Source organism: Solidesulfovibrio sp. (assembly GCF_029978005.1).
GTDB lineage: Bacteria > Desulfobacterota > Desulfovibrionia > Desulfovibrionales > Desulfovibrionaceae > Solidesulfovibrio.
Map to the genome: position 1 here is coordinate 1 of NZ_JARKOZ010000114.1, position 55494 is coordinate 55494.

Genomic DNA, 55494 nt, shown 5'->3' on the forward strand with positions numbered 1-55494 from the left:
CGCGGGGGGTGAGACGTAGGGGTCCTGGGCCTGGCCCACGTCGTGCACCACGAGCGTGTCGCCGCCCTGGGCCAGGGCCAGCTCCACGGAGTCGGCCAGGCGCTTGCGGAGGTCGGGCTTGGCCACCAGGCGGACCACCACCAGCGCCAGGGTGTGGCGCTTGTTCTTGTCGAGTTCCGGCTTGGGGTCCAGGGCCTGGACCTCGCCGTTGATGCGCACGCGCGCGAAGCCCTGGGCCTTGAGCTTCTTGAGCTTGTCGGCCTGGGTGCCCTTCTGGTGCTCCACCAGGGGCGAGAGCACCAGGAAGCGCGAGCCTTCGGGCAGGCCCAGGATGTCGTCCACGATCTGGTCGGTGGTCTGGGCCGCGATGGGCAGGCCGCACTTGGGGCAGTGCGGGGTGCCCAGGCGGGCGAAGAACACGCGCAGGAAGTCGTAGATCTCGGTCACTGTGCCAACTGTGGAGCGCGGGTTGCGCGTGGCGGACTGCTGCTCCAGGGAGATGGCCGGGGAGAGCCCCTCGATCTTGTCCACCTGCGGCTTGTCCATCTGCGGCAGGAATTGTCGGGCGTAGGCGGACAGCGATTCCACGTAGCGCCGCTGCCCCTCGGCATAGACGATGTCGAAGGCCAGCGTGGACTTGCCCGATCCCGACGGGCCGCACACCACCACTAATTTGTCGCGGGGGATGTCCAAAGTGAGGTTTTTCAGGTTATGCTGGCGCGCGCCTTCGATGCGGATACGGGGAGCCTCGGACATGAACGCCTCCAAAAGCCGTCACGGCAAACCCGCAACATAAGGATGCAGGCGCAAAAGGCAAGGGCAGGGCGAAAATGTCGCCGGATCGACGTCCAGGGCGACATAGGCTGTGCGAAATCTCCCCCGGCCGCCTCCGGGGCGCGGCAGGCCCGGGGAGCGTTCGCTTCGGGTCAGGGAAGACTTGCGGTTAACAGCTGTTCACGTTACTGCGGACATGCCGCGTGCCCGGGCCGGGAGGCCGGCGCGGCAAGGAGCGGCCCATGCGTTACGAGGTCCCGTTCGTGCCCGATGCGGCCTATGCCGCCTTTCTCGCCGACAGCGCCGACAAGGTCGAGGCGGTCTATTTCCGCCTGGGGCCGGACACGCCCGACGCTCGGCTGCCCGGGGTGGGCGACGCCTCGCCCGACGCCCTGGCCGAGGGGCTGCGGGCCATGCCCGGCGTGCCCCGTCTGGGGCTTTTAAACGCCGCCTTCCACGCCCCGGAGGCGCTTTGCGGCGACGGCCTGCGCGATCTCATTTTACTGCTCGAAGGCTACCTGGCGGCCGATGCCCTCACGGGCATCGTCTACGCCGACCAGTACCTGCTCACGGCCTTGTCCGACGCCTCGCCCGAGGTGGCCGGGGCGCTTTTCGCCGTGCCGAGCATCAACTTCCGCCTGGACCGGTTCGCCCGCCTCTCGGCCGTGCTCGAGGCCGTGGCCGACACGCGCTTCAAGTTTCCGGAGGCGGTCATCCTCGACAGGGACATCAATCGCGACACCGCGCGCCTGGCCGCTCTGACAGGTCGGGCGCGCGAGGCGTTTCCGGGCCTTCGCTTCGGGCTCATGGCCAACGAAGGCTGCCTTTTCGCCTGCCCGTTCAAGACCGCCCACGACGCCCACATCGCCCTTTCGCGTCTGGCCTCCTGTCGCATGGGGCCGGACATGAACCGGGACCTGGGCTGCCTGCGGACGTTTTCCGCCCATCCCGGGAGGATGCTGTCCTCGCCCTTCGTGCGGCCCGAGGACGCGCGCCGCTACGAGGGGCTGGTCGATTTCCTCAAGGTGTGCGGCCGTACCCGGCCGGCAGGAGACCTCGCCACTATCGCGGCGGCCTATTTCGCGGGCGAGTACCACGGCAACCTGGCCTGGCTGCTGGACACCCAGGAAATTTTGTCCGGCCGGCTGGAGGTGCCAAACGACGACCTGCCGGCGGATTTCTTCGACCGCACCGACGGCTGCGGCCGCGACTGCCGGGCCTGCCGCTACTGCGGGGAGCTGGCCGCGCGGATCGTGCGCGAAAGGGAGATGGGGCTGCCGCGTTTTGCGGAGAACGGCTGAGGCCGCCCGCCCCGGTCCCGCGACCTTCGGCGGCGGACTCCGGGGGCAGGGCGCGTCACTGACGCGATCGGCGAAACATGTCGGCGGGTTCGGGTCGCCGGCTCACAGCAGGGAGCGGCGGCAGAAGGCCTCGAAGTCCTCGTCGTCGTCGCAGGGCCGGGCCTCGTCGCCGCCCGCCGGGACCTTGACGGCCTCCTCGCGCCACACGCCTTCGCTCGACTCGAAAAAGCTGATGTATTCCAGTTGGATGCTCGGTGCGAACATGGATCTTCCTCCCTGGTTTCCCGATGTCCCATGCAGGTTCCGTTCCATGGTAAGTCTTGCCGTGCGGCGCAGATGGCGGTAGCGATTTCGTTACAGTTATGAAATCAAAATTTCCCCCGATTCCCCTATCTCCATGGTCGCCGACCGGGGCCGGACGGTTGCGGCCGGTTCGGCCGGACGCGCCTTCTTCGCCGTATTTTCCCCGAGGAGAAGGGGGCGCGGGAGGACGCTTTTCCCCCGGGGCCGGGGAGGGGCGGGCGTGAGGCCCGGGAAGCGCCTGGCCGCCGGCGCGGGCCTCGGCGCGGTGGCCGGGGCGGCGCGCCGGGCGACGGCGGAATTCCTGCGCGCCGGCGGCACGGCCCAGGCCGCCGCGCTGGCCTTTTACGCCCTGCTGTCGTGCATTCCGCTTTTTTTCGTGATGCTCGCCGGATACGGCCTGGTCGCCGGGGAAACCTGGAGCGCCCAGGTGATGCTGCGCCGCCAGATGGCCGCGCTGGTCCCGTTCCTGGACGACGTGCTGGTGCTGCGCGCCCGTCGGCTGCTGTGGGCCTCGCCCGGCCTGGGCTGGGCCGGCCTGGCTTTCATTCTCTGGTCGTCGTGGCTGTTCGTGGGGGCGCTCGGCCGGGCTTTGGCCCTGCCCTGGCAGGAGCAGGGCGACGCGCCCCGGACGTGGCGGCGGCGGCTTTGGGCCGTGGCCAGGGGGCCGCTCGTGGGCGGGCTTTTCGTGGCGGCCATGGCCGCGGCCCTGTACTGCGCCCAGTTGCCGGCCCTGGAGCCGGCGGGCAGCCTGGCACGCCGTTGCGCCCCGGTCTGGGGCGCGGCCTGCCTGGCCGGGCTTTTTCTGGCCGTGTACCTGCTCTTTTTGCCCCGGCGGCCGTTTCGGCTCCTGTGCAGCCTGGCCGTCGGGCTGGCCGCCACGGCCTACGGCGTCAGCGCCGCCTTCAGCGCCCTGGTGGCCGGGCTGCCCCGCTACCATCTGGTCTACGGCCCGCTCAGCGGCGCGATCCTTTTTCTGCTCTGGCTCGACTACAACGCCTGGGTGCTCCTGTGGGGAGCCTGGTTCGTGCGCGCCTGGCCGGACCGCGGGCCGCCGGCGGGGGCGGGCCGCGTCGTGGCCGGACCGTGGCCGGCGTCGCGGCGACCCGGGCCTACGGCCTGGCGTAGCGCGCCGCCACGGAAATCGTGATGCCGCCCCGAGCGGCGAAATCCCCCGTGACCTCCATCTCCAGCGGCTGGCAGGCGGCCACCAGGTCGTCCAGGATGCGGTTGGTGAGCGTCTCCATGAACGTTCCCTCGTCGCGGTAGCTGAAAAGGTAGAGCTTGAGGGACTTCGATTCGATGCACCTCGCGCCCGGCACGTAGCGGATGGTGATGGTCCCGAAGTCGGGCTGGCCGGTCTTGGGGCAAAGGCTCGTGAACTCCCGGCTCTCGAAGGTCACGGCGTAGCGCCGGTCCGGGTAGGCGTTGGGAAAGGTCTCGAGCAGCCCGGGCGTCACCGTGGTGGGGTAGGCCGTGGCCCCTTGCCCCAGGGTCCTGAGGCCGCTGACGTCGTCCTTGTGCGCGTTGGAAGCCGGCGTGTCGGGCATGGAGGTTCTCCTTGACGGCCGCGCGGGGCCGTGATTGTCTTTTCGCCCCTCGGCGCGCGGCCGGGGCGGGCGGCTTTCCTTACGACAGCCGCCCGGGATGTTCAACGACGCGGAGGGCCCCATGGCCGCGACCTATTCCATCACCGTCTCCGGCGGCTTCAGCGCCGCCCACCGGCTGCCCGGCCATCCCGGGCCCTGCGCCGCCATGCACGGGCACAATTTCGAGGTCACGGCCGAGCTTTGCGCCGAGACGCTTCGGGACGGCATGGTGGCCGACTTCATGGACGTGCGCGCCGCGCTCGACGCCTGTTTCGCGCGGCTGGACCACGCCTGCCTCAACGACGTGCCGGAGCTTTCGCCGCCCACGGCCGAGGTCGTGGCGGCCTGGATCTACGGCCGGCTGCGCGAGCGCCTGGAGGACGGCCGGGTGCGTGTGGCCAGGGTGACCGTGGTCGAGAGCAAGGGCCTGGCCGCGAGCTACGCGGAAACGCCGTGAGCCTGCGCGTCCACGAGATCTTCGCCAGCATCCAGGGCGAATCGAGCTTCGCCGGCTGGCCCTGCGCCTTCCTGCGCCTGTCGGGCTGCAACCTGTCCTGCGCCTGGTGCGACACGCGCCACGCCCTGGAGTCGTACGCGGAAATGTCCGTGGCCGCAGCCCGGGAGGCGCTTGTCGCCTTCGGCCTGCCCCTGGTCGAACTCACCGGCGGCGAGCCGCTCCTTGCGCCGGAAATCCCGGTCTTGGCCGCCTCCCTGGCCGACGCCGGGCTCACGGTCCTGGTCGAGACCAACGGCAGCCGCGACATCTCCGTCCTCGACCCCCGGGTCGTGGCCGTGCTCGACGTCAAATGCCCGGGCAGCGCCATGGAGCAGGAGAACGACTACGGCAACCTGGACCGGCTGCGTCCCCGCGACGAGGTCAAGTTCGTGCTGGCCGGGCGCGAGGACTACCTGTTCGCCCGGGACGTCGCCCGCCACGTCTGGGGAAGCCGCACGGTCCATTTCTCGCCCGTGTCCGGAGCCCTGGACGCGGCCGATCTGGCCGCCTGGATGGTGGCGGACAAGGTCCGGGCCAGGCTTTCCTTGCAGCTGCACAAATATATCTGGAGCCCCGACGCCCGGGGCGTGTGAGCTCCGGGGGGCTTGGACGGCCGTTTTTTGCACGTGAAACGAAAGGAGGAGAGGTCATGACCGCGCAGCCGAAAAAGGCGGTGGTGCTTTTTTCCGGGGGCCTCGATTCCACGACCTGCTTGGCCGTGGCCAAGAGCGAGGGCTTCGCGCTCTGCGCCTTGAGCTTCGAATACGGCCAGCGCCACAGGGTCGAGATCGAGGCGGCCCGGCGCGTGGCCGGGGTCATGGGCGTGTTCTCCCATCTCGTCTTGCCCCTGCCCCTGGGGCGCATCGGCGGCTCGGCGCTGACGGCCGACATCGCCGTGCCGAAAGACCGCGACCCGGCGGCCATGGAGGCCGACATCCCGGTCACCTACGTGCCGGCGCGCAACACCATCTTCCTGTCCATGGCCCTGGGCTGGGCCGAGGTGCTCGGCGCCCAGGACATCTTCATCGGCGTCAACGCCCTGGACTATTCCGGCTATCCCGACTGCCGGCCCGAGTTCGTGCGCGCCTTCGAGGCCATGGCCAACCTGGCCGTCAAGGAGGCGGTGGAAGGCCGGCTGCGCATCACCATCCACACGCCGCTCCTGACGCTCACAAAGGCCGACATCGTGCGCCTGGGCACGCGCCTGGGCGTGGACTACGGCCTGACCCACTCCTGCTACGACCCCAGCCCCGAAGGCCTGGCCTGCGGCCGCTGCGACAGCTGTCTGCTGCGCAAAAAAGGCTTCGAGGAAGCCGGCCTGCCCGACCCGACCCGCTACGTTTCAGTGTGAGGAGGGGAAAGCCTCCGGCGGCCAGGAGGGGCGGGGCCCCTCCTGGACCTCCCTTTATGATGAAGATGGGGGTGTCGGAGCATGCCCCCAGGCTCGAAAAGAAGCAGGGGAAGCGGCTTCTCTTCCTGACGCTGCCGCTCCGGCTCCCCGCGCACTGTCGCATTCCGCATGTGGAAATACTGCGGCAGGCTGACGCAGCAGCGAACGGGGCTCGCTTCATGGCCTGCACTGCCCCGCTTCGCATTGTCCTGCCGCCTCCGGTCTCTCCGCCGAGGCCATGCCGCTTTCCCCTGCCTCCGGGCGGAGGCCCGTATGGGGGAGCCTCTGGCAGCGAAGGGTGGCATCGGCGGCGATGGCGAGGCAAAGCGCCTGCCTTTCACTCCCGGGAGTCCCCTCGTTCGCGCCGGAGTCGCCGATGGAGGCCATGAGCAACACCGCGGCCAGCAACATGATTCCGAAAAGCCATGCCCGCACGGTGGGTGGGATTTTTCGGAAGAAGAACTGCCTGTTTCGCTCCTGCCGAAGATGCATGGTCTGTCTCCTTTGCCGGTACGGCTCGTGTCCCGGGTCGTAGGCTGTAAGCTCGCGTCGTTGCCTTCAAAGGGAAGAGACGCGGCTCGTCGTGGATTATTGCAGCTGCTTGACGAGTTTCTCTGAGCCTTTCTCGATGCCCACCTTCGCGGCGGTCAAAGAACCGAAGCTTGCGCCGATATTCATGGAATTGGGGTATTGTTTCGCGATGTACGCGCAGAGGATCTGCGATGTCGAAGCGTCGTAAACCTCGACGACATAGAGTACGGAGCCGGTGAAGGTGCCCTCGCCTCCACGGATGCTTTGTACTCCGTTGTACAAACCGCCGGAGAGGTCCAGACGTGAGAAAGTCGACAGAACCGGCGTCGTTGTGGCGGCGCCAGTCAACGTCAGTTTCAGCAATAACGTATTCGGGCCTGGACTGGTTGTGATACGGAACCGTGAAGACAGTTTTTCTGCGAATTGGGCATACATGTAGGCGGCGAGGGAAGCCTTGTCCTCTTCCGTTATGGTTCCAAACTGATTGTCTGGTCCTTTGTAAATTGATACTGGGTCTATTATTATCTTATCATACGTCTTGAGGTTTGTGTGGGATGAATAACTGTACGGGATATTCATGGCTTCGTCGCTCTGATCCTGTCGAAGATACGAAGAGGAAGGTAGATCCTTATACATGACGGGTTTGGGGCTTCCGCAACCAAAAAGCACCACAAGAATTGCGATTGCCGTTGCTTGTCGCATGCGGTTCAGTCTGAGCATTTGCATCTCCGTTTGGGTTGATGATTCGGGCGTCTTCGCCTCTTCCATCCTCTCGAGATGGGCGGCGTCGTTTTCACTTATTGTCACCAATCGGTGACATATGGTCCAAAAAAAAGCCTCCTATCCCGGGTGCGGGAGTGCGCTCCGAATGATGTGGGCCAGCATGGCTTCAAGACGCGCCCAGGTCTGCGCGTCGTCCAGGGGCAGGCCGGCGAAGTGCGTTTCCGAACGGGCCCGGACGCCCAGGTGGTTGATGATTCCGCCAAGGATGGCGAAGAGGGCTTGCATGTCCAGGCCGGACGCGGCGGCCTCGTCCGGCTGCAGCAGATCCAGCAGGCGCTTGCCGACGGATTCCCGGACCGAATCGATGGCGTCGGTCAATTCGTTGTGCACCATGAACCGCCACGCCAGGATTTCCTGCGTCAGAGGCCGGCCGCGCAGGGCCCGCAGATAGTTGTGGACGCCGATCACCAGGCGTTCGGGATACGGCAGGGCCAGGAACGCCTCGATGTCGCCGCCGGCCAATTCCCGGGCATCGGGCCAGAAATCGCCGCTGTTGGCAAAGGCTGTCACAAGCCCGGGCAACCCGCCAAAATAGCGGTAGATGAGAACCTTGTCGACGCCGGCTTCCCGGGCCACGACATTGACTTTGACGGCCTGGAATCCCTGCCGGGCCAGCACACGCCCCACGGCCTCGATCAAGAGGCGCATGGTGGCCTCTCGATCACGTGGCCGCTCGGCCGCAACTGCTCGTTTGACGTGCTCCATGGCCGGCATATGTCACTTGTCGGTGACATTGTCAAATAAAAAAAGCCTGGCCTGTTCGCTCGCCTGTGGTGTGCATTGTCTGTTATTTTAGATAGTTGTGTTAAAGAGCCGTCGGTGGGGCTCGATCCTGCCTCAAGAAAAAAGCTGGACGCCTGTGTACAGGCGTCCAGCTTCCTTCAATTCTCTCGTCGCGAAATCCGGGGCGTATCTTGATGCCGGCCCGTCCAGGACCGCTTCGCTTTTGGAGTTTTCGTTTGTTGCCGCGCTGCGGCAGGTGAACACGCGCAGCGAGCTTGCGGGGAAGCGGCGTGACGTCGGGCTGGCGTTTACCGGATGCCCGGGGCGCGTTGCGCCAGGGTGCGTTTGCCCGGTCAGGCCTCGGCCAGCGCCACCAGTCGCTCGGCCGGGCAGGGGCCGGGCAGGGTGCAGTAGGGTGCGAAGAGCCGGAAGAAGGCCTCGGGTTCGAAGGCCTGCTCCGGAGCCATGACGCCCGGGCCCGGGACCTGGCCGCGCAGGAGCAGGAGCGCGCCAAGGGCCGGGGGCACGCCGGTCATGCACGCCGCATCCGGGGGCGCGGCGGCCAGGGAGGCCGCCACGGCGCGCTTTTTCCCGTCGCGTTCGCCCTCGGCCAGCGCGAAAAGAAGCGGCAGCCTGGGGCCGTCGGTGAGGTGCGAAAGCGCCGTGACCAGGGCCTCGAGCCAGCCGGCTCCGCTGGCGTTTCCCACGAGTTCGCCCGCCGCCTCGTCGACGGTCATGGCCCCGGCGTCCACGGCGTCACGCAGCCGGCGGAAAAGGACGCTCCAGGCCGCTGGCATGACCAGACCGCAACGCGCTTCGCGCACCTCGGGCCAGGAGAGGGGGAAGGACACGGCCCCGGGATGACCCACGGCGTAGAGAGAGCGCCGCCCCCGGCCGGGGTAGTCGATGGGGACATCGGCCAGGGCCGGCCCTTCGACCGGTTCGCCGTGGCGGCGTTCCGGGATCGCGCCCGAGCACTGCCCGAGCAGACGGACCACGGCGGCGCGGCAGGCCAGGGCGTCGCCGTCCTCCTCGATGTTCCGGCCGGCGACCAGCCGGTCCACCCGGTCCAGGCGCGACACGGCGCAGGCCGCCAGCAGATTGGCGAGGCCGGGGCTCGCGCCCATGCCGACCACGGCCGAAACGCCGGCCCGCCGGGCCGCGGCGTCGAGGTCCAGCATGTCGCGGGTGGGGCCGGGGGCGTCGCAGATGTCGATGTAGTCCGTGCCGGCCTCGATGGCGGCGCGAAGGATCGCCGGGGCGCGGCGGGAAGACGGACCCGCGCAGTTGACGACCAGGTCGGCCCGGCCGAGCAGCGCGGCCACGGCGGCCTCGTCCGCGAGGTCCACGGCCGCGGCCTCGGCCCCGGGCCGGCAGGACAGGGCGATCCGGGCGGCCTCGTTTTCCTCCAGGTCGGCCACGATCAGGCCGGAGACGGCCTCGAAACGCGAGACGACACGGGCCGCCATCGCCCCCGCGCTTTCGGTTCCAAGCACCAGCACGCGTCCGCTCATGGATTCTCCTTTCCCGTCGCGCCGCCCGCCGGGATGTCCGGTCCGCACGCTTCAAAAAGCAAGAAGCCTCGAAGGGGTCGTCCTTCGAGGCTTCGACAAGCATGCGCTTGTTTCGATCTGGCGGGGCCGACGAGACTTGAACTCGCGCCCTCCGACGTGACAGGCCGGCGTTATAACCAGCTTAACTACGACCCCGCATATCTCTGGTAGGCGGAACAGGACTCGAACCTGTGACCCTCGGCTTGTAAGGCCGATGCTCTCCCAGCTGAGCTACCCGCCCGCCCGGCGAGACACGTTATCTACGCACCAGTGCCCCCACCGTCAACGATTTTTTTCCCGCAGGTGGAAGTTTCTTGTTTTCACTTGCGATTCCAGTATGATGAAACCATGTTTGCCGGCGGTTTCCTCCATGCGCTCCTGTCGGGTCTCGGCTTCCTGGCTGCCGCGGCCGTCCTGGCGGCGCTCGCGGCCACGGCCGTGAGCCACGGCTTCGCCTGGGCCGTGGCGCGCCGCCGGGCGACGCCGCCGTTTCTGGAGCGGCCCTGCGAGGACAGGCGGGCGCGCTGCCGTCTCCTGGGCCTGGCCACGAGCTTGGTGGGCTTTCTGGGCATGGGCCTGACCTATCCCCTGGGGCCGGTGGTCGGCCGCCCCCCGGCCCGGCGGCCAAGGCCGGGCGAACCCGTCGTGGTGTGCCTGCACGGCCTCTACCACAACCCGGCCGCCTTCCTGCGCCTGCGCCCGGCCCTGGTCCGGCGGGGGTTGGGCTTCGTCGTCTGCCCGGGCTACGCCTGCCTGGGCCGGGGGGCGGATTTCGAGGCCGTGGCCCAGACGCTTGCCGCCCGGCTGCGGGCGGAGCTTCCGGCCGACGCGCCGCTGCTCTTCCTCGGCCACAGCCTGGGCGGCGCGCTGGCCAGGCGGCTTGCGGCCGAACCGGACCTCGGCGGCCGCACCCTGGCCGCCGTGACCCTGGGCGCGCCCCACGGCGGCAGCGCCCTGGCCGTGCTGGCCGTCGGCCGGCTGGGGCGTTCCCTGGTCCCCAGCGGCCCCGTCGCCCGCATCCTGGAGGGCCTGCCCGATCCGCCCGGCGCGGCGCTTCTTTCCCTGGCCTCGCCCGTGGACGCCATGGTCGTCCCCCTGGCCGCCCTGGCGGTCGGCCGGCCGGCCTGGCGCGAGGAGGCGACCCCGGCCGTGTCCCACGTGGCCATGCTGTGGCATCCGGCCGTCGTCGCCCGGGCCGCCGGGTTCCTGGCCCAGGCCGCCGCCGGGCACGCGAACTGAGCGCAAGCCGTCTTTCAAGCTCCGGGCCTGTTGCGCGCGGCGCGCCGTTTCGGCTACAAGGGTGCATTGCCCAGGCCGTTTGGGGCATCCCCGACATGGAGACGCCCATGACCCATCCCGGACGACCTCGCATCGCCTTCCGTTCGTGGCTGCTGCTGCTGGCGGCCCTGGCCGTCGTTCCCATGGCGCTTTTTTCCGGCGCCACGCTGGTCGGCGTCATCGACAACCAGCGCGAGATCGAAAGCGTGACGCTCAAGCGCCGGGCCCTGGCCATCGCCTCTCTGGTGGGACGGCATCTGGCCGCCCAGGCCTCCATGCTCGCCGCCGTGGCCCAGAGCGACGCCGGCCGCCGCGACGACCTCGAGGCCCTTTATGCCCATGCCGTGCGGCTCGTCGCCCACGAAGGCGGCAGTTTCGCCATCTCCCTGGTGGACGACGAGGGCGCGATTCTGTTCAACACCCGGCGTCCCTTCGGCGAACGCCTGCCCGACACCAGCGACCCGGTCTCGGCCAGGCGTGTTATCGAGACCGGACGGCCCCTGGTTTCCGGGCCTTTCATGGGCACGATCTCCCATGCCAGGCTGGTGAGCCTCGGCGTGCCGGTGATCGTGGGGGAAAAGCCGCGCTACTGTCTGCGCGCCCTCACGCCCGTGGTCGAACTCTACGCCCTGCTCGGGCAGCAGCACCTGCCCGACGACTGGAGCGTGGCCGTCCTGGACGGCGACGTCGTCGTCGCCGCGTACGATCCGGGGGCGCTCCTGGGGGATGGGCTGAGCGACGAGCCCGTGCCGGAATCGAACCAAGCGCGGCCCGAGGACAACGGCGCGACCCTCGCCAGGAGCGCGGCGCATACCGTCGTCTCGGCCCGGGCCGGGGTCGGGGACTGGGGCTGGACGGTGGCGGTCGGCGTGCCGGAGCGGGCCTTCACCAAGCCGCTGCGCCGGATGCTCGTTCGCTTCGGCCTGGGGGGGGTGCTGTGCCTGGCGACGGGACTGGCCGCCGCCTGGTGGCTGGCCAGGCGGCTCGAGCGCGACGTCTGCGCCCTGACCGAGGCCTCGGCGGACATCATTCAGGGCGAGCGCCCCCTGGACGAAGGCGTCATCATCCGCGAGGTGGGCCAGGTGCGGGCCTGCCTGCTGGCGGCCAGGGACCGCGAGGAGCAGGCGCTCACCGACCCCCTGACGGGCCTGCCCATGCGCGGGCTTTTCTGGGAACTGGCCAGAAAACTGGAAGAGGCGGCCAAGGCCGACGGAAATCTGGAATTCGCCGTCATGTTCATCGACCTCGACGGCTTCAAGCAGGTCAACGACGTCCACGGCCACGACGAGGGCGACCGGGCGCTTTCGCGCACCGCCCAGGTGCTGCGGGAGAGCGTGCGCGATACGGACGTGGTCGGGCGGCTGGGCGGGGACGAGTTCGTGGTGTGCCTGACCGCTCCCAGGGGGCAGCTGCGCGCGGCGGCCTCCTCCATGGCCGGGCGCATCGTGGCCGGCGTCGGCGAGCTCGGCTTCGGCCTGGGATGCAGCATCGGCGTGTCGCTGTGCCGAGACCTGGCCCCGGACCTCAAGCACGCTCTGGATATGGCCGACGCGGCCATGTACGAGGCCAAGCGCCTGGGCAAGAACCGCTACGTCATGCGCGAGGACGCCTGCAACGACACGCCCGCCTAGGGCCGCGTTCTCGAAAATCGTTCTACGAATTTAGCGGCAGATTTTTCAGGCAATGCCGCACTAGGACGTCTTGCCGCGCATCTGGGCCACCAGTTCCTCCAGGGGCGTCTCGTCGTCGATGCGGTAGGGGCCGATCTGCTGAACCTCGTCCAGGCGCGGCGCGCCCGGCCCGCCCGATCCGGCAGGCGCGAGGGGCGGCGTCGGCGCGGCGGCGGACGGGGCCTGGAACGGCGTCGGGGCCTGGAAGGCCGGCGCGGGCTGGGGCGGGGTCAGCAGCAGGGGGGCCTCGGCCAGGCGTGGCGGCGGCGTCTTGGCGCTCGGCCGAAAGGCCACGGTCGGCGGCGTCAGGTTGGGCTTCTGGTCCAGGAAATCCTCGCGGTAGCGCTCGAAGGTGAACATGCCCTCGCCACGGCCGGCCTGCATGATGCTTTCGAGCTGGTTGAAGCGGTTTTCCCGGATGATGTTCTTCACCGAATTGTTGGAGCGCAGGATGGAGAGCACCGGGGCGCGAAAGCCGACCCGGGGCAGGACCTCCATGTGCTGCACCACCACCGCGGCGAGGCACGAGGCGATCTGCGCCCGGGCGAAATCCTGGGAGCCCTCGCCGAAGGCGTTGCACAGACGCAGCAGCGCCTCCTCGGGCGTGCCGGCGTGCAGGGTGGCGATGACCAGATGCCCGGCCTCGGCGGCGTTGATGGTCAGGCGCATGGTTTCCGGGTCGCGCAGCTCGCCCACCATGATGACGTCCGCGTCCTCGCGCAGCACGTCTTGGAGCCCCTGCTCGAAGCTCAGGAAATGCGCCCCGAGCTCGCGCTGGTCCATGAGCGCCTTTTCCGAGGAGAACCGGTATTCGATGGGGTCCTCCAGGGTGATGACGTGGGCCGAGCGGGTCTGATTGACCTCGCGGATCATGGCCGCGATGGTGGTGGACTTGCCGTTGCCCGTGGGGCCGCAGATGAGGATGAGGCCGTGGTGGAGCGAGCACAGGTCGCGAAGCGACGGATGGAGGTTGAGCGATTCGAAGTCCGGCACCACCGAGGGCAGGAAGCGCACGGCCAGGCCCAGGCCGTCGGCGGTGTAGAAGGCGTTGAGGCGCATCTGGGCGTCCTGGAGGGCGGCGGAGAAGTCCACGGACCAGCGTTCGGCCAGTTGGCGGCGCTGCCGCTCGGAGGTCAGCCGGCGCAGCAGGTCCTCCATCTCGGCGGCCTCGAAGACGATCTCGCGCTGGAAGTGCAGGTGGCCGTTTCTGCGCACGGCCACGGGCTGGCCGGTGCGCACGTGCAGGTCGGTGATGCCGTTTTTGACGCAGGTGCTGACGAGCTTGACGAATTTTTCCATGGCGTTTGGCGTTACTTGACCGCCGGGGCGACGGTGAGCTTGGACAGGGGACCGCCGGCGCGCAGTTCCGGGGCGTACATGGCCTCGGCCTGGGCGGGCGGAACGGTGAAGCTGCCCGGCGTGACGGCCCGAAGCAGGGCATAGGACACGTGCCATTTGCCGTCCGGCAGGTCGGCGAAGGCGAGGGTGCGGTCGTCGCGCATGTCGAGGTAGGCGGCGGCGTCGTCCTCGCCGGAGGCGGCCTCCATCCAGGGCAGGCGCTCGGTGGTGGCCAGGCGCGGGTTTTCCACCTCGAGACCGGCCGGCAGCAGGTTTTCGAGCACCACGTTGGAAACCGGCCCCTTGGTCGCGCGCACGGCGAACCTGACCACCACCAGCGACCCCTGGGCCACGGCCGCGCCGGGCTCGATGGGCTTGCCGTCGCGGGTCAGGAAGGTGCGGGCCACTTCCAGGCCGGTCGCCTGGGGCGCGTAGGCGGCCGGGGTGGGCACGGCCCGGGTGCGCACGCTGTAGAAACAGGCCCCGGGCTCGAAGCCCTCGTCCAGGGCGAAACGCAGGTCGCCGGACTGGGGCAGGCCGCGCAGGCTCAGGACCTTGTCGCTGCCGAAGTCGGAAAGCACGCCCGAGCCGGCGTAGAGCACGCCCGAGAAGGGCTTTTTGGCCTGCTGCCGGGCGTAGTACTTGCCAAGGGCCAGGAGGGCGAAGGCGTTTTCCTGGGTGGACGGGTAGGCCTCGCCCTCGAGGAGCCGCCCGACCTCCACGGCCAGGCTGCCGAGCCTGGGATCGCCGGGCGCGGCGTCGAGCAGGGCCGAGAGGAACAGCGCCTTGTCGCGCAGGGTCGAGGACAGGATGCCGCCGGTCTCCTTCTGGGCCTCGCCGCCCGGGATGGGGCCGGAGACCAGGGCGTCGGCGGCCTTGGCGTTGCCCACGGCGGCGTAGGCCGCGCCGAGCAGGCCCCTGGCCTCGGGCGGCAGGGCCTTGCCCTTGGCGTCGCGCAGGTTGTCCATGGCCCCGATGTCGGCCCGGCCGGCCTTGGCCTGGACGAACTGGGCATAGGCGGCCAGGGTCAGGCCGTCGGCCGAGGTGAGGTCGGCCTGCCGGCCGGTCTCGCCGGCGAAGGACAGGGCCTGGCCGAGCACGTTTTGGTCCACGGGAAAGCCGGCCAGGCGCGCCTCGGCCAGGAAGTGGGCGGCGTAGAGGCTCATCCAGGCTTGCGGCGAATCGCCGCCGGGCCACATGGAAAAGCCGCCGTTGTAGAGCTGCATGCCGGTCACCCGGCGGATGGCCGCCTGGGCCATGCCCTGGGGCGACTGGTTCTCGAAGGTCCCGGGGTCCAGGGCCCGGGCCAGGTCGGCGAAGTAGAGCAGCGGGAAGGCCCGCGACACGGTCTGCTCCAGACAGCCGTAGGGGTAGGCGAGCAGGGCCTTGAGGTTCCCGGCGAAGCGGATGAGCGGAAAGCGGCCGACCGTGACGTCCAGGCGAGCCGTGCCGGGCACGAATTCCCCGGAGGCCAGGTCCGGCACGGTGAGGCTCGCCGTGTCCAGCGCCCCGGAGCGCACGGTGGTGCGGGGGGGAAGCGGCGAGCGTACGGGCAGGCTCGCCGTGTCGGCCGAGCGTTCGCCGCCGCCGGACACGGCCACGGCGAATTCGGCCACGCCCTCGGCCTCGCCGGCCGTGACCGGGAAGGTCACGGTCGCGGCCGCGCCGCTTGCGATGCTGACCGAGCGCGTGGGCTCGGCCGCCCGGGCCGGGCCCGTGGCGGTCAGGGACACGGCGAAGGCGCCGGGCTTGCCGGTGTCGTTTCGCACGGTGACCGGGATGTCCGCCGCGTCGCCGAAGGCCAGAAAGCGCGGAAAGGACGGCAGGAGGACCAGCGGGCTCTTGACGAAGGTCCGGGCCTCGGCGGCGGCGAAGCGCCGGCCGGACACGCCCGCGGCCATGAGCCGCACCTGGCCCTGGAACTCGGGGATGTCGAAGGACACCTGCGCCTTGCCCGACGGCCCCACGGCCACCGGGCCGGACCAGTAGGCGACCGTGCGCCGGCCGGGGCTCTGGGTGCGCACGAAGTTGGACAGGTCCTCCAGGGAGTCGCCGCCGCCGGCCAGGGCCTTGCCCATGACGGGCGGCACCTCGGGCAGAAGCAGGGAGAAGGTGTCGAAGGTCTCCACCTGGAGCCGGCGCTTGGCGTAGAAGAAGGCGAAGGGGTCCGGGGTCTTCTGGGCCACGAGTTGGAGGATGCCCTCGTCCACGGCGGCGACCGTCACGAGGCTGCCGGCCGGGGCCGCGACCTCGGCCGTGAGCTTGCCGCCCGGGCGCATGGAGGCCGGGGCGGAAACGGAAAGCGGCAGCCGGCCCGAGGCCTTGTCCACGGCCATGGGCGCCGCGCCGAAGGCCCGCGACGGCGACTCGGGCGTGACGTCGCCGGCCTTCTTGACCAGGGTCGCGGTCACGTAGACCCCGGGCATGTATTCCGGCCGCACCGGCACGACGATCTCGCCGGTGTTGCCGGCCAGGTTCACGATCTGCACGTCGTGGACGCCCGAGCCTTCCACCGTGACCAGGAGCTTGCCGGCGAAGGGGGCGCGCACCTGGAAGCGGGCCGTCTCCCCCGAGGCGTATTCGGTCTTGTCGGGCTTGAGCTCCAGGCGGGCCGGGTTCTCCACGGCCCAGGGCGAATAGCCGAAGCCGCCGGCGTAGAATTCCAGTTGGCAGGACGCGCCCGAATTCGGATCGGCCAGCACCAGGCGGTAGCTGCCGAAGGTCGGCGGGGTGAAGGAGACGCTCCCCTTGCCGGCCTTGGCGGCCACGGTCTTGGCCTCCACGGTCTTGGGGTCGCGCACGGACTCGTAGGTGAAGGCGCCGTCGGCGTTTTTGCGCAGCACCGTCTGCCAGGCGTCGCGGTAGAGCGTGGCCGTGAGTTCCGTGGCCTCCGCCGGCTTGCCGTCCGGGGCGACGACCACGTAGTCGAAGCGCGCCGGCTTGCCCGTGGCCACGGCCTCGCTTTGCAGGCGCTTGAGGCCGGGATAGGCGGCGTAGACGTGGACCGGCATGCGGGCCAGGCCCGTCACGCCCCGGCCGCCGCCCTCGCGCACCCGGGCGGTGACGATGGCCTCCAGTGCCGCCGGCGGGGAGAGGTCCCCGGGTAGGGCGGCCTCGAAGGCGGCCTGGCCGTCGGGGCCCAGGTTGCCGCTTTCCTGGAAGATCTCCGTATCCTCGAAGCTGCGCTCCGGGTCGCCGAAGACGTAGTCGGCGTAGCCCTTGGGGGAAAACGCCGCCTTGACCAGGCGCACCTTGGCCTCCACGGGCAGGTCCGCGCCCGGCGCGCCGAAGAGGTAGCGGCCGGTCACGGTGAACGGCAGGTTTTCGCCCGGGCCGGCGGCCTCGGTCCCGGCCTTGACCGCGACGCTGATGCGGTCCGGCACGAACTCCTCCACCTGGAAGCGGTACTGGCCGATCACCGTGTCCGCGGCCACGATCTCCAGAGTGTAGGGTCCGGTCAGGGACTGGGTCGGCAGGGCCTGGCGCAGGCTGACCACCCCCTCGGCCCCGGTGACCATGGCCTGCTCGCCGAGCTTGCGGCCCTGGGGGTCGGACAGGCGCACCACCACGGGCATGGAGGGCGGCACGCCCAGGCGCGCGTCGCGCACCACGGCAACGCCCGAAAGGGTCTCGCCCGGGCGGTAGATGTCGCGCTCGCCGTAGACGAAGGCGGTGTAGCCGACGTCGGGCATGACCGCGCCGGACACGTCCAGGCCCGTGGCGTCCACCCGGAAGCGTTCGTACAGCAGATAACTCGTATCCGCGCCCTTTTGCACCACGATGAGGTAGGGCCGCTTGTCGGCCAGGAGCTTGGGCGGGACCTTGGCCCGGAAAAGCCCCTTGTCGTCGGTGGTTCCGGCGGCCAGCTCCTGGTTCTGGTAGGACAGCACCCGTACGCTGGCCCCGGCCACCGGAGCGAGGCTGGAATAGGAGGCCGTCCAGACCAGGAGGTCGCCCTGGCCCTGCTTGGCCACGATGCCGATGTCCGTGACCAGGACGTAGCGCTGCGCCCCCTGGAACTTGCCGGGCACGGTGAGGGCCACGCGGTAGAGCCCCGGCTCGTGGCCCTGGATGTACTTCTCCAGGTTCACGGGCGTGACCACGGCGGCGTTGTTCTTGTAGCGCAGGGGGATGCGTTCGCTGACGATGCGGTCGCCGAAGCTCGAATTGACCTCGCCGCCTTCGTACTCGTCGTCGAAGGCGGAATAGGTCACGGAAAAGAAGGGAAAGAGGTTGTTGAAGTAGACGCGGTCCACGGCCAGTTCGGCGGCGTTGGTGTTGACGCTTTTTATGGCCAGGTTCTTGTAGCCGTTTTTCCCCAGGAACATGCCCTGGTCCTTGAAGTCGACCACGGGCTCGAGGTCCGGGACGCGCACCGTGCGCGAGACCTTCTCGTCGAGCACCGCGCCGTCGCCGGCGACGAGGCCCTTGTCCAGGATCACGGCGTATTCGCGGCCGGGCTCGAACGCGCCGCTCAGGACGAGCTCCGCGCCGTCGGCCGAAAGCTGGGTCTCCATGTCCGGTTCCACGGACACGTGGCCGGCGGTCTCTTCGTTCGCCTCCACGGGCGTGGACAGGGTCAGGCGGATGGTGGCCGAGCCCTCCTCGGAGGCGGCCTTGACGTCGCGCAGGCGCAGGTGCGGGTCGAGCGCCACCGGAATGACGGCCACGGCCTCGCGGGCCAGGGCCACATCGCCCTTTTCCGGCCGCAGCCCGGTGGTGACCGCCACCTTGACGTCGCGCTGCTGGGACGTCTTCTCGATGGGGTCGGAAACGAAGCCGATCTTTTTGGACGGGTAGGTGGTGGTGGGCGAGACCGTCACCGGCCGCTGGGGCGAGTTGGGGTCGAGCAGGGCGATGTGGTCGGCCAGGGCCTTTGGGTCCACGTTGCGGTTGAAGGCGGCCTCGCCGCGCACCACCACCATGGCCCCGCCCTCGGGCGCGGGTTCGAGATGGGCCGTCAGGCGCGTGGCCTCGAAGGCCCCGTAGGAGGCTTTCCACGAGTCCTGGCCGGCCAGGGACTGGGGCGGCGTCAGAAAGGCCCCGGGCTTGAAGGAGAGCGTGTAGGTCGTGGCCTGGGCGAAGCCGTCCTTGGGTTCGAAACGCAGCATCCAGGGCGAGACCCAGGTCCATTTGCCCGAAACAGCCGGCGCGATCTCGGCCGGCGGCGAGGGCGGGGAAGCGCCCTCCACGGCCCCGGCCACGGGCCGGTCGAAGGTGGCCAGCAGGTAGCGGCCGCGCTCGGGGTCCATGCCGAGCCCCAGGATGCGCACGGCGTCGGCGCGCGGTCCCTGGGACACGGCCTCCCGCTCGGGCGGCGTGCCGGGCGCGGGGGCAGGGGCCGGCCGCCTGACGAGCAGCACGAATTCCCCCACGGCGACGCACAAAAGCGCCACGATGAGGATGTCCTTGAAGCGACTCCGCGAACCGCCAGTATTTGCATCGGTCATGCCGGCCTCCACTGTGCCCTTCATACGCGGCCGGCATATTTTTTCAACAACGGCCCTCGGGCGCGTCGCCCTTGCAAAATCGACCGCGTCTGTTACCCGAAAACATCTTCAACACGGAGGCCCCATGCACCATCCCCTGCGCAAACTCCTGCCCCTCGTGCTCCTGTCCCTGCTCCTGGCCGCCGATCCGTCCCCGGCCGCGTCCGAGCAGGATTCCAGAAAGACGACGCTCTACGGCATGTTTCACCGCACCCCGGAAAGCGGCATCATCTTTGAAAACCCCCAGGAACCGGACGTCGTCTATCTGCCCTTCGACGCGAAGACCATCATGGGCGACAGCCTGGACATCAAGGTCCAGGTGCAGGGATCGGTGGTGGATTCCTTCGCCCGCAACGGCAAGACCTACCGCGTGCTGACCGTGGACAGCGTGCGGCCCATGGCCGCCGAATACGGCGCGACGACCATCGCCGACGGCGCGCGCGCCGGCCTGCCCGGCACGGACGCGGCCGAGGTCCACGACTACCGCAACCGGCAGTGCTACCTCTACCCGCGCTACGCCGTGCTCGACCGGCAGGCCGCCTATTCCGACGGCCACAACCTGCGCGTGGTCGCCCGCACCGGCGCCGACAACCCCGACGCGGTCTGCGAGAACCTCGAGGGCCGCCCGCTCTTCGAGATCCCCAACGGCGGCGACTTCGCCTACGCCGGCCTGTCCGGGGACACGCTTTTCATCCGCAACGGCCGCGCCGACGCCGTGCACGGCCTCATGGCCGTGGACCTCGCCAGGGAGAAGCAGACCCTCGACGCCACCGTGGCCCCGGGCGCGTCCGTGGCCTCGGGCGTCCTGCGCTACGTCGAGGTCGAGCCGGCCACGGCCAAGCCGGCCTGCCCGGCCGGTAAGACGGCCCTGAGGGACATGCGGCTGGACCTCCGGACGGGCAAGGCCACGGCCGCCGGCAAGGTGACCTGCCAGTAGGGAAAAGCGGCGCGGCCGCGCGAAAGCGGGCCGCCGCCGCCGGACGGCCGGTCCCGGCTCCTGCCGGACTGCGGAATTGCTCCTTGCCCAAAGCACCGGCTGCCCGGTAATGTAAACCATGGCCGAGTCGTAGAGGCGTGCCTGGGCCATGGCGTCGTACCGCACGCGCGGCGTGGCCGGTGTTGCGATTTTGTAACGTCTACGACGGAGAGTTTGCATGAAAGGTTTCCGGGCTTCGCTTCTTGCGTTCCTGCTCCTGGCTGCGGTTCTGCTCGCCGCCGGATGCGCCAGGCGAGGCGGCATGTCCCCGCAGGCCGCCGGCCTGGCGAACGACGTCCCCGATCCGGCCCAGGTGCGGGCCATCGCCGAGGAAGGCTTCGTCTACGGCCTGCCCATCGTCATGAACTACGGCGTCATGTACGAAAACGCCGTGGACCGCGACTCCGGCCAGTACAAGGCTCCCTTCAACGAACTCTACAACGAGGCCCGGGTGTTCACCTACAAGGACACCACCGTGGTCACGCCCAACAGCGACACGCCGTATTCCTTCGCCTTCATGGACCTGCGCGCCGAACCCATGGTGGTGTCCGTGCCGGCCGTGGAGAAGCGGCGTTACTACAGCGTGCAGCTCGTGGACGGCAACACCTTCAACTACGGCTACATCGGCAGCCGCACCACGGGCAACGGCCCGGGCGACTACCTGGTCGTCGGGCCGGAGTGGAAGGGCGAGGTCCCGGCGGGGATCAAGAGGGTCTTCACGTCGAGCACCCAGTTTACCATGGGGCTTTTCCGCACCCAGCTCTTCGACGCCAAGGACATGCCGCACGTCGTGAAGGTGCAGGCGGGCTACAAGGTGCGGCCCCTTTCCGCCTATTTGCGCCGGCCCGCCCCGGCGGCGCTGCCTCTGCCCGCGTTCCCCAAAATCGACAAGGAACTCGTGAAGGTCGAGTTCTTCGAGTACCTGGATTTCGCCCTGCAGTTCGCCCCGGCCGGCCCCGAGGAGGTGGCGATCCGGCAGCGGCTCGCCCGCATCGGCGTGGGCCCGGGCAAGACCTTCGACTTCAAGGCCCTGCCCCCCGCCCAGAAGGAGGCGGCGTTGCGCGGCCTGCAGGACGGCGAGGCGAAAATCGCCCGTGCGGTCGACGACGTGGGGAGGAACATCAACGGCTGGCGGCTGGCCTCGGCCTTCGGCGACCGGGCCTTCTACCACGGCGACTGGGGCAAGCGGGCCGGCGCGGCCAAGGCCGGCATCTACGGCAACGACGCCGCCGAGGCGGTCTACCCCATGGCCAAGTTCCTGGCCGACGGCGAACCCCTCGACGGCGGCCGGCACGACTACGCCATCACCTTCCCGGCCGGGCAGCTGCCGCCGGTCAACGCCTTCTGGTCCCTCACCATGTACGACGGCAAGACGCAGCTGCTGGTGGAAAACCCCATCGGCCGCTACCTCGTCAATTCCCCCATGCTGCCGGGACTTCGCCGCAACCCGGACGGATCGCTGACGATCTACATCCAGAAGGACGCGCCGGCCAAGGACAAGGCGGCCAACTGGCTGCCCGCCCCGGACGGGCCGATCTACCTGGTCATGCGGCTCTACTGGCCCAAGACCGAGGCCCCCTCGGTCCTGCCGGTCGGGGCCGGGACCTGGCAGCCGCCCGCGATCGTGAAGACGCGGTAACGCTTCGGCTGTTCGCGAAAAAGGGGGTCGCGCGGCGGCCCCCTTCGTTTTGCGGCCTCCCGTCCCTGGCCGGGGCGTCAGCCGGCGGCCCGGGCGAAGGCGGCGGCCGCGGCGACCTGGGCGTCGTCGGGCCGGACCCCGGTGTAGAGGACGAATTGTTCGAGGGCCTGCAGGACGATGACGTCGGCCCCGGAAATCAGCCGTTTGCCGTGGGCGCGGGCGCGCGCCAGAAAGGGCGTTTCCGGCGGCATGGCCACGACGTCGAAGGCGGTGTCGCAGGCCCGGATGCGCTCCTCGGGAAAGGCGAGGGACTGCGCCTCGGGTCCCGCCATGCCGAGCGGCGTCGCGTTGATGAGCAGCGCGGCCTCGAGGCCGCCCGGCTCGGCCTGCCAGCCGTAGCCGTGGGCGGCGGCCAGGGCCGGCCCCGTCGCTTCGTTTCGCGCGACGATAGTGCCGTCCGTGAAGCCGAGCCCCCGCAAGGCGGCGGCCGCCGCCCTGGCCATGCCGCCGCTGCCCCGCAGCAGGAAGCGGGTCCCGGGCGGCAGGCCGGTCCGCTCCAGCAGGAGGCGCACGGCCAGATGGTCGGTGTTGTATCCGGTCAGCCGGCCGTGGTCGTTGACGATGGTATTGACCGAACCGATGGCCGCGGCCGACGGATCGAGCCCGTCGAGCAGCGGGACGACCGCTTCCTTGAAGGGCATGGACACGGCGCAGCCCCGCACGCCCAGGGCCCGCACGCCGCCTATGGCCCCGGCCAGGTCCGCCGTGGCGAAGGCTTTGTAGACGTAGTCGAGGCCGAGCAGCTCATAGAGGCGGTTGTGGAAGCGCGAGCCGAAATTGCCGGGCCGGGCGGCCAGGGACATGCAGAGCTTGGTGTCGCGCCCGATGGGGGCTTCATGGCGGCCTCCGTCGCGGCCTCTCGCCGCTTAGCCGAAATCCGGCCAATCCTTTTCGAAGCGGACCTTGCCCTTGGTCTTCTTGAACTTGCGCAGCAGCACGTACAGCGCTCCCGCGCCGCCGTGGCGGGGCAGGGCGGTGGTGAAGGCCAGCACGATGCGCTTGAGGGGGTCGCGGGTGAGCCAGGACTTGAGCTCCTCCTTGAGCACGGGCAGGCCGCCGGGCGAGTTCGCCCCGCGCCCGGGGATGACGAGCAGGCAGCGCTTGCCGGTGAGGTAGTGCTCACGCACGAACTGGAGCAGCGACAGGTAGGCCTGGTCGGTGTTGAGGCCGTGCAGGTCGAAGTGGGCCTCGGGGGAGAACTGGCCGGCGCGCAGCTGGCGGTAGACCTTGGGGTCGAGGTCGGTGACGAAGCCTTGCACGTATTCGTCGCTGTATTCCAGGGTGAATTCGACCCTACCCGTGACGAGGTCGCGCAGGGCGTCCATGGCCTTTTGCTCCTCGTCGGCGGGCGAGGGCGGGGGGGGCGGCGGCGCGGACGGGTGAACGTCGCGGCCCTTGGTCTTTTCGCGGTCCATGGGGGCGACGCCGTTCATGGCCCGGAAAAAAGCGGTTTCGTCGTTGTCTTCGGGCGTGGCCGGCTTTTCCGCGGCCCGCACGGCCTTGGCCACGATGTCGGGCGCGTGTTTTTTCTTGGCCACCTTCACGCCCTTGAGCACGGTAGCGAAGGGCCGGAAGGCGTCCTTGGGGTCTTTGTCTGCCATGGCCGGGCAGGCTAGCGGCAAGCCTGCGCCTTGGCAAGCCGGCCGGGACTTTTGTCTATGGCTTTTGGGGGCTTGCTGGTGTAAAACTGGAAGGGCCGAGCCCACGGGGATAATCCGCCGGGATGGTTGACGGAATCGTGGAGCGACTTATTATGTAAACTTGCCGGACAACCAGCCGGACCAACGGGAGAAGTTGCCCATATGAGCGTGGAATTCAAGGACTATTACAAGCTCCTCGGCGTGTCCAAGACCGCCGGCCAGGAAGAGATTTCCAAGGCCTTCAAGAAGCTGGCGCGCAAGCACCATCCCGATCTCAATCAAAACGACCCCGAGGCCGAGAAGAAGTTCAAGGAAATCAACGAGGCCTACGAGGTGCTCAAGGACCCCGAGAAGCGCAAGCTCTACGATTCCCTGGGGCCCAACTGGCAGCACGGCCAGAATTTCCAGCGTCCGTCCGGGTTCGAGGGCGGGGGCTACCATTTCAGCGGCGGCGGCCAGCAGTTCGACGCCGGCGCATTCTCCGACTTTTTCGAGACGCTCTTCGGCGGGGCCGGCGGCGGAGGCGGCCGGGCCCGGTTCGAGCAGGGCGGGAACTTCGGCGGCTTCGGCGGGGGCGGCGGCTTCGGGAACTTCGGGAGCTTCGGCGGGGCCGGCGGCTACGCGCCCGGCCCGTCGCGGGGCACGGACGCCCACGCCACCCTGGAGCTGACCCTGGAAGAGGCCTACCGGGGCGGAGCCAAGGCCATCACCCTGCAGGAGCAGACCATCGGGCCCGACGGCTCGCCGCGCCTGGGCACGAAGACGCTCAGCGTCAACATCCCGGCCGGCGTGCGCGAGGGCGGCAAGATCCGGCTGTCCGGCCAGGGCAACCCGGGCCGGGCCGGCGGCAAGGCGGGCGATCTCTACCTCAAGGTCAAGATTTTGCCCCACGCGCTTTTCAAGCTGGAGGAGGGCAACGTCATTCTGGACCTGCCGCTGGCCCCGTGGGAAGCGGCGCTCGGAGCCAAAGTGCGGGTGCCGACCCTTGACGGCGCGGTGGAAATGAACATTCCGGCCGGCTCCTCGTCGGGCCGCAAGATGCGCCTGGCCGGCAAGGGCCTGGGCGGGCAGGGCAAGCGCGGGGACCAGCTCGTGCGCGTCATGGTCCAGGCGCCCCCGAGCCTCACGGACGAGCAGCGCGAACTTTGGGAAAAGCTCGCCGCCGTCTCGGATTTCAGCCCCAGGTCGTTTTAGCGTTCAAGCGAGGTCGTCATGGAGATCAAGCAAGTCGTCGCCATCACCACCGTGCCCGCCCGGTCCGAACGGTTGAGCTTCGCCCAGGTTCAGGAGCTGACGGGACTGCATCCGACCATCGTCGGCGAGTTGATCGAGCTCGGCTGGATCACGCCGGAACGCACCACGGCCGACGCGTACCTGTTTCGGCCGCGGGACCTCTACAGACTCCGCAAGTTCGACCGCATCAGCCGCGATTTCGAGCTGCCGGTGCTCGGCGCGAGCATCGTGGTCGATCTGCTGGAGCGCATCGAATATTTGGAAACCAAGGTCCGGGAGATGAGCCGTCTTTTGTAATGAAAGCCTCTTGCGTTCGCATCATATGATCTTATCTTTGGCGCACTGACGGAGGAGGAGACGATATATGGATCTCAACAAGTTCACCCAGAAATCCCAGCAGGCCATCAGCGAGGCGCAGGCCGTGGCCGTGCGCATGGGCCAGCAGCAGGTCGACGCCGAACACCTGCTCTACGCCCTGCTCACCCAGGAGCAGGGGCTCGTGCCGCGCATCCTGGACAAGGCCGGCTACAATACCGAGGCCTACCTGGCCGAACTGGAACGCGCCCTGGCCAGGCTGCCCAGGGTCAGCGGCCCCGGCGCCCAGCCCGGACAGGTCTACGTGACCCCGCGCCTCAACGAGGTCCTGGTCAAGGCGCAAGACCTGGCCAAGCACCTCAAGGACGAATACGTCAGCGTGGAGCATCTGTTCCTGGCTTTCGTGGACGAGCCGCCCTCGACCATCGCCGGCCAGGTGAACAAGGCGCTGGGCATCGACAAGAACCGGATACTGACCGCCCTGACCGAGATTCGCGGCGGCCAGCGCGTGACCTCGGCCGATCCCGAGGGCACCTACGAGGCCCTGACCAAGTACGGCCGCGACCTGGTGGACGCCGCGCGCAAGGGCAAGATCGACCCGGTCATCGGCCGCGACGAGGAGATTCGCCGGGTCATCCGCATCCTGTCGCGGCGCACGAAGAACAACCCCGTGGTCATCGGCGAGGCGGGCGTGGGCAAGACGGCCATCGTCGAGGGCCTGGCCATGCGCATCGTCAACAAGGACGTGCCCGAGGGCCTCAAGGACAAGACCATCTTCGCCCTGGACATGGGCGCGCTCATCGCCGGGGCCAAGTACCGGGGCGAGTTCGAGGAGCGCTTAAAGGCCGTGCTCAAGGAAGTGCAGACCTCCGAGGGCCGCGTCATCCTTTTCATCGACGAGCTGCACACCATCGTCGGCGCGGGCAAGACCGAGGGCTCCATGGACGCGGGCAATCTGCTCAAGCCCATGCTGGCCCGCGGCGAGCTGCACTGCATCGGCGCGACCACGCTGGACGAGTACCGCAAGTACATCGAGAAGGACCCGGCGCTGGAGCGCCGCTTCCAGCCGGTCTTCGTGGACGAGCCCACGGTGGAGGACACCATCTCCATCCTGCGCGGGCTTCGCGAGCGCTTCGAGGTGCACCACGGCGTGCGCATCAGCGATTCGGCCATCGTGGAGGCGGCCGTGCTCTCGGCCCGCTACATCTCGGACAGGCAGCTGCCGGACAAGGCCATCGATCTCATCGACGAGGCGGCGGCGCTCATTCGCACCGAGATCGATTCCCTGCCGGCCGAACTCGACCAGATCAACCGCAAGGTCATGCAGCTCGAGATCGAGCGCGAGGCGCTTAAGCGCGAGACCGACAAGGCCTCCCGCGAGCGCCTGGAGAAGCTTGAGGAGGAGCTGGCCAACCTCAAGGAGGAACAGGGCGGCTTCGTGGCCCAGTGGGAAAAGGAAAAAGGCGCGGTGGAAGTGCTGCGGCGCATCAAGGAAGACATCGAGAAGACCCGCCTGGCCATCGAGGACGCCGAGCGCGCCTACGACCTCAACAAGGCGGCCGAGCTGCGCTACGGCCGGCTGGCCGCCCTCGAGCGCGACCTGGCCGGCCAGGAGGAAGCCATCGCCAAGTCGGGAAGCGGCACGCGCATGATCCGCGAGGAAGTGGGCCCGGACGACGTGGCCATGATCATTTCCCGCTGGACCGGCATTCCGGTCACGCGGCTGCTCGAGGGCGAGCGCGAGAAGCTTCTGCGCCTGGGCGAGGTGCTCCACGACCGGGTAGTCGGGCAGGACGAGGCGGTCACGGCCGTGGCCGACGCCGTGCTGCGCGCGAGGGCCGGGCTCAAGGACCCCAACCGGCCCATCGGCTCGTTCATTTTCCTCGGCCCCACGGGTGTGGGCAAGACCGAGCTTTGCAAGACGCTGGCCGCCGCGCTCTTCGACTCCGAGGACAACATGGTGCGCCTGGACATGTCCGAATACATGGAGCGCCACACCGTCGCCCGGTTGATCGGCGCGCCCCCGGGCTACATCGGCTACGACGAGGGCGGCCAGCTCACCGAGGCCGTGCGGCGCAAGCCCTACAGCGTGGTGCTCTTCGACGAGATCGAAAAGGCCCACGGCGACGTGTTCAACACGCTGCTGCAAATCCTCGACGACGGCCGGCTGACCGACAGCCACGGCCGCACCGTGGATTTCAAGAACACGATCATCATCATGACCTCGAACCTGGGGGCCCAGTACATGCTCGATGGCATCGAGCCCTCGGGCGCGTTCAAGCCGGGCGTGTCCGAGGCGGTCATGAACACCCTGCGCGGGCACTTCCGGCCGGAGTTCCTCAACCGCGTGGACGAGATCGTGCTCTTCAAGCCGCTTTTGCGCGAGCAGATCGCGGCCATCGTGGAGCTCATGCTCGGCGGGCTGCGGGCCAGGCTCGCCGACCGCAAGATCGGCCTGGAACTCTCCGACGCGGCCAAGGCCTTCATCGCCGAGACGGCCTACGACCCGGTCTTCGGCGCGCGGCCCCTGCGGCGCTACCTGCAGGCCCACGTGGAAACGCCCCTGGCCAAGGCGCTGATCGGCGGGGCGGTGGCCGACGGCCAGACCGTCACCGTGGACGTGCGCGACGGAGCCCTGGCCTTCGTCTGATTCCGGGAAGATTCGATGGCAATGGACGGGGCTTCGCCGCAGGGCGAGGCCCCGTTTTTCATTTGTAGGGGAAGGCCGCGCCGGGCGTGCGAAAGGGCGCGGCCAGGGTGAAGACGGCTCCCTTGCCCGGTTCGCTGGCCACGGTCAGGCTGCCGTGGAGCAGCTCCACGTGCTTGCTGGCGATGGTGAGCCCCACGCCGAGGCCGTCCTGGCTGCGGGTGAGCACGTTTTCTTCCTGGGAAAAGGGCTCGAAGATGGTGGGCAGCCTGTCCACGGCCAGGCCCGGGCCGGTGTCGGCCACCGCGGCCGTGAGCCGGCGGCGGCCGCGCCCGGTCGGCGAGCAGGAAAGCGTCAGGCGGACCTCGCCTGCCCGCGTGAACTTGACGGCGTTGTCCACGAGGATGTCCACGACCCGGGCGAAGCGCGCCCCGTCGCCGAGCAGGGCTCCGGGCAGTTCGCCTTCGATGCGCAGGCCGAGCGCGAGCCCCTTGGCCCGGGCCTCCTCGCCCCGGCGCGCCAGAACGCCGTCCAGGAGGCGGGCCGGGTCGAACAGGGCGACCTCCAGTCCGCCCAGGCCGTTTTCCAGGCCCGAAAGTTCCAGGAGCTCGCGGACCTGCTCGTTCATGACCAGCCCCGACTGCCGGGCGTCGGTCAGGAAGGCGCGCTGCTCCGCGTCCAGCTCCGTGGCCAGGGTCAGATCGATCATGCCGAGGACGCCGTTGAGCGGCGTGCGCAGTTCGTGGCTGAGGATGGAAAGGAAGGTGCTCTTGGCCTTGCTCGCCGCCTCGGCCCGCTTCTTGTCGCGCAGAATGGCGGCCGAACCGTAGCCGATGCCGACGGTGCCCACCCCCCAGATCAGGAGGAAAAGCCCGGCCGCCTCGCCGAGCCCGGCGGCCTGGGCCTCCAGGTATTCCCCGGCCGGCAGGGCGACGCTGATGCCGCCGCGCACGTCGCCGACCTTGTAGCCTTGGCCGGCGTGGCAGGGCAGGCAGGTTTCGTTGACGTGCAGCGGCGCCATGTAGCGAAATTCCGGCGGCCGGGCCGCCTCGTCGAGTTCCGAGACCTCGGCGACTCCGGCCTCGAAGCGTTCCAGGGCGCGTTTTTCCCAGTCCGTGGGGGCGTTTTGCGGCCGCAGCGGATCGAGGCTGGTGATGTGCAGGCGCGGGTGCCCTTGCCCGGTCGCGATCTCCGAGATCTGCCGGGTCATGGAGGCGGGGTTGACCTTGGCCAGGCGTCGACCCGTGGTCGTCTCCACGGTGCGGTCCTCTTCGGGCAGGTAGGGATTGGGCGCGGCGTCCTTGCCCACCGGGACGTAGACCCCGCCGTGGCGGGCGTTCCAGGCCCGGGCGTCCACGATCTGGGCGAAACAGGCCTTGGCGGCCTCCAGCATCATGGCCCGGTTGTGGCGACGGTGGGCGTTGTCCTGCACGAAAAACAGGAGGCAAAGCAGGACCGACCAGGCGAGGATGCCAATCCCCGGAATGACGACGTCGTTTCGCGCCATGACTCTCCATACGGAAAGCCGGGTCGGGAAGGAAGGGGGCAGCGGCGCGTTGCCTTCGCCGGGGGCCAAGGCTACGGTCCGGCCACCGGCGCTTTCGCCCGAACCCCAACCTCGGAAAACAGCATGGAACTTGCCGCCGCGACCTTCGACTCCCTGGTCCGCCTGCGCGAGACCGCGCCCCTCGTCGTCAACGTCACCAACAACGTCGTCACCAACACCACGGCCAACGCCCTGCTGGCGCTGGGGGCCTCGCCGGCCATGACCCACCATCCGGCCGACGCCGCCGAGCTGGCGGCCATGGCCGGCGCGGTGGCCCTCAACATGGGCACGCCCGGCGAGGAGAACATCAAGGCCCTGCTCGCCGCCGCCCGGGCCGCCCAGGCCGCCGGCGTGCCCGTGGTCTTCGACCCGGTGGCCGCCGGCGTCACCTCGCGCCGCCGGGAAGTGGCCAAGGCCGTGCTCGAAACCGGCCCCCTGGCCGCCATCCGGGGCAACGCCTCGGAGATACTGGCCCTGGCCGGGACGGACGCCAAGGCCAAGGGCGCGGACAGCCGGCACGACAGCCTGGCCGCGGCCGACGCCGCAGCCGCCCTGGCCGCGCGGCTCAAATGCGTGGTGTGCGCCAGCGGCGCGGTGGACGTGATCACCGACGGGAAGCGGCGCGTGCTCCTTCACGGCGGGCACGCCATGATGCCGAAGGTGACAGGCCTTGGCTGCACGGCCACGGCCTTCGTCGCCGCCTTCGCCGCCGTGGTGCCGGACCGTCTCGGGGCCACGGTGGGGGGGATGGCCGTCATGAGCGCGGCCGGATATCTGGCCGGGGCCGGCGCGGCCGGACCGGGCAGCTTCTTCACCCGCTTCCTGGACGTGGTCTACGCCCTGGACGCGGCAGGCATCGCCGCCGGCGCGCGGGAGGCGTCATGACGCCTCCCGCCTTCGATTGCGGCGTCTGCCTGGTCACGGACCGGCCGGCCCTGGGCGGGCGCGAGCTGGTCGAGGTGGTGGCGGCGGCCGTGGCCGGCGGGGTCGGCATGGTGCAGCTGCGGGAAAAGACCGCCGGCACGCGGGAGTTCGTGGAGCTGGCCCGGGCTGTCCTCGCCGTCGTTCGGCCGCGCGGCGTGCCGCTGCTCATAAACGACCGCCTGGACGTGGCCCTGGCCGCCGGCGCGGACGGGGTCCACGTGGGCCAGGACGACATGCATCCGGCCGACGTGCGGACCCTTCTCGGTCCGGGAGCCATCGTGGGGCTTTCGGTCACGGGCGAGGCGGAGACGCGGGCGGCGGCCGGGCTTCCGGTGGACTACCTCGGCGCGGGGCCGGTCTTCGCCACGGCGACCAAGAAGGACGCCGGCGCGCCCCAGGGCATCGAGGGGCTGCGGCGCATGGTCGCCCTGGCCGAGGTCCCGGTGGTGGCCATCGGCGCGGTCACGGCCGAAAATGCGGCCTCGGTGCTGGAGACCGGCGTGGCCGGCCTGGCCGTGGTCTCGGCGATCTGCTCGGCGGCTGATCCCCGGGCCGCTGCCCGGGAGCTGTCCGACATCGTGTGCGCCCGGCGGCGCTGAGGCCGCCATGAACGCTAGCCGCTTTTTCGACGACGCCGTCGGGTGAAGCTTCCGCGCTCATTCGAACCACGCGGAAACCTTTGAGGGCGTCCAGAGGGCGGCCGCCCTCTGGACGCTGGAGGCTTCTTCCCTCCGCCTCTCCTCCTCCCGGGCTTACGCCGCCCAGGAGCCGGACGGGCCGAGCAGCGCGTCGATTTCCCGCGTCTTGTCCTGCACGCGCTTACGGATGGCCTGGAACTGCGTCAGTTCCTTGACGCCAAAGCGTGTCCGGGTCTGGATCAGGCCGGCCAACTCCATGATGTCGTTATAGAGATAGGGCAAGTAGAGCGGGTCGTGGCGCAGGAAAAGCTGGATCTGGCCGAGGAGTTCCCTGATTTCGGCCTGGTGCTTGTCCGCCTTGCGCATGAGCTTTTCCAGCCGCCTGGCGGCGTTTTTGAGCGACGACGCCCACTGGCCGGCCTTTTGGGAAAATACCGGCCGCGCGCGCGGTGTGGCCGCCCGGCCGAGGGCGTCGAGGAACGCGTCCCGGGCCGTGGCCTGCCCCTCGAAGAAGGCCGGGTCGTCCAGAGCCTCGGGGCCGATGACCACCGCGCCCTCGATGACGGCCCCGCCGCCGTAGAGATTGTGGAACAGCGCCCCCGAGGCGGCGATGTCCTTTTCCATGTCCCGCTTGGCCGCCAGAAAGCCCAGGTGGGTGAAGATGTCCTCGCCGTCGAGGTTTTTGAGCTTGGCGTCCCCCCTGGGCGCGGCGGCCTTCCCGCCGCCCTCGGGCGAGGCGCTGTGGTGTCCGGGGGCGTGGGTGGAGCCCCCGCGCCAGGAGAGGTCCTGGCCCACCAGCACGAAGCGCCGGGCCCCGGCCCAGGTCAGGAAGCGCTCCAGGGTCACGCCCACGTTGCCCCCGGCGTCCAGGACCAGCTCCAGGTCCTTGAGCACGTAGGTGCCCATGCCGCCCTCGGTCCACAGCGGAATCCTCGGTCCGGGGTAGCGGTCCAGGACCTCGGGCTGCATCTTGGTGGAATAGATCAGGGGAACGTCGGCGGCGAAGGCCGGATCGACCAGGTTGTCCAGGCACTTGGTCATGTCCGTGTTGAAGTCGATGGCCAGGCACAGGTGGGGCTTGATGCCCAGGCGTTCCAGGACCGGCAGGGTCTGGAGCGCCGAGGCGAAAAGGGCCTTGTCCCGGTGGCGGGCCACGGCCGGGGCCAGGAGGGGCAGCGACGGCCCCGCGCCGAAGATCACGGCCGTGAGTCCTTGCGCCTTGCCGGCCATGCGGGAGAGGCTGCCGTCGTCCATGGCCCGGGAGAAGTTGCGCAGCTCGTTGCCGACCATGACCTCCTGCTTGAGGCGCAGCGTGTTGAGCTCCACGGCCATGTTTTCCAGGATGGCCCGCACCAGGGCGGCCAGGCGGGCGTATTCCGGACCGAGCTGAAAGCTCGGCATGTCGTTTCGCACGTTGATGCGGGCGTAAAGGAAGCTCACGTCCAGGCCGTGCAGGGCTTTTTCCAAAAGCGCCCGGTCGGGCGGCAGGAAGATCAACTGGCCCCGGGCCGTGAAGGGCCGGTAGTCGGTCTGGCTCAGGCAGGCCATGAGCATTTCCGGGCGCGGTTCGACCACGAGGAGGCGGTGGGAGGGCGGCACGCCCGTGAGCACGTGGTTGAGGCCGTAGCCGAGCCCCGTGCCGACGATGACCGTGGCTCCGCCGACGAGGTTCTCCGTGGGTCGCCAGTCCCGGTAGTGCACGGCCGGGGGCAGGGCCTCGAAGATGCCCTGGCCGCCGTCCATGCGCCAGTCCAGGCTGCCGTGGCGGTTCTTGAAGATGCGTCCGAAGATGCCTTCCGGGTCGGGATTGTGCCGGGCCAGCCAAGCCGCCGCCGGCGCGCCGGCCTCGGCCAGGGCCGTGAGGTTGTCCACGAGAAACGAGGTGATCGCCATGCTGCCGTCCTTGGGTGTGCTGTCCGCCAGGAAGCAATAATCCTGCCAGGCTTGCCCGCCCGCCGTTTTTTGCCTACCACGAACCGACCGGGCCGCTTCGGCAACCATCCGTGAGGGTTCCATGATCCACGACAACGTCCTTTCCCTGGTCGGCGCCACGCCGCTGGTGCGCCTTTCGCGCCTGAACCCCAATCCGGCCGTGACCATCGCCGCCAAGGTGGAAATGCGCAATCCCGGCGGCTCCATCAAGGACCGGGTGGCCCTGGCCATGATCGAGGCGGCCGAACGTTCGGGCGAGCTCGTGCCCGGCCGGGTGGTCATCGAGGCCACCTCCGGCAACACCGGCATCGGCCTGGCCATGGTCTGCGCGGTCAAGGGCTACCGCCTGAAGCTCCTCATGCCGGCCTCGGCCTCCCAGGAGCGTAAGCGCATCATGCGGGCCTACGGGGCCGAGATCGTGCTCACCCCGGGCAACCTCGGCACGGACGGGGCCATCGAAGAGGCCTACCGCCTGGCCCGGGAGGAGCCCGAGACCTACGTGCTCATGGACCAGTTCAACAATCCCGCGAGCATAGAAGCCCACTACGCCGGCACGGCCGAGGAGATCTTCGCCGCCACGGACGGGGCCGTCAGCCACGTCGTCGCGGCGCTCGGCACCTCGGGCACGGCCATGGGCCTGGTCAAAAGACTCAAAGAGTTGAACGCGGCCGTCAAAGTCGTGGCGGTGGAGCCCAGGCCCGGCCACAAGATCCAGGGGCTCAAGAACATGCAGGAGTCCTATCCGCCGGGCATCTTCGACAAGAAGGCCCTGGACGTCATCGCCACGGTGGAGGACGAGGACGCCTTCGCCATGGCCCGGCGGCTGGCCCGGGAGGAGGGGCTTTTCGTGGGCATGAGCGGCGGCGCGGCCATGGCCGCGGCGGCCGAGCTCGCCGCCTCGCTCTCCGATGGGCTGATCGTGGTCATCCTGCCCGACGGCGGCGAGCGCTACCTGTCCACGAGCCTTTTCGCCGTGCCCGAGAAGAAGGGCCCGGCGCTTTGCGGCGTGGGCGCGGCCGAGCCGGTCTACCTCGACCCGGCCGGAGCCGCTCCCGGGTTTTTCACCTTCGGCCCGCCCCTGGCCGCGCCCGGCGACCTGGACGCCTGGCGGCGCATCGTGACCCTGGACGTGCTGGCCAGGGCTCTTCGGCGCGACGGCGCGCGCCCCACGCTCGCCGTGGGTCTGGCCGACCTCGACGATTCGAGCCTGGAGGCGGCCCGGGCCGAAGGGCTGCCCTGCCGGGAGTTCGCCGCGAAAAGGCGCGAGCGCGTGGCCGGCCTGGCCGCCTCCCTGGGCGTTGGCGAGGCCCTTTTCCCCCTGGCCGGCGAGGCCCTGGACGAGGCCCTGGCCATGACGCGAAAGCTCATGGGCAAGGGCCTGGCCTACGAGAAGCTGCGCAGCGTCTATTTCGACGTGGCCCGGGACAAGGCCTACGGCCGGCTGCTCGGCCGCGACCTCGGCAAGCTGGCCCTGGGCAAGACCGTGGATCTGCTGGCCTACGCCAAGGACAATCCCCACGACTTCACGCTCCTTAAAAGGGTGAGCCTCAAGGACCTCAAGGCCGGCGACGCCCTGTCCACGCCCTGGGGCAACGTGCGGCCGAGCTGGTTTCTCCAGATGGCGGCCGCGGCGGCCAAGGCTTTGCCGGCCGTGACCGTGGCGCTGACCGACGAGGACAAGGCCTTTCCGCACCTGGAGAACCTGCGGGCCATCTGGGCCGTGGGCGCGGGCCTGGCCCCGGCGGCCTGGCTCATGGGCGGCCGGGTGTCCGGCCGGGAGGGGGAACGGGCGGCCCCGGCCGACCTCGAGGCCTGCCTGGTCCTCGGCGTCCATCCCCTGGCCGTGCGGGCCTGGCTGCTTTCGGTGGGCTACAAGAAGCCCCTTTCGGCCTCGCCCGAGGCGCTTTGGATGTGGGAGAAAAACCGCAATCGCGTCCAGGAGTTGGCCGCCACCCTGGGCCTCGTCGGACCGGGCCGGGGCGCGGTCTCGCCCCGGGTCGAGGCCGAGGCGGCGAGCCTGGTCGAGGCCCTGCGCCTGGCCGTGGACGACGACCTGTCGCTTTTCCAGTTCTGGCCCAGGCTTTTCGCCTTCTGCCGCTTCGCCAACGGGCTTCTCTCCTCGGGCGGGCTGGCCGGGCCGGACGCCGCGCGCTGCGCCCGGGCCCTGGCCGAGGCGGACGCGGTGCTCGGACTTCTGGACGCGGCCGCCCTGCCCGTGGCCCGGGCCGACTGGCCGGTCGAGGCCTCGAAGCTGGTGGAGGCGCGCGACGTCGCCCGGCGGGTCAGGGATTTTGCCCGGGCCGACGCGCTTCGCGTCGAGATCGAGACCCTCGGCTACCGCATGGAGGACGCCGCCGACGGCGTGCGCCTGTTCCCCCTGCGCTGAAGCCGCGAAATCTCGGCGCTAACGCCCGCCGCCGGGCAGGGGCACGGCCACGAGCAGCACCCATTTGTCGCCGAAGCGCTTCTCGGCGAATTCCTTTTTGAGCGCCGCCATGCCGGCGGACGAGGAGATTTCCAGGCGGTGGACCCCGGTCCCGGGCGTGGCGTGGTGGAAGAAGACCCGCCCGGCCGGGTCGCGCACCACGAGCGCCACGTGGTAGTAGTAAAGCCGCCCCTTGATGGTTTTGCTCAGCGCCGCGAAAGCCATCTCGCCGGGGCGCAGGCCGGCGAGGGCCTGCGTCCAGGCGGCGGCGTCGTGCAGGGGAAAGCCGCGCGTCTTGGCCGCGTCGAGGAGTGCCGGATCGGCCGGGGGCGCGCCCGGGGCCAGCACGCGCCGAGGCAGGCCCTCGGTGATGTTGCAAATAAGGTCGTAGCCGAAATCCCAGTCCTCGCCCTTGGGGCTGCCCGGGCCGGAGTCGCCCTTGCGGTCGCGTTTGGCGGCGTCGAGCGGCAGGGGCCGGCCGAGCAGGGCGCGGCTGGCGGTGGTCACGAAGCCGCTGCAATTGTAGCCCGGCGTGGGGAAACTGGTCCCGGGGTCGGCGAACAGGGTGTGGCGACCGGCCGGGTCGTCCACGCCGTCGTCGCGGTAGGGCAGGCCGGAGAGCCTGGTCAGGGCCGCTTCGGGATCGGCGGCCGGGGCTGCCCGGGCGGCGTCGGCCGCCAGCAGGGCGAGGCAGACGGCGACGATAATTTGACCACGATGGAAAAGCCGCGTAGTGGAGGCGGGATAAGCGGGCCGGAAAGGCTGGGGCCGTTTCCCGGACATGGCCGGAGCACCAGGGAATCTGCGCAGGAGGCGGAGGATGAAGTTCAACATTGAGATCAGGGGTTTCGGTCAGCGCGTTTTCTATTCCTACATCGAGAAGGAGCTGGTGCGCGAGGCCAGGGAAGCCAACCGGGAACGCTACATCGATTACATCTTTCACGGGGCGGACAACAATATCCATTCCTCCGGCGAGGATCTCCTGGAAAGCAACCGGCCGGTCGTGTACATCATCGTCAACGAAAAGGAAAAACTCCGGGTCAGCCTAAACAAGATCAGTTGCGAGGTCAAGAACCACCCGGCCAAGAAGATTTTCCAGCCGTTCGTCAAGAACAGCCTGCTCTACTGCTTCGGCTACAACGAGGAGTACATCCACACCTATTCCTTCAGCGACGTGGAAGAGATCGACATCGACAAGATCACGGCCCGCATCATCGAGACGGAGATTCCCAAGACCATCGAGAACAACGTCTGGATGCAAAAGGTCATCCACATCGAAAGCATGCTCTACGACGGCAAGGAGATCAAGCGCGAGGAGTTCCTCTCCCGCCCCCTGCCCACGGTGCTCGGTCCGGTCATCATCGACCTGGAGAACTGATTTCCCCCGGCCGTCGGCCCCGAACGGACGATGACAGGCCCGTCGCCCCGGCGACGGGCCTTTTTTGCGGGCGAAAGCCGGTGTCGGGGCCGTGGCGGAACGTGTCGCCGGCCCGTGCCGCCACGGAGCCTGTTCGGTCGTTTCCCCGCAAGGAAGACGACGCACGGTCGCGAAACCGTCCAAGGGGCGGGGGAGCGCGAAGGCAGTGGGAATCCGCACCGGCGGCCCGACGGCGTCAGCGGCCGGCCACGGCGGTGGGGGCGTCCTCGGCCAGGGCGTTTTCCAACAACTTGTCGGCCAGGTCCTTGATGGTGTCGCGCCCGGGGTCCAGACCCAGCGAAGCCGCCAGTTCCATGATCTTGTCCCCGGTTTTCACCGCGTGGCGTATCTTTTCGTAGTCCTGCATGGGCCGGGCCGTGCCTTGGCTTGCGCCGCGTCCGCCGATCGGGCTGCGGCTTTGACCGATGATAGCCCCTCGGCAGGCCGGGCGCAACAAGGGAAGGTCCGTCAGTTCTTGACGATGCGGGTGATGTCCCCCATGGAAAGCGACAGGGGCGTCTCGAAGCAGATGCCGAATTCGTTGGAATTGACCCAGCGCACGATGGCGGCCTGGTAGTGGGCCAGTTCGCCGAAGGGCTGGAGCTGGGGATTGAACAGCACGCGCTGGCCGATGGTCACGCGCACGGGCAGGTCGTCGTCGCAGCGCACCCGCGCCCCGCGCCGGCTGATGTCCACGATGAGGACGTCGGCGCACACCTCTTCGGTCTGGACGCGGCCCCGGTTGAGGTCGGCCCCGTTGCCCACGCTCACGCGCTTGGCGTCGCGGCGGTCGCCGCAATCGCGGCAGCGCCAATAGGAAGCGGCCGGCGGGGCCTGGGGGACGTACTCCTGCCAGGTGACCTTGCCGCAGTGGGGACAGCGTTTGTGTTCGAGCAGCGCCATGACGTCGGCCCTGGATGCATCAGGCTAGATCGCGTCTCGATCGGCCGCCACCCTACCATTCACCCCCGCGCGGCGCAACCGCCGCCTCGGCCTTGACGCCCGCGGGGCAGGGGTTATGTTACCCCTGTCGCGCCGTGATGGGCCGGCGAAGGAGCGCGTATGGCGGGATTGCTGGCCAGGCTTTTCGAGCTTGCCGCGAAGCGGGGCGACCTCAAGGTTCTCGAGGTCGACGACATCGACAGCTGGGGTTTTTTGCTGTTTCGCGACGGCCGCTACAACATTTTCATCAACCGCTCGGTGCGCGACTTCCGCAAGACCATGGCCCTGGCCGACGAGCTCGGGCATTACGCCCTGCGCCGGCGCATCGCCCGCAAGGAGGGCCTGCCGCCGGCCGCCGCCACCATGGTGGAGCGCATCCGCGAGGACAAGGCCTGCGACGCCTGGGCGGCCAAGTTCACCCGACGGCTGCTCTACATGATCCGCCGGGGCCTGCACGGCGGCACCTCGCGCCGGCCCAGGCAGGGGCGCTACGATCCCTCCTGGCGGCTGCCGCAGAAAGGCTGATTTCAGGAGGCTTGCCGGGTTTCCTCGTCCCCGACCCCGGCCAGAAGCGCCAGAGCCGCCTTGCCGATGCCGGCCGTGGCCGCGACTCCCGTCGCCGCGCCGGCAAGCCCGCCGATCACGGGCGCAAGGCGTGACGCGCCGAGCAGTCCCGATTCCCCGAACCGGGCCAGCAGCCGGAACCCCACCTGCTCGTTGACGCGCCTGATGGTCTCTTCGCCAAGGCGGGCAAGGAGCCGTCCCGTGAGCTTGCCGCCGACATGCGCGCCGGCGGCGGCCGCCGCCTCCGTGGCCTTGGAGCCGCACAGGCACAGCCCGCACAGGGTCCGCACCCGGGCGTCGGCCAGGTCGTGGCCGCACACGAGGGCCATGGCCTGCACCAGGCGCACCTGGACGAAGAGCGTGCCGGCCAGGCTGGCCGGCACGGACACGGGAAGAAGGGCCAGGCCGCCGACGCCGGAAAGAAATCCCGTGGCCGCGGCCTGCCGCTTGTGGCGCTTGATGAGCGCCGCAAGCCGCGTTTCGAGCGGCACGGACGGGTCCATATGCCGGGCGGCCAGGGCCTCGGCCGAATCCTGGCCGGGCAGGCCCCACGCGGCCCGTTCCCAGGCCCAGTCGAGGACGCGCAGCACGGTGTCCCGGGTGATGGCGGCCATGGGCGACGGTTCTCCTTGAGGTGGCGTACGCTGCTAGATAAGGCCCGGCCGCGTTTCGGCAAGGGGTGGGAGAGCCGGGCGTCTTTCCCTTGAAACCTGTTTCGGATAACGGTATCCCGGGCAGCCGCCATGAAAACGTACCGCGACCATTATTTCAAGAAGGCCAAGCAGGACAACTACCCGGCCCGGTCGGTCTACAAGCTCGAGGAGATCGAAAAGGCCTCCCGGCTGCTTTTCCCGGGCGCGGCCGTGCTCGACCTCGGGGCCTGCCCGGGCTCGTGGACGCTCTACGCCGCCAAGCGCGTGGGGCCGTCCGGGCGGGTGCTCGGCATCGACCTCAACCCGGCCGGCACGGCCTTTCCCGGCCACGTCACCTACCTGACCGGCGACATGCTCGATCCCGCGCCCGAGATCGGCGAGGCGTTCTCGCGCCTCGGCCCCTTCGACGTGGTGCTTTCGGACATGGCCCCCAAGACCACCGGGGTGAAGTTCACGGACCAGGCGCGCTCGCTCGAACTGTGCGAGGCGGCGCTGTCCGTGGCGCGTATGCGCCTGAAGACCGGCGGCGCGTTCGTGGTCAAGATTTTCCAGGGGCCCGACGCCCCGGCCTACCTGCAGGGCCTGCGCGGGCATTTCGACAAGGTCCGCGTGGCCAAGCCGAAAAGCTCCCGGGCCGAGAGCAAGGAGATCTTCTACGTGGCCACGGGCTTTCGCCCCCGGCCGGCCGAACTGCCCGAGCCCGATCCCCCGCCCCTGCCCGACGCGGACGGCGCGGCGCTGTAGCGCCGCGCCCGCGAGAGACATTTTTGTTTTTCGCGGACAGACGGTGATTGCAACGTATTGCTTTCGGGCGGCGGCCAAGGAAATTGCCGAACGTCGCGCCAGGGAATACGTAGGGACGAAACCGAAAGACAAGCGACCGGGCGCGCCCGGTTCCCCCTATGTCGAGGAGGAGTGATGGCCGGACACAGCAAATGGCACAACATCCAGGCCCGCAAGTCGGTGCAGGACGCCAAGAAGAGCAAGTTTTTCACCAAGGTCACCAAGGAGCTCATGCTCGCCGCCCGGGCCGGCGGCGCGGACACGGCCCTCAACACGCGCCTGAAGTCCGCCATCGCCGCGGCCAAGGCCGTGAACCTGCCCAAGGACAAGATCGAACAGGCCATCAAGAAGGGCACGGGCGAGCTCGCCGGCGAGAACTTCGACGAGGTGCTCTACGAGGGTTACGGCCCCGGCGGCGTGGCCATCCTCATCGAGGCGGCCACGGACAACCGCAACCGCACCGTGGCCGAGGTGCGCCACATCCTGGCCAAGGGCGGCGGAGCCATGGGCGAGGCCGGCTGCGTGGGCTGGATGTTCTCCAAAAAGGGCGTGTTCTCCTTCCCGAAAGCCTCCTTCACCGAGGACCAGCTCATGGAGATCGGCCTGGAGCACGGGGCCGAGGAGATCGTCGACGAGGACGACGTCTGGGAGGTGCACTGCGCCCCCGAGGACTTCAATGCCTTAAGCGCCGCCTTCGAGGCCGCCGGCATGGTGTCCGAGGACGCCGAGGTGGCCATGATGCCGACCAACACCGTGTCCCTCGACGCGGAAAACGGCCAGAAGCTCCTGAGGCTCATCGATATGCTCGAGGACAACGACGACGTCCAGAAGGTCCACACCAACGGCGACCTTCCCGACGAACTGCTGGGATAGCAGGAAGAGGAAGACCGGGAGGGGCGTCGCCCCTCCCGGACCCTCCCTACCGGGGGGCATGATGCCCCCCGGACCCCCTCCAAGGGGTGCAGGAGGAGGGGGAGCGTCCACAGGATATTTACGGGCGGCCAGGGCGAGGGAGCGAGGGACGGGCATGCAGGCTGAGGCGGGACAGATCGTGCTCGGGCTCGACCCGGGGTCGCGGGCCACGGGCTACGGCTTCGTGCGGGAGCGCTCCGGGGTGCTGACCCTTGTCGCCGCCGGCGTCGTGCGCACCGGCAACGAAGCGGATTTCCCCCGCCGCCTGGGCGTGATCTACGCCGCCGTGGCCGCACTGCTTGCCGCGCACGCCCCGGTCGAGGTGGCGGTGGAGAACGTGTTCGTGTCCAAAAACGCGGCCACGGCCCTCAAGCTCGGCCAGGCCCGGGGCGCGGCCCTGGCCGCCTGCGCCGTGGCCGGGCTGCCGGTTTTTTCCTACGAGCCGACCATCATCAAAAAGAGTCTGGTCGGCACGGGCCGGGCCGAAAAATCCCAAGTGGCCTTCATGGTGGCCAGGGTGCTGGCATGCCGGGAAACTTTCGCCGTGGACGCGACCGACGCCTTGGCCGCGGCCGTGTGTCACCTGAACCAGAGGCGGCTGACCCGCCTGTGCGGGGCGCGATGATCGGCTATATCGAAGGCCGGCTGCTGGCCCGGCGCGAACGCTTCGCCATCGTCCTCACCCCGGGCGGGGTGGGCTACGAACTGGAGCTGCCCGACCCCGTGGCCGCCGGGCTGCCGGCGACCGGCGGGACCTGCGCCCTGTACGTGCACACCGTGGTGCGCGAGGACGCCCTGGAGCTCTTCGGCTTCGCCAGCCTGGACGACCGGGAGACCTTTCGCCTGCTGCTCGGCATCACCAAGCTCGGGCCGCGCACGGCCCTGGCCATCCTGTCGTGCTTTTCCACCGACGACCTGGCCCGGCTGGTGGCTACGGGCGACATGGAGGCGCTCACGCGCGTGCCGGGCATCGGCAAGAAAAGCGCCCAGCGCATCTTCATCGAGCTGACCTACAAGCTCGAGGGCCGCTCCGCCGCCATCTCGCCCCTGGCTGCGCCGGCCGGGCTCGGGGCCGGGGTGCTGGCCGACGTGGTGGCGGGCCTGACCAATCTGGGCTATGCCGATGCCGACGCCAGGCGCGTGGCCGGGGCCGTGCTCGAGGCCGAGCCCGACCTCGACGTGGCCGCCGCCCTGCGCCAGGCCCTCAAACGCCTTGCCTCCGAGAAGTCATGAACGACGCCTGCCCGCCTTCCGGCCCCCTGGCCGCCAATCCCGACGACACCATCCGGCCGTCGCGACTGGGCGATTTCATCGGCCAGGACGACCTGCGGGCCAACTTGAAGGTCTTTCTCCACGCCGCCATGGAGCAGGGCAGGCCGCTGGATCACAGCCTGCTCTACGGCCCGCCGGGCCTGGGCAAGACCACCCTGGCCCAGATCATGGCCTCGGAACTCGGCGTCAACCTGGTGACGACCACCGGCCCGGTGCTCGAACGCTGCGGCGACCTGGCCGCCATCGTCACCAACCTGCGGCGCGGCGACATCTTATTTATAGACGAGATCCACCGCATGCCCCCGGCGGTGGAGGAGATCCTCTATCCGGCCATGGAGGACTTCAAGCTCGACCTCATCATCGGCCAGGGGCCCGGGGCGCGCACGGTGCGCATCGACCTGGAGCCCTTCACCCTGGTCGGGGCCACCACGCGGTTGGGGCTTCTCACTTCGCCCCTTCGCGACCGCTTCGGCGTGATCTTTCGCCTGGAATTCTACGCGCCCGAGCAGCTCGCCCGCATCGTGACGCGCGCCGCCGGCATACTCGGCATCGGCATCACCCCGGCCGGGGCGCTGGTGGTGGGGCAGCGCTCGCGCGGCACGCCGCGCATCGCCAATCGACTCTTGCGCCGGCTGCGCGATTTCGCCGTGGTCGCCGGCGCGACCACCCTGGACGAGGACCTGGCCCGGGAGGCGCTGGCCCGCCTGGACGTCGACCCCCACGGCCTGGACCAGATGGACCGCAAGATTCTGGAGACGATCATCGGCCACTACGAGGGCGGCCCGGTGGGGGTGAAGACCCTGGCCGTGGCCTTAAGCGAAGAGGTCCGCACCATCGAGGAGATTTACGAACCCTACCTCATCCAGTGCGGGCTTATAAAGCGCACGTCGCGCGGCCGGGTGGCCACGGCCAAAGCGTACGCCCACATCAAGAAAGGAACGCTCGACTGACATGCCCGCCGCGACCCTTGCCGTGAACCTGCTGGCCCATACCCCGGACGCCTTGTCGCTCATCTACGCCGCCTTTCGGCAATGCTACCATCCGGGGTATGTGGCGGACATGTGGCCGCGCCTGCTTTCGGGCGAGATTCCCCCGGAAAAGCAGGCCGATTTCGTGTCGCGCATCCTGGCCTCGGGCCACGAGTCGCCCGTGGAGCACGTGTCCTTCACCTTCGCCGTGGCCGGCGTGTCCCGGGCGCTCTCCCACCAGCTGGTGCGCCACCGCATCGCGAGCTACAGCCAGCAGTCCCAGCGCTACGTGGACGCCGCCGGCTTCGACTACGTGCTGCCGCCGCAGATCGCCGCCATTCCCGAGGCCCGCGAGCGCTTCGAGGCGGCCATGGCCCAGGCCGGCGCGGCCTACGTCGAGCTCCAGGAAATCCTCGCCCGCCACGGCCGGGGGGCCAAGGCCAACGAGGACGCCCGGTTCGTCCTGCCCAACGCCTGCGAGACCAAGGTCGTGGTCACCATGAACTGCCGGTCGCTTTTGCATTTCTTCGAGCTGCGCTGCTGCCAGCGCGCCCAGTGGGAGATCCGGGCCATGGCCCAGGCCATGCTCGGGCTTTGCCGGGAGGCGCTTCCCGTCATCTTTTCCGGGGCCGGAGCCCGCTGCGAGCGGCTCGGCTATTGCCCGGAAGACGAGCGGTTCAGCTGCGGCCGCTACCCGCGCCTGGCGGAAATACCGCGTAGTTCGGTCTAAATCCCGATTTTCGACCTTCCCGTGTCGGTTCCGTCGCTCGTCATCGCCGTGACGGGTCTTTTACGTTTTCCGTATCCAAAGCGGCCCGGATACGGGAGAATCTTTTTTTGCAAATGAAATTGCCATGTTGTTCGTGTCGTGTTCATGACCGTTTCACTTCCCCGGACGCGGATCGGCAACGGCCAAGCGGGTTTTCCTTGTGGTCAACCAAAAAAGGGGGTGTTGGAAGACGAAAAAAATAAATCCTGGCTGCGAAAAATAGAGATATCGAGATGTCAGCTTGTGGAAAACGCGTTCACAAGTGTGTATAATGCACGCCCCGGACCGCAAACCCCCGTACGGCGCGGCTTCGCCGGAGGCCCCGAAACCCCCGTCCCTGCTAGGTCTAAAAAATATATTCATGAATTCAGTGCGTTGTGCTGTAGAGAACCGAAAGGCCCGGCAGGGGAAAGCGGCCCCTATCCGCTCTTTGCCCCGGAACCCGCCCTCCGTAATGTGCCCCCCATGGAAACGATCTGGCCCAAAACCAAGCAGCTCCTCGAATCGACACTGAGTCCTGGACTCTACAACCTCTGGATCAAGCCGCTTTCGGCCCGGGCCCGCGACGGAGTTTTGGAACTTTCCGCCCCCAACGCCTTCGTGGCGTCCTGGGTGCGGGACAGGCTGGCCGACGCCGTGGCCGAGGCCGCGGCCGTGGTCATGGGCTCGCGCCCCAAGGTGGTGGTGGCCGAGGCCCGGCCCGACGCCGCCGTGGCTCCGACGCCGAAGGTTCCCGTCGCGCCGCGCCCGATGCGGGCGCACAAATCCCTGACCCTGCCCGTGGAGCCCAAGGCCCCGGAACTCGTCGGCGACCGCTTCCGGTTCAGCTACGACGAATTCGTGGTCGGGCCCTCCAACGAACTGGCCTACGTGGCCAGCAAGGGCATCTGCGACATGTCGCTGTCCGCCGACCAGCTCTTCATCAGCTCCGCGCCGGGCCTTGGCAAGACCCACCTCATCCAGTCCATGGGCCGTCGCCTGTGCGTTGACGACGGCGACCGGGGACGGCGGCTGCGCGTGGCCTACCTCTCGGCCGAGGAATTCGCCAACCGGCTGGTCATGGCGCTCAAGACCAAGCAGGTGGAGCGGTTCAAGGCCGCCTTTCGCGAGAACGTGGACGTGCTGCTGCTGGAAGACGTGCACTTTTTCCGCGACAAGCCGCGCATCCAGGACGAACTGCTCAACACCCTCAAAGCCCTCAATTCCCGGGGCTGCCGGCTGGTGTTCACGAGCTCGTTTCTCCCCCGCGACCTGACCGGCCTCGACCCGCAGCTGCTTTCGCGCATCTCCTCCGGATTCCTGGCCGTCATCGACAAGCCCGACCTGGCCACCCGCAAGCGCATCCTGGAAAGCAAGGCCGCCATCCATCAGGTGCTTCTGCCCGACGAGGTCTCCACGCTCCTGGCCGACCGCCTCCACGCCGACGTGCGCCAGCTCGAAAGCTGCCTGCAAAACCTCGTGCTCAAGGCCCGGCTGCTCAACTGCCGCATCTCCGTGGACTTGGCCTGGGACGTGCTGCGCCACTACGACCTGACCGAGCGGCCCCTGACCCTCGACGACATCGTGTCCTACGTCTGCGACGTCTACCGCCTCTCGCCGGACCAGCTTGTTTCGAAGTCGCGCAAGCGCCAGTATGTGCTCGCCCGCAACACGGCCTTTCTCCTGGCCCGCCAGCACACCGATCTTTCTCTCGTGGACATCGGCAACCGCTTCAACCGCCGCCACTCCACCGTGGTCAAGGGCATCACCTCCCTGGAGCGCCACTTGTCCCTGCGCACCCCCCTTGGCCGGGAACTCGAACGGACCATCGAGAGCGTCCATGCCTGAGATTTCCAGACGTATCCCCGCGTTGCTCCCGCGCGCGCCCCGGCTTGGCCGGCCCTTGGCCGGACGACCGTCCGGGCGCGGCGCGCCGTACGGCATAGCCTCAGTCCGCGTCAGCTAGGGGGAGGCCGCCATTGGCCAGGCGAACGCCGGGCGCGCAAGCGTCCGGCGTTCGTTTTGGGGGCTGTACGGGGAAGGGGGCGCGAGGGAAGCGGCACGGCCGCCCAAGGGGGCCGGCCCAAACGCGTCAGTCGCCGGTCGGCTGCCGGAATTCGAGGCTGATCTCGGGGGTGGTGGGGCGCTGTTCGGTAAAAAGCCGCGTCACGCGCTCGCCGACCGCGGGGAGCATCTCTTCGGGGTAAGGGGAAAGGTGGACGCCGTGCACGATCCGCAGGTCCGGATGGGCTTCGCGGATGGCCTTTTCGTACTTGGCCACGAAGGGGCACTGCGCCATCATGCAATTGCCGAAATGCAGGATCTCCACCCCGGAAGCGACCAGGGAATTGACCCGGCGCAGGATGCGGTCGGCTCCTATCTTTCCCGGACAACCGGCGCAGCTGATCACGCCCTTGATGCGGATGTCGCCTTCGTGGCCGGAGAACTCGCCGGTCTTGGCGTAGGCCGCGTCGTAGCACAAAAATCCGCTGCACCCCAATTCCTGGACGTGGCTTGAGCACGTCAGGATGCCGACATTGGCCATGATTGCCTCCATGCTCACGCCTGCCTCCAGGCCGGCCGAGCGTTAAGTTTTGTGGTTCGGGAATTACGAACAAATAGACAATGTGTCAAGCCCGGGCTAACCGAAGGAAAACCGCCGGAAACGGCCGGCCCCGGAGACGCGGGCCGGACGGAGCGCCGGGGACAGGAGCACGCGCGTGAAGCCGCTTTACCATCCCGCCGCCGCGGACATCACCGTCGAGGGCATTCTCTACGCCCTTTCCGATCCGGTGCGGGTGCGCATCTACGCGGAGATCGTCCGCTCGGACTGCCCGCGGACCTGTTCCAATTTCCTGCGCATCGACGACCGCACCCTGCCCAAATCGACGCTTTCCCAGCACTTCAAGGTGCTGCGCGAGGCCGGGCTGATCCGAAGCGAGCGTAAGGGCGTGGAAATGCGCAACACGAGCCGTTGCGAGGAGCTGCGGGAACGGTTCGGCGACATGGTCGGGGCCATCATCGACGCCTACAAGGAGCAGTTCGCGCGCCAGGACGCGGCCGCACGGCGGGAGACTCCCGAAGTCTAGGGCCGCGTCCGGCAATCGCGTCCGGGCGAGCGGCGGCTCGCGGGCCGCAAGGCGTCGCCGCCGGACGGCAGGCGTCGCCTGAAGGCTCGGGCCTGGCCGTTGGGGAGCGGGGCGCGGGCCGGCCTGGCCGGTCTCAGCCCGACGCCGCTTCCGAGGCGGGCAGCGTCGCCGTGACCGTGGTCCCGTCCGCCTCGGACGTGGCGAAGCCGACAAGGCCGCCGTGGGCCCGGGCGATGCGCTCGGCGCTGTAAGTGCCAAGGCCCGTGCCCCGGGGCTTGCCCGAGGTGACGTACTTCTCGAAAAAGCGGTCGCGGATGGCCTCCGGGATGACGCCCCGGTTGTGGATGGCCACGCGCGCGCCGGCCTCGTCCCGGGAAAGCCGCACCGTGACCGCCGCGCCGGGCGGCGAGGCCTCCAGGGCGTTTTTGACCAGGTTCGTCAGCATCGTCTCGATGAGGACTTCCTCGCCGCGACAAAAGACGCCCATTGCCCCCGGCCCGGCCGGCTCGGGCAGGCGCAGGGCAACGCCCAGGGCTTCGGCCTGGGGAGCCAGCGTGTCGAAGACGTTGCGCACGATGGCGGCAAGCTCCAGGCGCGTGTCCGGCGGCCGGTAGTCGCCGCGCTCGATCTGCATGAGCTTTTCCGTGGAATCGACCAGGTCGACCACGCTGGCGATGCCCCGGTGCAGGCGCGGCACCAGCGGGCGCAGCTCCTCGTCGCGCACGTCGTCGAAAAGCGCCAGGGCCAGGGCCTTGAGGGCGTGCAGCGGCGCCTTGACGTCATGGCGGATGATGCGCTCCACGTCGCGGCGGAACTCCTCGTCCCGGCGGCGCTGGGTCACGTCGAAGCAGTAGCCGATGTAGCCGCCGAACGCGCCGTCGGGTTCCGTGAACGGACAGCCGATGTCGCAGATCCAGCGGAATTCGCCGCTGTGGTGCCGCAGCCGGTATTCCATCTGGAAGAATTGCCGGGCGTCGAAGGCTTTCAGGTAGGTTTGCAGGCACCTGTCGAAATCGTCGCGGTGCACGCCCTCGGCCCAGCCGTCGCCGAGCTCCTGTTCCAGGCCGCGGCCGGTGAAGGAAAGCCAGGTGCGGTTGAACCAGTCGCATTTGGCGTCGCGGCCGGCCCGCCAGATGAGCGCCGGCGCGTCGTTGAGAATGGTGAGATAGAACTGGGCCGTCTCGTTCGTCGCCGGACACTCCGGCCGAGGCGGCGCGTTGGGGGCCAAGGCCGCTTCGAGGGCGGCGATCCTGCCGCGCGCCGCGGTCAGTTCCTCGACGAGCTCTTCCTTGGTCTTGTGCGCATCCGGCATGGCGTGCGCCTCTGGTAAGACAATGGGGATTGCTTTCTCATGGCACAAATCGCGTCATGTGGGAAGCGTTCAGCCTTCGATGGCCACGAGTTCCACATCGCCGGCCACGCCGACCAGGTCGCCGATCTGGGCGAAGACGCCGCGCACGCCGCGTCCCTCCATGGCCTGGGCCGCGGCCAGCATGGCCTCGAGGTCGGCGCGGGCGCGCAGCATGTTGCCAAGGGCCGTGGCCGCCGCGTCGGCCACCGCTCCCCGGTCGGCCGCGACCGTCACCATGTCCGCCTCGCCCAGGCTCAGCGAATGCCCGACCGTGGCCGAGGAGGCGCACACCGCCGCCGGCAGCCGCTCGGGCGTGAAGGCGAGCGCCAGGCGCGCCCCTTCCACGGGCCGGGCGAGCAGGGCCACCGTGCGCTCCCGGGTGGAGCGCAGGAAGATGTCGCCGCCGTTTTCCACCACGATGTTGGGCGAGGCGTCGGCGAAGGCGTCGGCCACGGCCTGGGCGAAGGCCCCGGCCACGGCGGCGAAGGGCCCCACGCCAAAGCGTGCCGCCGCCTCGGCCATATCCCGGGCGACGGCCGGCGCGTCGTCGCGTACGGCCACGGGCGAAAGCGACTCCCGGAAGTCCGGGTGGAGCAGCACGTAGGTGGAAAGCTCCCGGCGAACCCCGGAGACGAAGGCGGCGATCTCCCGGCCGAGGTCGCGCTCGGCCAGGATGAAGAGGTCGGTCTGTTCCACCACCACCTGGAAGGCCCTTTCCCCGGGACGGGCGAGGAGCCCCTGGCGGTAGGCGCGCACCGGGTCGGTGAAGACGGCGGGCATGGCGGGCCTCCGTGGGCGATGTCGGGACGGCCGGACTATGCCCCAGTCGCGCCCCCGGGGGAAGGCCGGCCTTGGCAGCCCGGGACCGGGCATGTAAGGTCGGGCCCATGGAGCAGGAACGGGTCCGGGAGCGCGCCGCGCCGCTGGTTTCGGCCGTGATCCCGACGCGGGACCGGGCCGGGCTCGTGGGGCGGGCCGTGGCCTCGGCCCTGGCCCAGACTTACGCGCCTCTCGAAGTGATCGTGGTGGACGACGGCTCGACGGACGACACGCCGGCCGTGCTCGCCGGCCTGGCCGATCCCCGGCTGCGCCTGCTTGCCCACGACCGGGGGCGGGGCGTGTCCGCCGCGCGCAACACGGGCCTGGCCGCCGCCCGGGGGGAATATCTCGCCCTGCTCGATTCCGACGACGCCTGGCTGCCGGAAAAAACCGCCCGGCAGCTGGCCTTCATGCGGGAGCGGGGCCTGGCCGTCAGCCAGACCCAGGAAATCTGGATGCGCGGCGGCCGCCGGGTCAACCCGGGCCGGGTCCACGCCAAGCCCGACGGATTTTTCTTCGAACAGGCCCTCGAACGGTGTCTGGTCAGTCCCTCCACGGTGATGTTCACCCGCCGGTTTCTCGACGAGGTGGGCGGCTTCGACGAGAGCCTGCCGGCCTGCGAGGATTACGATCTGTGGCTGCGCACCCTGCTGCGCCATCCCGTGGGCCTGCTTGACGAGCACCTGGCCGTGCGCCACGGCGGCCGGCCGGACCAGCTCTCCGCCGTCTACGTCGGCCAGGACCTCCTGCGCGTGCGGTCCATGGCCCGGCTGCTCGGCCGGGACGATCTTTCGGCCTGGCACAGGACGTGCATAAAAAAGGAGCTGCGACGCAAGGCGTTACGCTATGCCCAGGGCTGCCTCAAGCGCGACCGGCCGGAAGAGGCCGCCCGGGTGCTGGCCCTGGTCGACGAAGCGGCGGGGCCGGCGTCACAAGCGGATGGAGACCCCCGATAAGGAAGGGAAGCGGGCCGCACGACGAAAAAAAGCAGAAATCCTTTGCCGGGATTCCAAAGGGCGGCAGCCCTTTGGCCGCCGGAGGCTTCCTTCCTGCCGATAGTGCGGCGGCTAGGGCGCGATTTCCTTCTTGGTGATGGCTTCGGCCTTGACGCGGGTGAGGGTGCGGGTGAGGCCGGCCAGGACGTTTTCGCGGATGTCGCCGGCGGCGACGATGAAGAGCAGGTCGTCCCCGGGCTTGAACACCCCGGCCCGGGCCTCGACCAGCACCCGGAACATGCCGGGCATGGCCTCGCCCTCGCGGCGGATGGCCTCCACGAGGTCCTGGTCCACGCGGACTTCGAGCCTGCCCACGGGAGCGCCGTTTCGAGACGTGGCCCGGGCCACGCCGTTGTGCACGAGCACCATGCCGACCTTCTCGAGGAAGCCCGGCTCGGCCTTGAGGGACGCGATGGTTTTTGAGATGTCCATGGGAGCCAAATAAGGGAGAAGCCCGCCGTTGTCCACGCTCTACATCACCAACCTGCTCGAGAAGCTGCCCCAGGTGGGCAACACCCGGATGGTGCACACGGGGCTTGGGGTCTGGGTGGCCTGGGACGGCCAGCTCGACTCCGCCTTCGACGCCATGCTCCAGGACTACGGCGGCTTCCGCATGGCCGACACCACGGGGCAGGCCTTGTGGTACTTCCTCGGCGAGGAGGGCCTGCGCGCCCTGGCCCGCATCCACGTCTGGGGTCGGGTCAACGCCTTGCCGATCTTCATCGAGGTCTTTCCGGCCTCGCTGCTGGTCAGCCCCAAGTTCGAGCGCGCCGTGTCCATCTCGGTGGAACTGTCCCGGCAGCATGTCATCCCGTCGGATTCCCTGGAGATACTGCTCCATCCCAACCTTAAGGCCCAGCTGGCCGGCAATCCCGGCCTGACGAGCGCGCCCATCAAACCGGCCTCGGGCCTGGCCCGGGTGCCTTTCGAGCGCTTCGAGGCCAACCCCGGCCTGGCCTACGACTCGGGCCTGAGCTGGATGGGCGTCATACGGCCGCTGGGCGACCCCCTGGCCCGGGACACGGCCGAGGGCTGGCGCAACATCGCGGCGGAGCTGCACGACATCATCGACCGGTTCGGGTTCAAATTCATGCGCCACGAGGGGTTTCTGCTCTTCGAGGCCCCGGGCCTGCGCCATTTCCGGACTTGGTGCCAGGACACGGTCACGCGCATCATGCGCCTCAAGGAGGAGAAGGACGCCAGCGGCGAGGGCCATTACTGGCCGAGCGTCATGGCCGTCGTGCCGTCCAAGGGGCGCACCTTCGGCAAGGACCTGCCGCGCCGGCTGGGGCTCAACTGGGACCTGCTGACGCCGGACTTCCCCCATATGAGCTTCCGCTCGGCCTTTCTCCTTGGCGACGAGTTCGTCATCCACGAGGCCAGGGCCCTGTCGCGGGGCTCCAACATCGACGACTGGTGCAACGTGAGCCTGGTCGCGGCCGGGGAGGAGTCGGACAAGACCGGCTCCCTGGTCGTGCCCCTGCCCGGCAGCCTGTCCGTGGCCGAGGCCTCGCCGTGCTTCTACTGCGGCCTGGGCAACCACGAGCCCCGGATGTGCCCGTCCAAGGCCCTGGACGCGCCCCGGCCGGAGATCTGGGACCGTTTCGGCCGGCTGCCCATCGCCGGCATGGAGGCCCTGTCCCAGAAGCTCGACGCCGCCCTGTCCGCCGATCCCCTGGGCGAGATGTACAAGCGCCTGGCCGCCAAGGAAGACGCGGACCTGCTTCTGGCGGCCATCTTCGAGATCGACCAGCCCCTGCAGCTGCGCATGCTGGAGGCGGTCTGGCGGGCCAAGGGCAAGGACCTGCCGGCCGGAGTCGAGCAGCTCGGCCGGCGCGAGGGGGACTTCTTCTGGGACGCCCTGACGGCCCTTCGCGAGCGCAACGCCGAGAATTACGAAAACCTGATGCTCCAGGCCCTGACCAAGTATCCCCGGTCCTTCCAGCCCAAGTCCCTCCAGGGTTTCGCCGCCATGGAGGCCGGAGACTGGACCAAGGCGGTCTATTATTGGCAGGAGTCCGGCCGGCTCAGCTACACGGGCCTCCAGCGCGCGTTCTTCCTGTGGCTCCAGGCCCGGGCCCTGGAGGTCCAGGGCGAGCAGCACAAGGCCATCGCCCTGTACCGGGAGACCCTCAAGGAAAGCCCCAAGTGGATCGAGCCCGTCTACCGCCAGGGCGTGTGCCTGGTGAAGATGGGCTTCACGGACCAGGGCATGCAGCTCTTCTCCCAGCTGATCGCGAGCGATCCGTCCATGTTCAACCGGGTGATGATCGACCCGGAACTCGAGCGCGGCCGGCCGCACATCCTGGCCGCCTTGTGGCGGGTATGGAAGCAGGCGCAGGAAACCTCCCAGACGCTGACGGCGAGCCTGGGGGAACTGTCCGAATCGCTGCGCGAGCGCTTCCTGGCCGGGGAGCCGTACCTGGTCGAGGCCGAGGAAAGGATCCAGAATCTGGTGAGTCTCGGCAAGTTGGGCAACTACGTGGCCTTCAAGGGCTTCGAGGCAGGCACCGCCGACGTCGAAGAACAGGTGAAGAAGAAGGTCGCCAGCGAAGTCAAGGTGATGCAGCAGGAGCAGGCCAGGCAGTTCGAGGACCTCAAAAGCGTGCAGCGCGAGGCGGCCTGGTTTCCCTTTCCGTCGCTTCTGCGCGAATTCAACAACGATTTCAACTATTGCGCCACCCGGCTCAACTGGATGCGCACCTCCCCCATGGATGAGCCGGCCAACTTCCACAAGAGCCGGGAATACCTGCCCGAGGTGGACGAGCGCATCCGCACCCTGCGCACGCGGCTCATCACCCTGCGCATCGTGCGCGACTCCACCTTTTTCTGCATGCTGCTCGGCCGCAACTTCCTGTGGATGGAGGTGGCGGGGCTGGGGCTGTCCCTGGTGCTGGTGCCGCTTTTCGTCTACCTTTTTCAGTCCTCGGGCCAGGGCTGGGTGGCGGACATGGTGGAGCAGCAGAAGTGGCAGCTGCAAAAGGGGCTGGTCATCATCCTGACCATCGCGGCCATGGCCCTGGCCTCCATCAAGACCGCCCTGTCCTTCGACTCGAAAAAGCGCAAGCTCTTCAAGCTGGCCGAGGAAGGCAAGCTGCCGGCGAAAAAGCCCAAGCCGAAGAAGAAGCCCAAGGCCAAGCCGAAGCCCAAGGCCAAGCCCAAGAAGTAGGAGGGCGGCGGACGCAAAAAAAGGCGGCGGGTCGCCCCGCCGCCTTTTTTCCTCGAGGAGGGAAAGGCCTAGACGCAGCCGGTGGGCTTGGGCAGACCGGCCATCTTGCAGGCTCCTTTGCCCGGTCCGGACGGGAACAGCTCATAGATGTGCTTGAGCTTGAAGCCGGTGACCTTGGAAAGGATGCGGACCATGGGAGCGATGCCGTTCTTCTTGTAGTAGTCCTGGAGGAACTCGATGACCTTGTTGTGCTCGGGGGTCAGTTCCTTGATGCCCTCGGAGTCCTTCACGTAGTCAACCCACTCCAGGGTCCAGTCCTCGAATTTCTGCAGGAAGCCGTCTTCGTCGACTTCGAACGTTTTTCCTTTGTACTCGACAGTAGCCATGCGCATCCTCCTTACAGGTTGATGAGAACAGCGCCCGGACCGTTTGCGCAAAACCGGGCGATTTCCAAGCGCCGCCCCGCTTGGCGGGGGGGCCTCACCCAGAATCAGAGCACCCTTGATGCCCGATGGGTCGATGTTGCACTGGCGAGCCGTTTTGAAGCCGCCGGCTCCCGAGTTATTTTTTTAACGTACTCTGCGTCGCCATGCATTGTCAATGCCTTTCGCTGCATTTGACGCGTCGTTTTGTCAAAATTGTGCATAAAATCACAATATTGTCTACAATGGCGGTCGAATTCCGTCGGTCAGGCGCTTTCCTCCCGAAGGCGGGAAAGGGCTTCCCTGGCGAAACCGATGTCCGGGTCCAGCGTCAGGGCGGCGTGCAGGTGGTGGGCGGCCATCTCCGTCTGCCCCAGGCGCTCCAGGCACAGCCCCAGGTTGGCCAGGTCCATGGCCGAGCCGGCGTCCTGGTCCAGGGCGGCCTGGAAATCGGCCGCCGCCGCCGCGTAGTCCCCGGCCTTGAACCGGGCCACGCCGCGCAGGTTGTAGTATTCCTTGACCTCCGGCGACAGGGCGATGGCCCGGTCGAGCAGCGGCGGCGTCTCGGCGTGGCGGCCCAGAAGCGACAGGGCGTGAGCTTGGTAGAAGGCGGCCAGGGCCCGGTCCTCGTCGCGGCTCTCCAGGGCCTCGGCCCGGGCGAAGCCGGCCAGGGCCCCTTCCGGATCGTTTTGGCGCAGGGCCAGCACGCCCTCGAAAAAGGGCAGGTAGGCGGCGTCCGGCACGATTTGCGCGAGCTCGGCCAGTCCCTGCCGGGCCGTTTCCGGGTCGGCCCGCTCGGCCAGCATCCGGCCCGTGAAAAGCCCGAGGCCCGCCGCCGGGGTGCGCTCGCGAAAGAGCAGGCCCGGGGCGAAGTTGTAGTTGGCGGAAAGCCCAAGTTCCGGATGGGTGGTGTCCACGGTGAAGAGCGGCTGGCCGCGCTCGGCCATGCGCTCGGCCAGGGCGGCCAGTTCGGCGGCGATGTCCGGGGCGGACACGTCGGGCAGGCTGTCGAGCGGCGCGGTCGGGCCGGCCATGAGCCAGTCCGCCTCTTCCAGGCGCGTGAACTTCGGCAGGCCCGAGGCCTCGTAGTTGCTCGACGTCTCGAAGTCGCCGGCCAGCTGGGCCACCTCGGTCAGGGCCCGGATGGCGGCCTTGGCCGGCGAGGAGGCCGTGCCGGCGGTGAAGACGATTTCCGAGGCCTGGGGGAAGGTGGCCGGATCGTAGGCGATGGCCCCCACCGTGGGCGCGGGCATGCCCAGGGAGAAGTCCTTGAGCAGGACGCGAACGCCCGTGCGCTCGAAGGCGGCCAGCAACTCGCGCAGGACCGGGTCGTGGCAGCTGGCCGGGTCGATGGTGGGAAGCGCCGGCCGGTCGCGGTCGATCACGGCGCAGACATGGCGCTCGATGAGCTCGCAGGCCCCCTGGAGCACGGATTCCTCGAAGCAGTTGCCGGCCGAGGAGCCGTTGAATTCGTTTAAGAGCTTGAACCAATCCAGCGGCACGGCGACCTCGGTCCCGGCGGCCACGTCCCGGGCCAGGACGAAGTCCCAGGCGTAGAGGTCCAGGATGCGCCGGGCCGTGGCCGCGCCGCAGGGGTCGGCCACGCTTGCGGCCACAAGCTCGGCCGGAAGCAGCGCCGGGCCGAAGAAGGCCTCGGCCTGGCTCCAGGTGGCGCGGGCGAAGCGGTCCGCGTCGGCGAAATAGGAAAAGAAGCTGAAGCGCTCGGCCAGTTCCATGAGGGCCGAGGCCTCGGCCTGGATGGGGGTCGCGCCCTTGCCCATCTGCTTGCGGGTGGGCATGACCGCCCGGGCCGATTCGCCGCAAAGGCTCATGTAGACCGGGATGCCGAGACGTCCGGTGTCGATGCGCCGGGTTTCGGCCAGCACGCCCCGGCCCAGCCGGGCGAAGGCCTCGCGGGCCCGGGCCACGGTCTCGGCCGGGGGGCAGATCTTGTCCAGTTCCAGGGTGTGGCCCTTGGGCCGGGAAGTCAGTCCGTGCAGGGCGTCGTTTTCGGGCATGGGCGTGTCCGGTGTCTAAAGGGTGCGGCCGGATCGGCAGCGTTGCGGACGGCGCGCCGCCCGCAACGGGTCGGGGCTCTGGGGGCGGGCGGGCGTCCGGCGCGGACCGGGATCAGGCATGCTTGCGGTGGCGCAGGCGGAAGATCTGGCACAGCTTGCGTTCGGGCTCGCCGTCGGCGGGG

Annotated in this window: 50 protein-coding genes and 2 tRNA genes (1 of these 52 only partly in view); 27 read left to right on the forward strand and 25 right to left on the reverse strand. The window is 69.0% G+C overall.

Translation table 11 applies throughout. From position 1 onward, the window contains the following. Nucleotides 1-756, reverse strand: a 756-nt coding sequence (locus Q1K70_RS13030; RefSeq protein ID WP_300160292.1) for an ATP-binding cassette domain-containing protein, incomplete at its 3' end; no start/stop codon positions are given. A gap of 260 nt (nt 757-1016) precedes the next feature. Here Q1K70_RS13030 and Q1K70_RS13035 point away from each other — a divergent pair. Then, entirely contained in the window at nt 1017-2075 is a 1059-nt protein-coding gene (locus Q1K70_RS13035; RefSeq protein ID WP_300160295.1) for a hypothetical protein, read from the forward strand. Between the two features lie 102 nt (nt 2076-2177). Here Q1K70_RS13035 and Q1K70_RS13040 read toward each other — a convergent pair whose 3' ends face one another. Further along, the gene (locus Q1K70_RS13040) at nt 2178-2339 is read right to left on the reverse strand and encodes a hypothetical protein (protein ID WP_300160298.1); all 162 of its coding nucleotides are present in this window, start codon (nt 2337-2339) and stop codon (nt 2178-2180) included. Nucleotides 2340-2598: 259 nt separating this feature from the next. On the opposite strand from Q1K70_RS13040, the gene Q1K70_RS13045 reads away from it, so the two are divergent. Continuing rightward, nucleotides 2599-3525, forward strand: a complete 927-nt coding sequence (locus tag Q1K70_RS13045; RefSeq protein WP_300160301.1) for a YhjD/YihY/BrkB family envelope integrity protein — start codon at nt 2599-2601, stop codon at nt 3523-3525. On the opposite strand, the gene queF is transcribed toward Q1K70_RS13045, so the two are convergent. Further along, nucleotides 3488-3925, reverse strand: coding sequence for a preQ(1) synthase (gene queF / locus Q1K70_RS13050; RefSeq protein ID WP_300160304.1), 438 nt, complete (start codon nt 3923-3925; stop codon nt 3488-3490). The two genes, Q1K70_RS13045 and queF, sit on opposite strands and share 38 nt — an antisense overlap. Before the next feature lie 121 nt (nt 3926-4046). On the opposite strand from queF, the gene Q1K70_RS13055 reads away from it, so the two are divergent. From Q1K70_RS13055 to queC, 3 genes are read left to right on the forward strand one after another with little or no spacing between them, the layout of a single operon-like run. Continuing rightward, on the forward strand, nt 4047-4421 hold the full coding sequence (locus Q1K70_RS13055) for a 6-carboxytetrahydropterin synthase (protein ID WP_300160307.1): 375 nt from the start codon (nt 4047-4049) through the stop codon (nt 4419-4421). Further along, nucleotides 4418-5053, forward strand: coding sequence for a radical SAM protein (locus tag Q1K70_RS13060; RefSeq protein WP_300160310.1), 636 nt, complete (start codon nt 4418-4420; stop codon nt 5051-5053). Before Q1K70_RS13055 ends, Q1K70_RS13060 begins: the two co-directional genes overlap by 4 nt. Nucleotides 5054-5109: 56 nt before the next feature. Continuing rightward, nucleotides 5110-5811, forward strand: coding sequence for a 7-cyano-7-deazaguanine synthase QueC (queC, locus tag Q1K70_RS13065; protein WP_300160313.1), 702 nt, complete (start codon nt 5110-5112; stop codon nt 5809-5811). A gap of 627 nt (nt 5812-6438) precedes the next feature. On the opposite strand, the gene Q1K70_RS13070 is transcribed toward queC, so the two are convergent. The 5 genes from Q1K70_RS13070 to Q1K70_RS13090 all read right to left on the reverse strand — a co-directional run bounded on the left by Q1K70_RS13070 (nt 6439) and on the right by Q1K70_RS13090 (nt 9681). Further along, nucleotides 6439-7101: a DUF3313 domain-containing protein gene (locus Q1K70_RS13070; RefSeq protein WP_300160316.1), complete on the reverse strand. Its 663-nt coding sequence runs from the start codon at nt 7099-7101 to the stop codon at nt 6439-6441. 120 nt (nt 7102-7221) lie between these two features. Next, a complete protein-coding gene (locus Q1K70_RS13075) occupies nt 7222-7878 on the reverse strand; it encodes a TetR/AcrR family transcriptional regulator (protein WP_300160319.1) in 657 nt (218 codons plus the stop codon). Nucleotides 7879-8240: 362 nt separating this feature from the next. Then, nucleotides 8241-9401, reverse strand: coding sequence for a saccharopine dehydrogenase NADP-binding domain-containing protein (locus Q1K70_RS13080; RefSeq protein WP_300160322.1), 1161 nt, complete (start codon nt 9399-9401; stop codon nt 8241-8243). A 118-nt stretch (nt 9402-9519) separates the two neighbouring features. Then, a tRNA-Asp gene (locus tag Q1K70_RS13085) sits at nt 9520-9596 on the reverse strand. Between the two features lie 9 nt (nt 9597-9605). Then, nucleotides 9606-9681 (reverse strand) — tRNA-Val (locus tag Q1K70_RS13090). Between the two features lie 107 nt (nt 9682-9788). Between Q1K70_RS13090 and Q1K70_RS13095 the strand changes: the two genes are divergently transcribed. Beyond that, on the forward strand, nt 9789-10679 hold the full coding sequence (locus Q1K70_RS13095) for a thioesterase domain-containing protein (RefSeq protein ID WP_300160325.1): 891 nt from the start codon (nt 9789-9791) through the stop codon (nt 10677-10679). A gap of 107 nt (nt 10680-10786) precedes the next feature. After that, entirely contained in the window at nt 10787-12349 is a 1563-nt protein-coding gene (locus Q1K70_RS13100) for a GGDEF domain-containing protein (protein WP_300160328.1), read from the forward strand. 60 nt (nt 12350-12409) lie between these two features. Here the strand turns inward: Q1K70_RS13100 and Q1K70_RS13105 are convergent, their stop codons facing one another. Both Q1K70_RS13105 and Q1K70_RS13110 read right to left on the reverse strand, forming a co-directional pair. Then, entirely contained in the window at nt 12410-13687 is a 1278-nt protein-coding gene (locus Q1K70_RS13105; protein WP_300160331.1) for a PilT/PilU family type 4a pilus ATPase, read from the reverse strand. Between the two features lie 11 nt (nt 13688-13698). Then, nucleotides 13699-19176, reverse strand: a complete 5478-nt coding sequence (locus Q1K70_RS13110) for an alpha-2-macroglobulin (RefSeq protein ID WP_300160333.1) — start codon at nt 19174-19176, stop codon at nt 13699-13701. A 124-nt stretch (nt 19177-19300) separates the two neighbouring features. Between Q1K70_RS13110 and Q1K70_RS13115 the strand changes: the two genes are divergently transcribed. Together Q1K70_RS13115 and Q1K70_RS13120 are read left to right on the forward strand one after the other, a co-directional pair. Further along, the gene (locus tag Q1K70_RS13115) at nt 19301-20152 is read left to right on the forward strand and encodes a hypothetical protein (RefSeq protein ID WP_300160336.1); all 852 of its coding nucleotides are present in this window, start codon (nt 19301-19303) and stop codon (nt 20150-20152) included. Between the two features lie 217 nt (nt 20153-20369). Then, a complete protein-coding gene (locus Q1K70_RS13120; protein WP_300160339.1) occupies nt 20370-21830 on the forward strand; it encodes a DUF1254 domain-containing protein in 1461 nt (486 codons plus the stop codon). A gap of 77 nt (nt 21831-21907) precedes the next feature. Here the strand turns inward: Q1K70_RS13120 and Q1K70_RS13125 are convergent, their stop codons facing one another. Further along, nucleotides 21908-22717, reverse strand: a complete 810-nt coding sequence (locus Q1K70_RS13125) for a shikimate 5-dehydrogenase (protein ID WP_300160472.1) — start codon at nt 22715-22717, stop codon at nt 21908-21910. A gap of 39 nt (nt 22718-22756) precedes the next feature. After that, nucleotides 22757-23491 (reverse strand): Smr/MutS family protein, encoded by a 735-nt coding sequence (locus Q1K70_RS13130; RefSeq protein WP_300160475.1) that lies wholly within the window; start codon nt 23489-23491, stop codon nt 22757-22759. A gap of 201 nt (nt 23492-23692) precedes the next feature. Here Q1K70_RS13130 and Q1K70_RS13135 point away from each other — a divergent pair, with 201 nt between their 5' ends. The 3 genes from Q1K70_RS13135 (at nt 23693) to clpB (ending at nt 27728) form a co-directional block, all read left to right on the forward strand. Then, on the forward strand, nt 23693-24724 hold the full coding sequence (locus Q1K70_RS13135; protein ID WP_300160342.1) for a DnaJ C-terminal domain-containing protein: 1032 nt from the start codon (nt 23693-23695) through the stop codon (nt 24722-24724). Nucleotides 24725-24742: 18 nt separating this feature from the next. Further along, on the forward strand, nt 24743-25060 hold the full coding sequence (locus Q1K70_RS13140; protein WP_300160345.1) for a chaperone modulator CbpM: 318 nt from the start codon (nt 24743-24745) through the stop codon (nt 25058-25060). A 67-nt stretch (nt 25061-25127) separates the two neighbouring features. After that, nucleotides 25128-27728, forward strand: coding sequence for an ATP-dependent chaperone ClpB (gene clpB / locus Q1K70_RS13145; RefSeq protein ID WP_300160348.1), 2601 nt, complete (start codon nt 25128-25130; stop codon nt 27726-27728). A 58-nt stretch (nt 27729-27786) separates the two neighbouring features. Here clpB and Q1K70_RS13150 read toward each other — a convergent pair whose 3' ends face one another. Further along, a complete protein-coding gene (locus Q1K70_RS13150; RefSeq protein ID WP_300160351.1) occupies nt 27787-29232 on the reverse strand; it encodes an ATP-binding protein in 1446 nt (481 codons plus the stop codon). A gap of 123 nt (nt 29233-29355) precedes the next feature. On the opposite strand from Q1K70_RS13150, the gene thiM reads away from it, so the two are divergent. Beyond that, nucleotides 29356-30156 (forward strand): hydroxyethylthiazole kinase, encoded by an 801-nt coding sequence (thiM, locus tag Q1K70_RS13155; RefSeq protein ID WP_300160354.1) that lies wholly within the window; start codon nt 29356-29358, stop codon nt 30154-30156. After that, nucleotides 30153-30794: a thiamine phosphate synthase gene (gene thiE, locus Q1K70_RS13160; protein WP_300160357.1), complete on the forward strand. Its 642-nt coding sequence runs from the start codon at nt 30153-30155 to the stop codon at nt 30792-30794. Before thiM ends, thiE begins: the two co-directional genes overlap by 4 nt. 153 nt (nt 30795-30947) lie before the next feature. Here the strand turns inward: thiE and Q1K70_RS13165 are convergent, their stop codons facing one another. Beyond that, a complete protein-coding gene (locus Q1K70_RS13165; protein WP_300160360.1) occupies nt 30948-32726 on the reverse strand; it encodes a 6-hydroxymethylpterin diphosphokinase MptE-like protein in 1779 nt (592 codons plus the stop codon). A 121-nt stretch (nt 32727-32847) separates the two neighbouring features. Here Q1K70_RS13165 and Q1K70_RS13170 point away from each other — a divergent pair, with 121 nt between their 5' ends. Next, a complete protein-coding gene (locus Q1K70_RS13170) occupies nt 32848-35151 on the forward strand; it encodes a cysteine synthase (RefSeq protein ID WP_300160363.1) in 2304 nt (767 codons plus the stop codon). A gap of 18 nt (nt 35152-35169) precedes the next feature. On the opposite strand, the gene Q1K70_RS13175 is transcribed toward Q1K70_RS13170, so the two are convergent. Next, nucleotides 35170-35973 (reverse strand): hypothetical protein, encoded by an 804-nt coding sequence (locus Q1K70_RS13175; RefSeq protein WP_300160366.1) that lies wholly within the window; start codon nt 35971-35973, stop codon nt 35170-35172. Between the two features lie 37 nt (nt 35974-36010). Here Q1K70_RS13175 and Q1K70_RS13180 point away from each other — a divergent pair, with 37 nt between their 5' ends. Further along, the gene (locus Q1K70_RS13180; protein ID WP_300160370.1) at nt 36011-36568 is read left to right on the forward strand and encodes a hypothetical protein; all 558 of its coding nucleotides are present in this window, start codon (nt 36011-36013) and stop codon (nt 36566-36568) included. Between the two features lie 235 nt (nt 36569-36803). On the opposite strand, the gene Q1K70_RS13185 is transcribed toward Q1K70_RS13180, so the two are convergent. Together Q1K70_RS13185 and Q1K70_RS13190 are read right to left on the reverse strand one after the other, a co-directional pair. Continuing rightward, complete coding sequence (locus tag Q1K70_RS13185; protein ID WP_300160373.1) at nt 36804-36974, reverse strand: hypothetical protein; 171 nt, start codon at nt 36972-36974, stop codon at nt 36804-36806. A gap of 101 nt (nt 36975-37075) precedes the next feature. Then, nucleotides 37076-37510: a PilZ domain-containing protein gene (locus Q1K70_RS13190; RefSeq protein ID WP_300160375.1), complete on the reverse strand. Its 435-nt coding sequence runs from the start codon at nt 37508-37510 to the stop codon at nt 37076-37078. A 159-nt stretch (nt 37511-37669) separates the two neighbouring features. Between Q1K70_RS13190 and Q1K70_RS13195 the strand changes: the two genes are divergently transcribed. Continuing rightward, nucleotides 37670-38074: an ImmA/IrrE family metallo-endopeptidase gene (locus tag Q1K70_RS13195; protein WP_300160378.1), complete on the forward strand. Its 405-nt coding sequence runs from the start codon at nt 37670-37672 to the stop codon at nt 38072-38074. 2 nt (nt 38075-38076) lie between these two features. On the opposite strand, the gene Q1K70_RS13200 is transcribed toward Q1K70_RS13195, so the two are convergent. Further along, entirely contained in the window at nt 38077-38727 is a 651-nt protein-coding gene (locus Q1K70_RS13200) for an EcsC family protein (RefSeq protein WP_300160381.1), read from the reverse strand. A gap of 129 nt (nt 38728-38856) precedes the next feature. On the opposite strand from Q1K70_RS13200, the gene Q1K70_RS13205 reads away from it, so the two are divergent. From Q1K70_RS13205 to Q1K70_RS13235, 7 genes are all read left to right on the forward strand, one after another. After that, a complete protein-coding gene (locus Q1K70_RS13205; protein WP_300160384.1) occupies nt 38857-39510 on the forward strand; it encodes an RlmE family RNA methyltransferase in 654 nt (217 codons plus the stop codon). A 174-nt stretch (nt 39511-39684) separates the two neighbouring features. Further along, nucleotides 39685-40422 carry a YebC/PmpR family DNA-binding transcriptional regulator gene (locus Q1K70_RS13210; RefSeq protein WP_300160387.1) on the forward strand — a complete coding sequence of 246 codons (738 nt, stop codon included), beginning with the start codon at nt 39685-39687 and terminating at the stop codon, nt 40420-40422. 154 nt (nt 40423-40576) lie between these two features. Then, on the forward strand, nt 40577-41086 hold the full coding sequence (gene ruvC, locus Q1K70_RS13215; RefSeq protein WP_300160389.1) for a crossover junction endodeoxyribonuclease RuvC: 510 nt from the start codon (nt 40577-40579) through the stop codon (nt 41084-41086). Further along, nucleotides 41083-41694 (forward strand): Holliday junction branch migration protein RuvA, encoded by a 612-nt coding sequence (gene ruvA, locus Q1K70_RS13220; RefSeq protein ID WP_300160392.1) that lies wholly within the window; start codon nt 41083-41085, stop codon nt 41692-41694. The genes ruvC and ruvA overlap by 4 nt, the downstream gene beginning before the upstream one ends. Then, nucleotides 41691-42683, forward strand: a complete 993-nt coding sequence (ruvB, locus tag Q1K70_RS13225) for a Holliday junction branch migration DNA helicase RuvB (protein ID WP_300160395.1) — start codon at nt 41691-41693, stop codon at nt 42681-42683. The genes ruvA and ruvB overlap by 4 nt, the downstream gene beginning before the upstream one ends. 1 nt (nt 42684) lies before the next feature. Continuing rightward, nucleotides 42685-43431: an FAD-dependent thymidylate synthase gene (gene thyX / locus Q1K70_RS13230; RefSeq protein ID WP_300160398.1), complete on the forward strand. Its 747-nt coding sequence runs from the start codon at nt 42685-42687 to the stop codon at nt 43429-43431. Nucleotides 43432-43935: 504 nt separating this feature from the next. Beyond that, the gene (locus tag Q1K70_RS13235; RefSeq protein WP_300160401.1) at nt 43936-45297 is read left to right on the forward strand and encodes a DnaA/Hda family protein; all 1362 of its coding nucleotides are present in this window, start codon (nt 43936-43938) and stop codon (nt 45295-45297) included. A 244-nt stretch (nt 45298-45541) separates the two neighbouring features. Here the strand turns inward: Q1K70_RS13235 and Q1K70_RS13240 are convergent, their stop codons facing one another. After that, nucleotides 45542-46006, reverse strand: a complete 465-nt coding sequence (locus tag Q1K70_RS13240; protein ID WP_300160478.1) for a CGGC domain-containing protein — start codon at nt 46004-46006, stop codon at nt 45542-45544. A gap of 163 nt (nt 46007-46169) precedes the next feature. On the opposite strand from Q1K70_RS13240, the gene Q1K70_RS13245 reads away from it, so the two are divergent. Further along, nucleotides 46170-46538 carry a helix-turn-helix domain-containing protein gene (locus Q1K70_RS13245; protein ID WP_300160404.1) on the forward strand — a complete coding sequence of 123 codons (369 nt, stop codon included), beginning with the start codon at nt 46170-46172 and terminating at the stop codon, nt 46536-46538. A gap of 133 nt (nt 46539-46671) precedes the next feature. Here Q1K70_RS13245 and Q1K70_RS13250 read toward each other — a convergent pair whose 3' ends face one another. Beyond that, complete coding sequence (locus Q1K70_RS13250; protein WP_300160407.1) at nt 46672-47850, reverse strand: PAS domain-containing sensor histidine kinase; 1179 nt, start codon at nt 47848-47850, stop codon at nt 46672-46674. Between the two features lie 69 nt (nt 47851-47919). Beyond that, on the reverse strand, nt 47920-48669 hold the full coding sequence (locus tag Q1K70_RS13255; protein ID WP_300160410.1) for a UPF0280 family protein: 750 nt from the start codon (nt 48667-48669) through the stop codon (nt 47920-47922). Between the two features lie 107 nt (nt 48670-48776). Between Q1K70_RS13255 and Q1K70_RS13260 the strand changes: the two genes are divergently transcribed. Continuing rightward, nucleotides 48777-49664, forward strand: coding sequence for a glycosyltransferase family A protein (locus Q1K70_RS13260; RefSeq protein ID WP_300160413.1), 888 nt, complete (start codon nt 48777-48779; stop codon nt 49662-49664). Nucleotides 49665-49775: 111 nt separating this feature from the next. Here Q1K70_RS13260 and Q1K70_RS13265 read toward each other — a convergent pair whose 3' ends face one another. Next, complete coding sequence (locus tag Q1K70_RS13265) at nt 49776-50135, reverse strand: molybdenum cofactor biosynthesis protein MoaE (protein ID WP_300160416.1); 360 nt, start codon at nt 50133-50135, stop codon at nt 49776-49778. 28 nt (nt 50136-50163) lie between these two features. Here Q1K70_RS13265 and Q1K70_RS13270 point away from each other — a divergent pair, with 28 nt between their 5' ends. After that, complete coding sequence (locus Q1K70_RS13270) at nt 50164-52872, forward strand: tetratricopeptide repeat protein (RefSeq protein ID WP_300160419.1); 2709 nt, start codon at nt 50164-50166, stop codon at nt 52870-52872. A gap of 68 nt (nt 52873-52940) precedes the next feature. On the opposite strand, the gene Q1K70_RS13275 is transcribed toward Q1K70_RS13270, so the two are convergent. From Q1K70_RS13275 to Q1K70_RS13285, 3 genes are all read right to left on the reverse strand, one after another. Further along, on the reverse strand, nt 52941-53258 hold the full coding sequence (locus Q1K70_RS13275) for a TusE/DsrC/DsvC family sulfur relay protein (RefSeq protein ID WP_006921540.1): 318 nt from the start codon (nt 53256-53258) through the stop codon (nt 52941-52943). Between the two features lie 302 nt (nt 53259-53560). Next, on the reverse strand, nt 53561-55312 hold the full coding sequence (locus tag Q1K70_RS13280; protein WP_300160433.1) for a YcaO-like family protein: 1752 nt from the start codon (nt 55310-55312) through the stop codon (nt 53561-53563). Nucleotides 55313-55424: 112 nt separating this feature from the next. Then, nucleotides 55425-55494, reverse strand: the 3' end of a protein-coding gene (locus Q1K70_RS13285; RefSeq protein WP_300160436.1) for a methyltransferase. It continues 662 nt past the right edge of the window; the window shows 70 of its 732 coding nt (coding positions 663-732); its start codon lies beyond the right edge, outside the window; it ends in the stop codon at nt 55425-55427.

Excerpts from the sequence above, each read along its gene's own strand:
- Q1K70_RS13175 (WP_300160366.1), bottom strand. The coding sequence starts at position 35,973 with ATGTCCGGGAAACGGCCCCAGCCTTTCCGGCCCGCTTATCCCGCCTCC.
- Q1K70_RS13070 (WP_300160316.1), bottom strand. The coding sequence starts at position 7,101 with ATGCTCAGACTGAACCGCATGCGACAAGCAACGGCAATCGCAATTCTT.
- Q1K70_RS13250 (WP_300160407.1), bottom strand. The coding sequence starts at position 47,850 with ATGCCGGATGCGCACAAGACCAAGGAAGAGCTCGTCGAGGAACTGACC.
- ruvA (WP_300160392.1), top strand. The coding sequence starts at position 41,083 with ATGATCGGCTATATCGAAGGCCGGCTGCTGGCCCGGCGCGAACGCTTC.
- Q1K70_RS13105 (WP_300160331.1), bottom strand. The coding sequence starts at position 13,687 with ATGGAAAAATTCGTCAAGCTCGTCAGCACCTGCGTCAAAAACGGCATC.
- queC (WP_300160313.1), top strand. The coding sequence starts at position 5,110 with ATGACCGCGCAGCCGAAAAAGGCGGTGGTGCTTTTTTCCGGGGGCCTC.
- Q1K70_RS13190 (WP_300160375.1), bottom strand. The coding sequence starts at position 37,510 with ATGGCGCTGCTCGAACACAAACGCTGTCCCCACTGCGGCAAGGTCACC.
- Q1K70_RS13280 (WP_300160433.1), bottom strand. The coding sequence starts at position 55,312 with ATGCCCGAAAACGACGCCCTGCACGGACTGACTTCCCGGCCCAAGGGC.
- Q1K70_RS13040 (WP_300160298.1), bottom strand. The coding sequence starts at position 2,339 with ATGTTCGCACCGAGCATCCAACTGGAATACATCAGCTTTTTCGAGTCG.
- Q1K70_RS13095 (WP_300160325.1), top strand. The coding sequence starts at position 9,789 with ATGTTTGCCGGCGGTTTCCTCCATGCGCTCCTGTCGGGTCTCGGCTTC.
- Q1K70_RS13180 (WP_300160370.1), top strand. The coding sequence starts at position 36,011 with ATGAAGTTCAACATTGAGATCAGGGGTTTCGGTCAGCGCGTTTTCTAT.
- Q1K70_RS13235 (WP_300160401.1), top strand. The coding sequence starts at position 43,936 with ATGGAAACGATCTGGCCCAAAACCAAGCAGCTCCTCGAATCGACACTG.
- Q1K70_RS13240 (WP_300160478.1), bottom strand. The coding sequence starts at position 46,006 with ATGGAGGCAATCATGGCCAATGTCGGCATCCTGACGTGCTCAAGCCAC.
- Q1K70_RS13260 (WP_300160413.1), top strand. The coding sequence starts at position 48,777 with ATGGAGCAGGAACGGGTCCGGGAGCGCGCCGCGCCGCTGGTTTCGGCC.
- Q1K70_RS13075 (WP_300160319.1), bottom strand. The coding sequence starts at position 7,878 with ATGCCGGCCATGGAGCACGTCAAACGAGCAGTTGCGGCCGAGCGGCCA.
- Q1K70_RS13185 (WP_300160373.1), bottom strand. The coding sequence starts at position 36,974 with ATGCAGGACTACGAAAAGATACGCCACGCGGTGAAAACCGGGGACAAG.
- thiM (WP_300160354.1), top strand. The coding sequence starts at position 29,356 with ATGGAACTTGCCGCCGCGACCTTCGACTCCCTGGTCCGCCTGCGCGAG.
- Q1K70_RS13135 (WP_300160342.1), top strand. The coding sequence starts at position 23,693 with ATGAGCGTGGAATTCAAGGACTATTACAAGCTCCTCGGCGTGTCCAAG.
- Q1K70_RS13210 (WP_300160387.1), top strand. The coding sequence starts at position 39,685 with ATGGCCGGACACAGCAAATGGCACAACATCCAGGCCCGCAAGTCGGTG.
- Q1K70_RS13165 (WP_300160360.1), bottom strand. The coding sequence starts at position 32,726 with ATGGCGATCACCTCGTTTCTCGTGGACAACCTCACGGCCCTGGCCGAG.
- Q1K70_RS13265 (WP_300160416.1), bottom strand. The coding sequence starts at position 50,135 with ATGGACATCTCAAAAACCATCGCGTCCCTCAAGGCCGAGCCGGGCTTC.
- Q1K70_RS13205 (WP_300160384.1), top strand. The coding sequence starts at position 38,857 with ATGAAAACGTACCGCGACCATTATTTCAAGAAGGCCAAGCAGGACAAC.
- Q1K70_RS13195 (WP_300160378.1), top strand. The coding sequence starts at position 37,670 with ATGGCGGGATTGCTGGCCAGGCTTTTCGAGCTTGCCGCGAAGCGGGGC.
- thiE (WP_300160357.1), top strand. The coding sequence starts at position 30,153 with ATGACGCCTCCCGCCTTCGATTGCGGCGTCTGCCTGGTCACGGACCGG.
- Q1K70_RS13255 (WP_300160410.1), bottom strand. The coding sequence starts at position 48,669 with ATGCCCGCCGTCTTCACCGACCCGGTGCGCGCCTACCGCCAGGGGCTC.
- Q1K70_RS13170 (WP_300160363.1), top strand. The coding sequence starts at position 32,848 with ATGATCCACGACAACGTCCTTTCCCTGGTCGGCGCCACGCCGCTGGTG.
- Q1K70_RS13150 (WP_300160351.1), bottom strand. The coding sequence starts at position 29,232 with ATGGCGCGAAACGACGTCGTCATTCCGGGGATTGGCATCCTCGCCTGG.
- Q1K70_RS13035 (WP_300160295.1), top strand. The coding sequence starts at position 1,017 with ATGCGTTACGAGGTCCCGTTCGTGCCCGATGCGGCCTATGCCGCCTTT.
- Q1K70_RS13080 (WP_300160322.1), bottom strand. The coding sequence starts at position 9,401 with ATGAGCGGACGCGTGCTGGTGCTTGGAACCGAAAGCGCGGGGGCGATG.
- ruvB (WP_300160395.1), top strand. The coding sequence starts at position 41,691 with ATGAACGACGCCTGCCCGCCTTCCGGCCCCCTGGCCGCCAATCCCGAC.
- ruvC (WP_300160389.1), top strand. The coding sequence starts at position 40,577 with ATGCAGGCTGAGGCGGGACAGATCGTGCTCGGGCTCGACCCGGGGTCG.
- Q1K70_RS13200 (WP_300160381.1), bottom strand. The coding sequence starts at position 38,727 with ATGGCCGCCATCACCCGGGACACCGTGCTGCGCGTCCTCGACTGGGCC.
- queF (WP_300160304.1), bottom strand. The coding sequence starts at position 3,925 with ATGCCCGACACGCCGGCTTCCAACGCGCACAAGGACGACGTCAGCGGC.
- Q1K70_RS13055 (WP_300160307.1), top strand. The coding sequence starts at position 4,047 with ATGGCCGCGACCTATTCCATCACCGTCTCCGGCGGCTTCAGCGCCGCC.
- thyX (WP_300160398.1), top strand. The coding sequence starts at position 42,685 with ATGCCCGCCGCGACCCTTGCCGTGAACCTGCTGGCCCATACCCCGGAC.
- Q1K70_RS13275 (WP_006921540.1), bottom strand. The coding sequence starts at position 53,258 with ATGGCTACTGTCGAGTACAAAGGAAAAACGTTCGAAGTCGACGAAGAC.
- Q1K70_RS13100 (WP_300160328.1), top strand. The coding sequence starts at position 10,787 with ATGACCCATCCCGGACGACCTCGCATCGCCTTCCGTTCGTGGCTGCTG.
- clpB (WP_300160348.1), top strand. The coding sequence starts at position 25,128 with ATGGATCTCAACAAGTTCACCCAGAAATCCCAGCAGGCCATCAGCGAG.
- Q1K70_RS13130 (WP_300160475.1), bottom strand. The coding sequence starts at position 23,491 with ATGGCAGACAAAGACCCCAAGGACGCCTTCCGGCCCTTCGCTACCGTG.
- Q1K70_RS13110 (WP_300160333.1), bottom strand. The coding sequence starts at position 19,176 with ATGACCGATGCAAATACTGGCGGTTCGCGGAGTCGCTTCAAGGACATC.
- Q1K70_RS13140 (WP_300160345.1), top strand. The coding sequence starts at position 24,743 with ATGGAGATCAAGCAAGTCGTCGCCATCACCACCGTGCCCGCCCGGTCC.
- Q1K70_RS13120 (WP_300160339.1), top strand. The coding sequence starts at position 20,370 with ATGAAAGGTTTCCGGGCTTCGCTTCTTGCGTTCCTGCTCCTGGCTGCG.
- Q1K70_RS13115 (WP_300160336.1), top strand. The coding sequence starts at position 19,301 with ATGCACCATCCCCTGCGCAAACTCCTGCCCCTCGTGCTCCTGTCCCTG.